The sequence below is a fragment of the Flavonifractor sp. An112 genome (assembly GCF_002161085.1).
In the GTDB taxonomy this organism is placed as follows: domain Bacteria; phylum Bacillota; class Clostridia; order Oscillospirales; family Oscillospiraceae; genus Flavonifractor; species Flavonifractor avicola.
In genome coordinates, this window is sequence record NZ_NFLU01000018.1 from 1 (window position 1) to 47,252 (window position 47,252).

A 47,252-nucleotide genomic window follows, 5' to 3' on the forward strand; every position below is an offset into this window, starting at 1 on the left:
CCCGTCAACCCCGCCCCTCTGGATCAGGCCCAGCGCCAGGAACGGGCTGCGGTACTGGCGGCAGGGACCGCCAAGCGGCAGGCGCGGATGGCGGGCTATTGGGATGAGGAGAAGGCCCAAAACTACCCCCAGCAGCGGGAGCTGCTTCAAAAGGCCCGGGGCAATTTTGGGGAGATCTATGCCTTTCTCAGCAGGGATCATGACCCGCTGCGCCCCGCTCTCCTCTCCTCCCTGTCCGACAAGGACCTGCGGGATGTGACGGCAGACCTGCTGGAGGTCCATTTGCAGCGGGCCCGGCCCTGGGCGGACCGGTACCCGGCGGAGGTGTTCCGGCGGTTTGTGCTCTGCCCCCGGGTGGCCTTTGAGCGTCTCACCGACTGGTCCATCCCCCAGCCCGGCGTGGTGGGTGAGGTCATTGCCCTGCGGCAGCAGGGGGTGCCTGCCCTGCTGCGCCCCCTGGACGGGGCGGTGCTGGTGTGGCAAAACGGGAAATTTGTCCCCAAGGAGCCGGAGGAATGTGGAAAAGTCACCTTCCGGAAGGCCCCGGTGGAGCGCTTTCTCTACCGGCAGAACTGGTCGCTGGACTTCTGGACGGGGGAAATGTGGAAACCCCTCAGGCTGACCGACCGGGCCTGGCACAAAAACAAGCTGAATGTCACCCTGCCCGCCGGACGCTACCGGGTGCTCACCGCCCTGCGGCTGCCGGCGGGGGACCAGTTTGCAAGCCGCCTGGAGTTCACCCTGGAGGCGGAGCAGGAACAGGAAATCCCGCTGGTGCTGCGGGACTGCTCGGTGGACGACCTCATCTCCCCCCGGGACCTGCCTCTGGCGGAGCTGGCCGGAGCCCATGAAAAAGCCGCCCTCCTCCTCTGGCTGGAGGAGGGGGCGGAACCCACGGAACATATTTTAAATGAACTCTCCGCCGCCCTGCCCGCATTTCAGGCCCTGGACGGGGACGTGGTCTTTTTCCTGCGGCGGCCCGGCGCGGAACAGCAGGCCACCCTGGCGGGGCTGCTGGACAAATGGCCCCAGGTACAGCTGGTCTATTCCGAGTGGGGCTATCAGGTGGAGACGGTGGCCCGCCATCTGGGTCTGGACCCGGACAAGCCGCCTCTGGCGGTGGTACGGGACCAGGAGGGCCGGGCGGCTTACGCCTGCTGCGGCTACCAGGTGGGGGCGGCGGACCTGCTGCGGCGGGTGCTGGAGCAGCTGGTGTAAGTTACTCCTTAAAGTTCTTCAGATACTCCTCCACCGACCGGGTCATCTCCCGGGAGAAGTCGGAGTTGTACTTTCGGTCGCAAAAGGCTTTCAGCCAGTCAGCATAGGGCCGCTGGCCCGCGTTATCAGCCAGCATCCGCTCCAGCTCCCCGGCGTTCATCCGGCGATAGCCGTTTTCATGAACCATGTAGGGCAGGGCCCGGCGGCGGGGCTTCTCCCGGCTCTGCTGCTGGGCGGTGGGGTAGCCGAACACCACCATGGCCGCGGGGAACACATAGTCCGGCAGGTTGAGCAGCTGCCGGTGGGTCTCGCACTGCTCCATCACGTCCCCGATGTAGCAGGAGCCGATGCCCAGGCTCCAGGCAGCGGTAACGGCGTTCTGGGCGGCGATGTTGGCATCGGAGCAGGCCAGCAGCAGGTCTCCCACCCCCGGCTTCCGGGGCTGGCAGCCGCCAGCGTCAAAGGCGTCGTACCACTTCTGACAGTCGGCGCAGAAGATGAGCACCAGAGGCGCCTGGGCGATAAAGGGCTGGTGGTCGCAGGTCTCCGCCAGGGTATCCTTCAGCTTCTGGTCGGTAATGTCCAGAATGGTGTACAGCTGCTGGTTGCCCGCCGTGGGGGCGGCGCAGGCGGCCTCCAGGATGGCCCGCTTGTCGTCGGGGGCAATGGGCTTTTCCAGATAGGCCCGCACCGATTTGCGGTCCCGAAGCTGATGCAAAACGTCATTCATTGACAAAACCTCCTGAATGGATGTGAAAATATGCAAGAAAAACGCTATTCCGTAGACGAGCAGGACACCCTGCTCCCCTTCCTGCTGGCCCATGTGACCGGCAAAAGCCGCAACAGCGTCAAGTCCCTGCTCACCCGGGGCCAGGTCCAGGTGGACGGCAAGACCGTCACCCGCCACGACCATCCTCTCTTGCCGGGGCAGACGGTGGTGGTGCTTCCTCAGGGCGCGGGAGACAAAAAGGCCCCCTTCCCCATCCTCTACGAGGACGGCAGGCTGCTGGTCATCGAAAAACCCGCCGGTCTGCTGAGCATGGCCACCGACAAGGAGAAGGTGCGCACCGCCTACCACATGGCCACCGACTACGTCCGCAAGGCCGATCCCCGGAACCGGATCTTCATTGTCCACCGGCTGGACCGGGCCACCTCCGGCGTGCTCCTCTTCGCCAAGGACGAGGGGACCAAGCGGGCCTTCCAGGACAACTGGGACAAGCTGGTGGGCCGCCGGGGCTATCTGGCGGTGGTGGAGGGCAGGCCTCCGAAGGACTCGGATACCATCCGTACCCTGCTGCGGGAGAACGCCGCCCACAAGGTATACTCGGTGCGCTCCGGCGGTAAGGAAGCGATAACCCATTATACCATGGTCAGCGCCGGAAAGGAATACGCCCTTCTGGAGATCGATCTGGACACCGGCCGGAAAAACCAGATCCGGGCCCACCTCAGCGAGCTGGGCTGTCCGGTAGCCGGAGACCGGGACTACGGAGCCGCCACCGATCCTCTGGGTCGGCTGTGCCTCCACGCCCATGAGCTGGTACTCACCGACCCCTTCACCGGGGAGGAGCGCATCTTCCGGGCGGAGGCCCCCGCCGGGTTCCGGAAACTGACCCGGTAAAACTTACAGCCCCAGTTTGGCCCGGGCCTGGTCCCGGAAGGCCACCAGTTCCGGATAGTCGTAGAAAAAGTTCTGCTTCTGCTCCCACACCGACGTTCCGGTGGGCTTATCGTAGAGCACAAAGTAGGAGAAGCACTCGGCAATGTCCTCGGAGGGGCTGGTGGCGGCGTAGCTGGTGATAAAGTCGTCCTCATGCCGCAGATAGAAGTTGATGCTCTCCGGGTCAGCCAGCCGGTCATCCAGATAGTCCTTCCAGAAGCGCTGGTAGAAGGCATTGAGGTAGGAGTCCGGGTTGCTTACCAGGTCGTTCTCCCCGTAGCAGTCGTAGCGCTTGGGCGCGCCGTAGGTCACCTGCTTGTCGTTCAGGGTCAGATAATGGGCGTACTCATGGTATACCGTCTCGGTAAATTCCTCCGGGTCTTCGGTGTCCTGGGCGTCCACTGCCAGCTCCCACTGAACGCCCTCCTCATCCGCCGGCACCACATAGGCCAGGATGTTGTCCGGCCCGTCGGTAAAGACGGTAAAGTGTTGAAAGGCATCCAGGCTGCCCTCGGGCAGCAGGGCCCGCACCTGGTCCCACAGGGGCCGGTAGCTGTCCTCCCCCTCCACCGGGGTCAGTCCGCCGTCGGCGCCGATGTCGTACCGGGCCAGGGCGGGAGGGTCCTCCTCGCCCTCCGGGGCCTCCGGCTCCTCCAGATAGCGCTGGGTGTAGTCCTCATACAGCTGGTTGAGCTGGCCCACCAGCTCCTCCTCCTGGGGGAAGAGGGCCCACCGGCCGGTCTGGGCCCGGGTCTGCCGCAGGGGCACCAGCTGCTCCAGCAGGTCCAGGACCTGAGTCCGCTCCTGGTCGGTCAGTCTCTGTTCCAGCTGCCCCAGTTGAACGGAAGCCAGCCGAGCGGCCTCAGCCCGGACCTTCGGGTCAACGGCGGGGGCTGCCCCGGGTTTGGCACAGGCCGACAGGATCAATATTGGAAGCAAAAGCAGCGGTAATTGGCGGTTGGATCGCTTCATGGGAAACACCTCGTTTTCTCAGCCCGTAGGGCTGGCATAATGGGGCGATTGTACCACAGCGGCCCGGCCAGGGGAAGAAAGCTAAACAAATCTATAGGAAAACGTCATATGTTTCCAAGAAAGCGGCAGAGAGGCGGGTCCAGGGGTCCCGCCTCTCTGCCTGGGAAGGTATAGGAAGGTAAAGAAGAAATCAGGATTACAGCTTGACCACCCAGCCATAGGGATCGGGCTGGGTCCCCCACTGGATACCGGTGAGGGTGTCATACAGCTTCTGGGCCAGGGGGCCGATCTTGCCGCCATTGACCACAACGTGCTTGTCCTCCCAGCCCATCTCGCCGATGGGAGAGATGACAGCAGCGGTACCGGTGCCCCAGGCCTCCTTCAGGGTGCCGTTGGCGCCCGCCTCGAAGAGCTCCTCCGCGGTGATGAGCCGCTCCTCCACCTTCAGGCCCCAGCTCTTGAGCAGTTCAATGCAGGACTTGCGGGTGATGCCGGGCAGCACGGAGCCGGTGAGCATGGGGGTGACCACCGTGTCCCCGATCTGGAACATGACGTTCATGGAGCCCACTTCTTCAATATACTTGCGGTGTACGCCGTCCAGCCACAGCACCTGGGCGTAGCCCTTCTGCTCGGCCCGCTCGCCGGCCCGGATGGAGGCGGCATAGTTGCCGCCGCACTTGGTGTAGCCGGTGCCGCCCTTGACGGCGCGGACATCCTCGCTCTCCACATAGATTTTCACCGGATTGATGCCTTCGGCATAGTAGGCTCCCACAGGGCAGGTGATGATGGCGAAGATATAATCATGGGCGGCGTGGACTCCCAGAGTGGGGGTAGTGGCGATGATGAAGGGGCGGATATACAGGGAGGTGCCGGGCTGATCGGGCACCCAGTCCGCCTCCAGCCGCACCAGCTGCTCAATGGCGGCCAGGGCGTCCTCCTCATCCAGGGGCGGGATGCACATACGCTCACAGGAGGAGTTGATGCGCTTGATGTTCTCGGTGGGACGGAAGAGCTGAATGGTACCATCGGGAGAACGGTAGGCCTTCAGGCCCTCAAAGACCTCCTGGGCATAATGGAACACCATGGCGGAGGGGTCCAGGGCAATGGGGCCGTAGGGAACGATGCGCCCGTCGTGCCAGCCCTGGCCGGCGGTATAGTCCATCAAAAACATATGGTCGGTAAAGGTTCTGCCAAACACCAGCGTGGAGGGATCGGGCTTGGGCTTGCCCACTGCGGCACGCTGAACAGGATATTCCTTCATCAGAATGGCCTCCTTGCAGTTTCATTGCTTGTATTCAGTATGACAGGGCAAAGAAAAAAAGAATGTAAACCGTGATACAATGCCGAAAATATACCGGCAGGTTTTCCTGTCTCCTTCTCCTGTATGGTAGCACAAACCGGCCGGAAAGGCAACCGGGGCAAGAGTTCCTGCCCCAGCACTTGTAATTTGGCCGGGGATACGATATAATACTTGGGCTAATATGCCGAAAGAGGGTATTTAACCGATGAAATTAGGTATCGTGGGCCTGCCCAACGTGGGCAAATCGACCCTTTTCAACGCCATCACCAATGCCGGTGCTGAGAGCGCCAACTACCCCTTCTGCACCATCGACCCCAACGTGGGCGTGGTGGCTGTGCCCGACGCTCGTCTGGACGCGCTGACCGAGATGTACCACCCCAAAAAGACCACCCCCGCCGTGGTGGAGTTCGTGGACATCGCCGGTCTGGTCAAGGGCGCCAGCCAGGGCCAGGGTCTGGGCAACAAATTCCTGGCCAACATCCGGGAGTGCGACGCCATCGTCCATGTGGTGCGCTGCTTTGACGACGAGAACATCATGCACGTGGTGGCCGACACCAGCACCAACGTGCCGGTGGACCCCGCCGGGGATATCGGCGTCATCGACATCGAGCTCATCATGGCCGACGTGGAGATGGTAGAGCGCCGCATCGACAAGGCCCAGAAGGCCGCCAAGGGCGACAAGAAGTACCTGCGGGAGGTGGAGGTGTTCACCGCTCTGAAGGACTGGCTCAACGACGGCAACTCCGCCCGCTCCTTCGAGTGCGACGAGGACGACGCCGCCATCATCGCCACCGCCGAGCTGCTCTCCCTGAAGCCCATCATCTACGCCGCCAACCTGGACGAGGACGGCTTTGCCGACTGCCACAGCAACGCTTACTACAAGATCGTGGAGGATCTGGCCGCCAAGGAGGGCGCTCAGGTCATCCCCGTGTGTGCCAAGCTGGAGGCCGAGATCGCCGAGCTGGACGCCGACGAGAAGAAGATGTTCCTGGACGACCTGGGCATCGCCGAGTCCGGCCTGGACCGGCTCATCAAGGCCAGCTACGCCCTGCTGGGTCTGATCTCCTTCCTCACCTCCGGCGAGGACGAGTGCCGTGCCTGGACCATCAAGAAGGGCACCAAGGCTCCCCAGGCTGCCGGTAAGATCCACACCGACTTTGAGCGTGGCTTCATCCGGGCCGAGGTGGTCAACTTTGACGACCTGATGGCCTGCGGCTCCATGAATGGCGCCAAGGAAAAGGGCCTGGTCCGGTCCGAGGGCAAGGAGTACGTCATGAAGGACGGCGATATCGTCCTCTTCCGCTTCAATGTTTAAGCCCCCTTTTCCCCATATGCCGCCACAAGCAGTTTGACAGCAAGGCCCCCTGATGCAGTGTCCTGCATCAGGGGGCCTTTTCTTATGGACCGGTTTCTATTTCTTCTTTTCAGAACTTTACCACTGAGTCAGTTCCAGGTACAGGTCCTTGTACTGGCGGGCAGACTTCTCCCAGGAGACGTCCTTGGCCATATCCCGCTGGACCACCTCGTCCCAATGGTAACGGTTGTTGAAGTAAAGCGACTTGGCCCGGTTGATGGCGTCCAGCAGCAGACCGGCGTCATACCGGTCAAAGGTGAAGCCGTTGCCCTCGCCATTGAACTCGTTGTAGGGCTCTACGGTATCCTTCAGTCCGCCGGTCTCACGAACGATGGGCAGGGTGCCATAGTGCATGGCGTTGAGTTGGGTCAGACCGCAGGGCTCAAAGCGGGAGGGCACCAGCAGGGCGTCCGCACCGGCATAAATACGGTGGGCTCTCCCCTCGTCATACTGGATGCAGGCGCTAAAGGTGCCCTTGTAGCTCCCTTCATAGGCCCGGAAGGCGTCCTCATACTGTTTGTCACCAGTACCCAGCACCACCACCTGGGTGTTGCCGTCCAGTACCTGGGGAACGATGGCGTTGACCAGATCCAGGCCCTTCTGGTTGGTGAGCCGGGAAATCAGTCCAATGACAAATTTGCCGGTGTCCTGCTCCAGGCCCAGTTCCTTCTGGAGGGCCAGCTTGTTGGCCATCTTGTGGTCAAGCACGTTGCCCAGACTGTAGTTTTCCGCCAGGGCGGGGTCGGTCTCCGGGTTCCACATACCGTAGTCAATACCGTTGACAATGCCCCGGAGCTTGTGGCTGTGATAGCGCAGGTGATCCTCCAGCCGCTCGCCGTACTCACTGGTCTGGATCTCCCAGGCGTAGGTACCGCTGACGGTGGTGATCCGGTCGGCGTAGGCCAGGCCGCCTTTTAGCATATTGGCCTCCACCCAGTCCTGCTTCAACGCGCCCATGCCGAAGGCCTCGTCAGGCAGACCAGACCAGTACTTGATGGTGGGGATATTGTACACGCCCTGGAAGCGGAGGTTGTGGATGGTGATTACCGATCTGGCCCGGCCCACCGGGGAATCCTTGAACAGGGTACGCAGATACACCGGCACCAGAGCCGCCTGCCAGTCGTGGCAGTGGACCACGTCGGGAATCCAGTTCATGTAGTTCAGGGCAGCCAGGGCGGCCTTGCTGAAAAAGCAGTACTTGGGGATATCGTCCACCAGATTGGTATAGGGATTGCCCCAGGAGAAGAACTCCTCGTTGTCAATGAAGTCGTACACCACGCCGTCCCAGATGTACTCCATGATCCCCACATAGTAGCTGCGGCCGGTGTTGCCCAGGTCCATGTAGAATTCGCCGCGGTAGATCATCTTGTTCTGATACTCCTGGGGAATGCAGGCATAGCGGGGCAGGATCACCCGGACGTCACAGTTCAGCCGGGCCAGCTCCCGGGGCAGGGCGTACATCACATCTCCCAGACCGCCTGTCTTTACAAAGGGATGGCACTCCGAGCCGATGAAGGCCACGCTCCGGCGGGGCAGGTTGGGCTCTTCCATCACCGGGGCAGGCTCCGCCACCGCAGGGGTGCTTTCCGGCTCGACCACAGGAGCCTTTGCCTTCCGCTTGTCGGCAGAGGCGGCCTTCTTCTTGGTAGCCGCCGTCTTTTTGGCGGGTTCGGCCTTTTTCGCGGTGGAGGCCGTCTTTTTAGCAGGCTCCGCTTTTTTCGCGGTGGGGGCTGCCTTTTTGGCAGGCTCGGCTTCCTTCGCGGCAGGAGCCGCCTTCTTGGCAGGCTCAGCTTCCTTTGCCACGGGGGCCGTCTTCTTGGCAGGCTCAGTTTCCTTCGTGGCAGGGGCCGCCTTTTTGACAGGCTCGGCTTCTTTGGCGGCAGGGGCCGCCTTTGGGGCGGGCTCAGCCTCTTTCGCGGCAGGAGCCGTCTTTTTCTTTGCGGCGGCTGTCTTTTCCGGGGCAGGCGCAGCCTCCTTCGCAGTGGAGGCGGGGCTTACTGCGGCGGGAATCTCCTTTTCCACAGGCTTCTTTTCAGCCGCAGCCTTTTTTACGTTCGCGGAGTCCGATTTTTCCCGTGCCATTCTAATTCTCCCTTTCACATATGATCCGAATGACAAAGCCCCTGCCACTTCAGAGATCTGCGTGCTCAATGCAGAGGCAAAATTTGCTGACGCTAAAAATATAACACATCTACGCTCATTTTTACAGTCCTTTTTGGTATATCCCAGCTGCAAATCCATAATTTTACTAAAGCATGATACATCTGAGTGGATTGTTCCAGTTTTTTGCTTCACAGGGCAGAATAAAAAGACCCCCGGGCTGTTGCCCGGGGGTCTTTTTGGTGATCAATTACTTGTACAGCTCCACCTCGTCAACACAAGCTCCACATCCCTCGCTTCGCCGCATACGGCAAAGCTCCCTCGTTCCGCTGTGTCTCCTCTCCCATGGACAGTCACACGGTTCGACTGCCCATGGGTTCCCAACAGGTGCTCCCAACGCTCCTTGGCGGCCAGGCCCAACGGGGCCATAGCCCCGTTGGGGACCCTTTGATTTGATCTGTTCGGCGGAAATGAATTCCGCCGGCATCAAGGTTTTGGGCCGCAGGCCCAAAACGCTTGCACGGCGCATAGCGCCGCCCCATCTGCGATGTGGCCCACGAAGAGGCCGCAAACAAGAAAGGGCCCCGGGGTAAACCCGGGGCCCTTGGCGGTAAAACTTACTTGTACAGCTCCACCAGACGGGTCAGGTGCTCCCAACGCTCCTTGGCAGCCTCTTCGTTCTGAGCGAAGAGCTCCTTGGCGCGCTCGGGGAAGGCACGGGTCAGGGAGGAGTAACGAGCCTCGTTCATCAGGAACTCCTGATAGCCGCCAGCGGGGGCCTTGGAGTCCAGAGTGAAGGGGTTCTTGCCCTCGGCCTTGAGAGCGGGGTTGTACCGGAACAGGTTCCAGTAGCCGCAGTCCACAGCCTTCTTCATCTCCTGCTGGCAGTTGGCCATGCCGCCCTTGATGGAGTGCATCTCACAGGGAGCGTAGCCGATGACCAGGGAAGGACCATGATAGGCCTCGGCCTCGGTGATGGCCTTCAGGGTCTGGTTGGGATTGGCGCCCATGGCGATCTGAGCCACATAGACGTAGCCGTACTGCATGGCGATCTCAGCCAGGCTCTTCTTGGGCTGGGTCTTACCGGCAGCGGCGAACTGAGCCACCTGGCCGATGTTGGAGGACTTGGAAGCCTGTCCGCCGGTGTTGGAGTACACCTCGGTATCGAACACGAAGATGTTGACGTCCTCACCGGAGGCGATGACGTGATCCAGGCCGCCGTAACCGATGTCGTAGGCCCAGCCGTCGCCGCCGAAGATCCAGACGGACTTCTTGTTCAGGTACTCCTTCTCCTTCAGGATCTCACGAACCAGGGTGCAGGCCTCGCAGGTGCAGCCCTCGCGCTGGCCGATAACGGCCTCCATGGCGGCGATGTAAGCCTTAGCGGCCTCGCCGTTGGCAATGCCATCATCCATGGTGTCCAGCCACTTCTGGCCGGCAGCCACGATGCCCTCGTCGGTGTAGTCCAGGGCGATCAGCTTGCGGGTATGGTCAGCCAGGCGGTCACGGATGGCCTTCTGGCCCAGGAACAGGCCCAGACCATGCTCGGCGTTATCCTCGAACAGGGAGTTGGCCCAAGCGGGACCCTTGCCCTCCTTGTTGACGGTGTAGGGAGAGGTAGCAGCGGGGCCGCCCCAGATGGAGGAACAACCGGTGGCGTTGGAGACGAACATCCGGTCGCCGCACACCTGAGTGATCAGGCGGGCATAGGCGGTCTCAGCACAGCCGGCGCAGGAGCCGGAGAACTCAAGCAGAGGCTGCTTGAACTGGCTGCCCTTGACAGTGGCAATATCCTCCACGTCGGCCTTGGGGGCAACCTTGGCCACCATGTAGTCGAAGACTTCCTGCTCGGCAGCCTGGGACTCCTGGGGCTTCATGGTCAGAGCCTTCACGGGGCAGGTGCTCACGCAGACGGTGCAGCCCATGCAGTCCAGGGGGCTGACAGCCAGAGCGAACTTGTACACGCCCTTGCCCTTGCCGGCCTTGATGTCCACGATCTTCGCCTGAGCGGGGGCGTTCTTGGCCTCCTCCTCGGTGAGGGCGAAGGGACGGATGGTGGCGTGGGGGCAGACATAGGAGCACTGGTTACACTGGATACACTTGGAGGCATCCCACTCGGGCACGGACACGGCCACGCCGCGCTTCTCGTAAGCGGCAGCGCCCTGCTGGAAGGTGCCGTCCTCGTGGCCGTTGACAAAGGCGGAAACAGGCAGGCTGTCGCCGTCCATGCGGCCCACGGGCTCCATGATCTCCTTGACCATCTTCACGGTCTCGGCCTTGCCCTCCAGGTGCTCGGCAACAGGCTTGTCCTCGGCGGTAGCCCAGGAGGCGGGCACCTCGAACTTGTGGAAGGCGGTGGCGCCGGCGTCGATGGCCTTGTGGTTCATGTCAACCACGTCCTGGCCCTTCTTCAGGTAGGAGTGGGTAGCGGCGTCCTTCATGTACTGGATGGCCTCGGCCTCGGGCATCACCTTAGCCAGCTTGAAGAAAGCGGACTGCAGGATGGTGTTGGTACGCTTGCCCATACCGATCTCGATGGCCAGGTCGATGGCATTGATGGTGTAGACCTGGATGTTGTGCTCGGCGATGTAGCGCTTGGCCTCGGCGGGCATATGGTGATCCAGCTCCTCATCGCTCCACTGGCAGTTGATCAGGAACACGCCGCCGTCCTTCACGTCGCGGACCATGGGGAAGCCCTTGACAATGTAAGCAGGCACATGGCAGGCCACGAAGTCGGCCTTGTTGATGTAGTAGGGAGCGCGGATGGGCTGATCGCCGAAGCGCAGGTGGCTGATGGTCACGCCGCCGGTCTTCTTGGAGTCATACTGGAAGTAAGCCTGGACATACTTGTCGGTGTGGTCGCCGATGATCTTGATGGAGTTCTTGTTGGCGCCCACGGTGCCGTCGCCGCCCAGCCCCCAGAACTTGCACTCGATGGTGCCGGGAGCAGCGGTGTTGGGAGCGGGCTTCTCCTCCAGAGAGGTGAAGGTCACGTCGTCCACGATACCCACGGTGAACTGACGCTTGGGCTGATCCTTGGTCAGCTCCTCATACACGGCGAACACGTTGCTGGGCGGGGTGTCCTTGGAGCCCAGACCGTAGCGGCCGCCGATGATGGTAGCCTGACGGCCGGCGTTGGCGAAGGCGGTAACCACATCCAGGTACAGAGGATCGCCCTGAGCGCCGGGCTCCTTGGTGCGGTCCAGCACAGCGATCTTGGTGGCGGTGGCAGGAATGGCCTCCAGCAGCTTGTCGGCGCGGAAAGGACGATACAGGCGGACCTTCACCAGGCCGACCTTCTCGCCGTGAGCGTTCAGGTAGTCGATGACTTCCTCAGCCACGTCGCAGATGGAACCCATGGCGATGATGACGCGGTCAGCGTCGGGAGCGCCATAGTAGTTGAACAGCTGATAGTTGGTGCCCAGCTTGGCGTTGACCTTGCCCATGTACTCCTCGACGATGCCGGGGATAGCGTCGTAGTACTTGTTGGCAGCCTCGCGGTGCTGGAAGAAGATGTCGCCGTTCTCGTGAGAACCGCGCATCACAGGATGCTCGGGGTTCAGGGCGCGCTTACGGAAAGCTTCCACAGCGTCCATGTCCACCATGTCCTTCAGGTCATCGTAGTCCCAGATAGCGATCTTCTGGATCTCGTGGGAGGTACGGAAGCCGTCGAAGAAGTTCAGGAAGGGAACGCGGCCCTTGATGGCGGCCAGGTGGGCAACGGCGCCCAGGTCCATAACCTCCTGGGGATTGGACTCACACAGCATGGCAAAGCCGGTCTGGCGGCAGGCCATAACGTCGGAGTGATCGCCGAAGATGTTCAGCGCGTGGGTGGCCACGGTACGGGCGGACACGTGGAACACGCAGGGCATCAGCTCACCGGCCAGCTTGTACATATTGGGGATCATAAGCAGCAGGCCCTGAGAAGCGGTGTAAGTAGTGGTCAGGGCACCGGCGGCCAGGGAGCCGTGAACGGTACCGGCGGCGCCAGCCTCAGACTGCATCTCCACCACGTTGACGGTAGTGCCGAAAATGTTCTTCCGGCCCTGAGCGGCCCACTGGTCCACGTTGTCGGCCATGGGGCTGGACGGAGTGATGGGGTAGATGCCCGCCACTTCGGTGAAGGCGTAAGACACGTGGGCGGCTGCGGTGTTACCGTCCATGGATTTCAGCTTTCTAGCCATTGAAACGATTCCTCCTTGTTCGTTGTTCCAGGGCAATGGGAATCGGTCCCCGCCTCTCCCAAAGACCGGGCCGGATTCCCATTACCCTGGCTTTTTCCCCGCTTACCGGAAAGAAACTTTCCCGGAGCGCCTTCATTGTAACACCATCCAAACCGTTTGTAAATCAAATCTTACTTATCTATGAAAATTTTCTTCAAATTCTCAAATTCCTAGGAATACACCCGGTTTTACCGCTTTTACTCGAAAAAAATTCAGAACTCCCTTTTTTCTGCTGAACCGCCCGTACTAGACTTCATATTCTGGAAAATTGCCGTCTTTGGAAGCCCCTCTCTCCTGTTTTGCAGACTGTCAGACAACCCGTACCTGTCCCTCCGCTCTGGCAGCAGACGCCCTTATGTGCTATAATTTAATATGGTATAAGATTACAGCCCCCGGAGCCGCGGCCCGGGGCGGAAAGAAGGCGACAGGCCATGCTGTGTGAAGTGCGTTCCCTGGGGCTCACCGGCATCTCAGGCTATGAGGTGCGGGCGGAGTGCGACCTGTCCGGCGGGCTGCCCGCCTTTGAGATCGTAGGCCTGCCCGACGCGGCGGTGAAAGAGGCCCGGGACCGGGTACGCGCCGCCATCAAAAACTGCGGCTTCTCCTTCCCGGTTTCCCGCATTACCGTCAATCTGGCCCCGGCGGACCGTAAAAAGGGAGGCACGGTATATGACCTGCCCATCCTGGTAGGTATCCTGGCGGCGGGAGAGCAGCTCCGCCTGCCGGCCCACCCCTGCGCCTTCGTGGGAGAGTTGTCCCTGTCCGGGCAGCTGCGGCCCATCCCCGGTATGCTGCCCATGGCCCTGGCCGCCGTTCGGGCGGGTATCAAGGATCTGTACGTCCCCGCCTCCTCCGCTGCTGAGGCCACCCTGGCGGTTGGGCTGAACGTCTACCCGGTGGAGAGCGTCTCCCAGTTGGTGGCCCACCTGCGGGAGGAGACCCCCATCCTCCCCGCCGACCCCTGGACGCCGGGGGATTCGGTGGAGGCGGAGCTGGACTTTGCCGACGTGAAGGGCCAGGAGAACGGCAAGCGGGCTCTGGAGATCGCCGCCGCGGGAGGCCACAACCTTTTGATGGTTGGCCCGCCGGGCTCGGGCAAGTCCATGCTGGCCCGCCGCCTGCCCTCCATCCTGCCCGACATGACCCGCCGGGAGGCTCTGGAGTGCACCGAGGTCCACTCGGTGATGGGTCTGACCAGCGAGGACCAGCCCCTGCTCACCCGGCGGCCCTTCCGGGCCCCCCATCATACTGTCTCCGCCATGGGCATGGCAGGCGGAGGCTCCACTCCCCGGCCGGGAGAGATCTCCCTGGCCCACAACGGGGTGCTCTTTCTGGACGAGCTGCCCGAGTTCCATAAGGAGGTACTGGAGACGTTGCGCCAGCCCCTGGAGGACGGGGTGGTGCAGATCAGCCGGGTAGCGGGCACGGCGGTTTTTCCCGCCCGGTTCATGCTGGTGTGCGCCATGAACCCCTGCAAATGCGGCTGGTACGGCACCGACCGGTGCCGCTGCTCCCCCCAGGCGGTGGACAAGTACCTGAGCCGGCTGTCGGGTCCTCTGCTGGACCGGATCGACCTGTATGTGGAGGTACCCGCTCTGGACTTTGACCAGCTGTCCCGGCGGTCCGACGCGGAGCCCTCCGCCGTTATCAAGGCCAGAGTGAACGCCGCCCGGGCCATCCAAACCGTTCGCTTCGGGCCGGAGGGTCCCGACTGCAACGCCCATATGGGGCAGCAGGAGCTCTCCCAGTTCTGCCGGCTGGACGAGGCGGGCACCGCCCTTATGAAAGGGGCCTTCGACCGCATGGGCCTGACCGCCCGCAGCTACGACCGCATCCTCCGGGTGGCCCGCACCATCGCCGATCTGGATGGGGCGGAGCACATCGGGGTGGACCACCTGGCCGAGGCCATCCAGTACCGGGAGAGCGCCTCCCTGAGGCGGTAGGCCTAATAAGCACAACAAAAAATGCGGCCCGGAACAGAATTTGTTCCGGGCCGCATTTTATTTTAAAACTTGGTGCCGCCAAACTCGTGGAAGGTGAGGTTCTTGTTGCGCTCCTCGGTCCAGTTGATGGCCCACTGGGATCCGAACAGCAGCAGCTGGTTACCCTTGTAGTCCTCCACCAGCTTGGTGTCGGTGCCCAGGTTCAGGTCCTCCTCCTTCACCGGCTGGCCGTCCTCGGTCTCGATCCACCGCAGGTACTCGTAGGGCAGACCCTCCATGTAGAGGTCCACGTTGTACTCGTTCTTCAGCCGGTACTCCAGCACGTCGAACTGCAGGGTACCCACCACGCCCACAATGACCTCCTCCATGCCGGAGTAGGGGGTCTTGAAGATCTGGATGGCGCCCTCCTGGGCGATCTGCTCCATGCCCTTCAGGAACTGCTTGCGCTTCATGGTGTCCAGGGAGCGCACCCGCTTGAAGTGCTCGGGGGCGAAGGTGGGGATGGGGTCAAACTTGAACTTCTTGGAGGCGGTGCACAGGGTATCACCGATGGAGAAGATGCCGGGATCAAACACGCCGATGATGTCGCCGGCGTAGGCCTCCTCGATGATCTCCCGCTCGGCAGCCATCAGCTGCTGAGGCCGGGACAGGCGGATCTTCTTGCCACCCTGGACGTGGTAGACCTCCTTGTCCGCCTCGAACTTGCCGGAGACGATGCGCATGAAGGCGATCCGGTCCCGGTGGGCCTTGTTCATGTTGGCCTGGATCTTGAACACGAAGGCGGAGAAATTGTCGTCCATGGAGTCGATGACTTCCTCCCCCGCCTTCCGGGGCAGCGGGGCGGTGGTCATCTGGAGGAAGTGCTCCAGGAAGGGCTCCACGCCGAAGTTGGTGAGGGCGGAGCCGAAGAACACGGGAGACAGCTTGCCGTGGCGCACCCGGTCCAGGTCGAACTCAGCGGCGGCGCCGTCCAGCAGCTCGATCTCATCATTGAGCTGCTGATGGAGCCGCTGGCCGATAAGTCCGTCCAGGTTGGGGTCCCCCAGCTCCACCTCGGTGGCGGTGGCGGCTTTGGCGCCGCCGTTGGAGGTGAAGTGGATGATCTTCCGGCTGCCCCGGTCGTACACGCCCTTAAAATCCTTGCCGCAGCCGATGGGCCAGTTGACGGGGTAGGTCTCGATGCCCAGCTCCTTCTCCAGCTCTTCCAGCAGCTCGAAGGAGTCCCGGGCCTCCCGGTCCATCTTGTTGATGAAGGTAAAGATGGGAATATCCCGCATGGCGCACACCTTGAACAGCTTCCGGGTCTGGGCCTCCACGCCCTTGGCGGCGTCGATGACCATGACGGCGGAGTCGGCGGCCATCAGGGTGCGGTAGGTGTCCTCGGAGAAGTCCTGGTGGCCGGGGGTGTCCAGGATGTTGATGCAGTAGCCCTCGTACTGGAACTGCATGACGGAAGAGGTGACCGAGATGCCGCGCTGCTTCTCGATCTCCATCCAGTCGGAGGTGGCGGCACGGGTGTTCTTCTTGCCCTTGACCTGACCGGCCTGGGCAATGGCTCCGCCGTAGAGCAGGAACTTTTCCGTCAGGGTGGTCTTACCGGCGTCGGGGTGGGAAATGATGGCAAAGGTTCTGCGCCGTTTGATTTCAGATTCGTATTGAGACAAGGTATGGTTCCTCCTTGTAATAATATCAAAAAACAACGTAGGGGCGGCCCTTATGGCCGCCCGTTTTTACGGCGGACTGAGCCGTTTCACCGCCGCCGGGATATCCGCAAAAGCATTCACATGGGGCACCTCATGGTCGATGTGGCCGAAGCCGTAGGCGGCGTGAAGGAAGGGCACCTCCGCCTGGGTGGCGGCGTTGTAATCTCCCTGGGTATCCCCGATGTACAGGGGCTTTTTCAAGCCGTTGCGCTGTACCACCAGGGCAATGTTGTCCCCCTTGGGCTTGCCGGTACGGCCTGGGTTTTCATAGTCAGTGAAATACTTCCCCATCCCATGGGCCTGGAAAAAGGCCTCGATGTAGCCGTCCTGGCAGTTGCTGACGATAAACAGGGGGTAGTCCCGGGCCAGGATCTCCAGGGTCTCAGGCACCTGGGGATAGAGGATGCCGCCGTGGCGGGCCACATGGGCGTTCTCCTCTTTCAGCAGTCCGTCCAGCAGGGGCTGGATCTCCTTCCAGTCCAAATCGGGCAGCAGCTTCTTCACAATATCGGGCAGCAGCATCCCCATACAGCCGATGAGCCGGGGCCGGGTGATCTGCCCGGCATACTGGGGCGCGATCCGCTCCAACACCCGGTTCCAGGACAGACAGATGGAGTCCACCGAATCCCACAGGGTGCCGTCCAGATCAAATAACAGTCCGTCAAACAAGAAAAAGCGCCTCCCGCTGAAATACATACTCTGATACTATATCATACCCGCCGCAGGCATTTCAAGCCTGCCGCCTCCGCCTTTTTGCACAAAAAGTCCCCGCCCGCCGGAATGTCCGGCGGGCGGGGCGGTATGAGGGGAATGGAAAGAGAGAGGGAAACTCAGGCAGGCAGGGGCACCGCCGCCAGGGGCTGCTGGAAGCAGCGTCGGGGCAGCTCGGATACGGCGGCGCAGGCGGCCTTCCAGGCCTCCTCCCCGGACAGATCCATCCGGGTCTGGAGATCGGTGGCCAGCCGTCCGGCCTGACCGGCCAGCTCCCGGGCCAGTGCCCGGCCCAGGCCGGTCAGGTGGATCTTGCCGTAGCGCTCCTTATCCACCAGGTTTTTGTCAATGAGGATGGACATCATACTGGTGACCGACGCCCGGGAGACCGCCAGCGACGCGGCAATGTCCTTGGAGGAGACCTCCAGCCGGACTTGGGAGAGGTCATAGATGGTCAGCAGATAGCGGATGTTGGTGTTGGTCAGTTCCATGGTATGCTCCTTCCTAGCGTTTGGCGGGTTCTTCCCGGCCGGGGTGGCACATACCGGAGCATCCGCAGCTCCCGCAGGAGCCGCCGCAAGAGCAGCTGCTCTTGCCGTGGCGCCGGTTGTGGATGCCCCGGGCCACAATGGCCGCGCAGACAGCCGCAATGGCCAGACTGATGAGAATCGTGGGTAGCATAAAGATGCTCCTTTCTTTGATGGGATGGGCGGGCCGCCTTACTTGGCAGCGGCCACCGCCCGCAGGTTGATACCGGACTCCTCATACTTGTTCTTGCGCACCAGCAGGTAGATGAGGCCCGCCAGGCAGATGAGGGCGGCCACAGTGCCCACGCCAAAGGCCACCTGGCCCAGAATGAGTCCGCCGATCTGGTAGACGATGAGGGAGATCACATAGGCAAAGCCGCACATATAGCCGATGGCGGCCAGGGTCCACTTGGGGCTGTTCATCTCCCGCTTGATGGCGCCCATGGCGGCGAAGCAGGGGGCGCACAGCAGGTTAAAGATCATGAAGGAGTAGGCGGAAATGGCAGTGAAGGCGGCAGCCATATCCACGGTCAGGTTGCCCGGGAAGAGCACGCCGAAGGTGGAAACAACCTCCTCCTTGGCGATGAGGCCGGTGACCACCGCCACGGTGGCCTCCCAGAAGCCGAAGCCCAGGGGCGCAAAGATAAAGGACACGGCGTGGCCCACAGCGGCCAGCAGGGAGTCGTTGTTGTCCTCCACCATCTGGAACACGCCGTCCACAAAGCCGAAGCCCTGGAGGAACCACAGAATGATGGAAGAAAGCAGGATGACGGTACCGGCCCGCTTGATGAAGGACCAGCCACGCTCCCACATGGCCCGCAGCACATTGCCGGCAGCGGGGGCGTGGTAGGCGGGCAGCTCCATAACGAAGGGGGCGGGATCACCGGCGAAACCCTTCGTTTTCTTCAGAATGATGCCGGAGATCACCACCGCCGCCACACCGATGAAGTAGGCGGAGGTAGCCACCCAGGCGGAGCCGCCGAACAGGGCTCCGGCAAAGAGGGCAATGATGGGCATTTTGGCGCCGCAGGGGATGAAGCCGGTGGTCATGATGGTCATGCGCCGGTCCCGCTCCTGCTCAATGGTGCGGGAGGCCATGATGCCGGGCACGCCGCAGCCGGTAGCCACCAGCATGGGGATGAAGCTCTTGCCGGACAGGCCGAAGCGGCGGAAGATCCGGTCCATGATGAAGGCGATACGGGCCATATAGCCCACGTCCTCCAGAATGGCCAGCAGCAGGAAGAGCACCAGCATCTGGGGCACGAAGCCCAGCACGGCCCCTACGCCGCCGATGATGCCGTCCAGGATCAGGGACTGGAGCACCGGGTGAGCGTTGATGGCAGTAAGCGCGCCCTCGGCCAGTACAGGGATGCCGGGTACCCAGGTGCCGTAGTCGTTGGGATCGGGCTCGGACACCTGGAGGGCGGCCTGATAGGCCTCCTCGGTGACGGGCACCACGGTGGTCTCGCCGGTCTCGTCATCGTAGAAGTAGACCTCGCTGTCGCCGGCCTCATAGCCCGCGATCATGGTGGAAGCCTCCTCCCAGGCGCCGGAGGCCTCTTCCCAGGCCTCGGTGTCGGCGGTGAAGGGGACAAACCAGCCGTCGCCGAACAGTCCATCGTTGGCCCACTCGGTGGCCCTGGTGCCCAGCGCAAAGGCGCTGCCGCCCATGGCGATGGCGTACACCAGGATCATCACCGCCACAAAGATGGGCAGAGCCAGGATGCGGTTGGTCACCACCCGGTCGATCTTGTCGGAGGTGGTCATGGAATGGGCGGCCTTCTTCTTTTTCACGGCCTTGCCCACCACGGAGCTGATGTAGACGTAGCGCTGGTTGGTGATGATGCTCTCGGCGTCGTCGTCCAGTTCCCGCTCGCAGTCGGCAATGTGGGCCTCCAGATGCTCCTTCAGCTCGCCGGTGAGGTTGAGGGTCTCCAGCACCTTCTCGTCTCGCTCAAAGACCTTGATGGCGTACCAGCGGAGATAGCGCTCCTCCACCAGGTCGGCGATGGACTCCTCAATGTGGGCAATGGCGTGCTCCACGCTGCCGGTGAACACATGGGGCAGCTCGCCGGCCTTCTTGGTCTTGGCCAGCACCACCGCCCGCTCGGCGGCCTCCTTGCCGCCCTCGCCCTTCAGGGCGCTCATCTCCACCACCTGGCAGCCCAGGGCGCTGCCCAGCTTCTGGAGATCGATCACATCCCCGTTCTTGCGCACCAGGTCGATCATGTTCACCGCCACCACCACCGGGATGCCCAGCTCAATGAGCTGGGTGGTGAGGTACAGGTTGCGCTCGATGTTGGTGCCGTCCACAATATTCAGGATGGCGTCCGGCTTCTCGTTCACCAGATAGTTCCGGGCCACCACCTCTTCCAGGGTGTAGGGGGACAGGGAATAGATACCGGGCAGGTCCTGGATCACCACATCCTTGTGGCCTTTCAGCTTGCCCTCCTTCTTTTCCACCGTCACGCCAGGCCAGTTGCCCACGTATTGGCTGGAGCCGGTCAGGGCATTGAACAGGGTGGTTTTACCGCAGTTCGGGTTGCCCGCCAGCGCGATCTTCAACTCCATCTTCTTACTCCCTTCTTGATTAGCGTTAGCTAACCATTAGTCTGAAAAATAGCCTTCCCCCATGGGAAGGCGGGCGCACAGTGTGCGCCCCTACGGGCTGCCAAATAGCCCTTACGCAATCTCAATCATTTCGGCGTCGGCTTTGCGTACGCTCAGCTCATAGCCCCGCACGTTCAGCTCCATGGGGTCCCCCAGGGGAGCCACCTTCCGGATCTGGATGGCCACACCCTTGGTGATGCCCATATCCATGATGCGGCGCTTCACCGCGCCCTCGCCGTGGAGGCGTACTACCGTGACGGTGTCCCCCACCTTGGCGTCCTTCAAAGTTCTCATTGCTCTGCTCCTCTCAGATCATGATTCGTCCGGCCATATTCCGGTCCAGGGCAATGCGGCTGTCCTTGACCTGCACGATCAGGTTCCCGCCCAGTTTACTAACCACAGTCACCGTGGCATCCATAACAAAGCCCAGTTCAGCCAGGTGCTGACGCAGTTCATCCTTCCCCGTGATTTTCCGGATGGTGACCGGTTCGCCCTGCTGTGCCAGTGTCAGCGGCATCATAGTTCCTCCCTCCCAACGGCGGTCTGTCCGCCTATGGTCTTTTTCACGGTTAGCTCTCGCTAACCTCCTCGGTGAGTATGAGTTTACATCAACTAACCACCGTTGTCAATCCCCTTTTTTAAATTTTTCCTTTAAGTTCTTGCCCGCGCCTTGATTCGTACATCAGTTCGATTTATAATAAGGTCAGACTTTATAAGGAGGTGCCGCCCTGTGAAGCAGGTCAAAATTACGGTATTGCGCAAGCAGCTTTATTCCGATCTGGTCTGCCGCTATCTGACAGAGCCGCCGGAGGAATGTGTCTGTGATTTCTTTGAGGAGGGAGACACGTTTCTGTATACCGGCGGAGCGGAGATGCCGGCGGGGTTCTGCCCCTGGGCCTGGATCGACATTTACCGCTCGGTCTCTGCCCTGTCCTGCGGAGCCACCTACACCCCCTGGCAGAAGGAAGAGGGAGCCACGGTGGTATGCTGTACCGACGGCATCCGCCCGGTCACCTTTTTGCTGGAGGCGGTGGACCCGTCTTAAAAAAATCGGGCGGCCATAAAGGCCGCCCCTACGAGGTATCTTGTGTAGGGGCGGCCTTTATGGTCGCCCGCATCATACTAGGATTGTTTCAGGACAGAGAACCGTTAAGCACCGCGGTCCACCCCTTCTCCCCTGCCTGGGGCGTGCCCTTGAAATCCCGGTCAAACCAGAGAGGCACCGGAGCGTCCTCCCGGATGGCCTGGAAAAAGGCGTCGATCTGCTGGGTGGTCTCATCCACCGCACCCTCCAGCAACCGGTCCAGATCGGCGCTGCTCTCCAGGGAGGCGGGATGGGGGGTCTCCTTCAGGGCCACATCCTTGGCGGACTGGATGGGGAGCATCCGGCTCACCGCGCCGATGACCTTGCCCCGGCGGGTGCCGCAGGAGCGGGCAAAGAAGCCCAAGTAAAAATTCATGGCCCGGTAGGCCCGGCGAACCTGCCGGGGAGAGGCGTGGATATAGGCACAGGCAGCGGCGTCCCACACCTGGCTTCCCTTCTGGGGCGGGGTGGGCAGATGGGCCTGGCTGACGGTATCCAGGCCGTCGCTCTCCATCAGCATCCGGTCGAACTCTCCCTCCATGGCCATGTGGGAGATGGGGCCGTCGGCGGCCCGCTCGTCCACATAGCCGTGACAGGCGCTGTCCAGGGCCAGGTGGCACAAAAATCCGGCGCCATAGCCCACCGACATGGGCACACCCTCCTCAATGGCCTGGCGCAGCCGCTCCACCGCGGGCAGGGCGGAGTTGCGGTGCATCCTAACCCCCTCCCGCCGGACAGCGTTGGGTCGGATGGGCTGGTAGAAAAACAGCGGATCGGGACCCAGGCAGCCCAGATCAAAGGCCTCCCGCTCCTCATCGATGACCTGGGCCAGAGGCTGAGGCAGCCCGCCCAGTACTTTATCTCCAAATTTTAGATGCGCGTAGTAATTTGGCATAGTTCCGTCGATTCCCTCCTGTCACAGTCCATAGCGATCCATTATATGTGCTTATTGTATCACGCTGTGTCAGGGAGAGAAAGCAGAAAAATGTTAAATCTTTTTCCATATAAAAAGGAGCGCGCCGCTGCGGCGCGCTCCTTTGGGTGGATTCAGGAGAAGGAGATGTCGTAGATGCCGAACTCATGGTTCCAGCCGCTGGTGCCCTCCACGTTGAGAGTCTCCAGCCGCACATTGGCAGCGTGGTCCAGGGGGATGGTGATGGTCTGGGGGGCGTCGCTCCAGTCAATGGTATAGGTCTCGGCCAGCTCGCCGTCCAGGTACACGTCCAGGCTGATCTTGTACTCCTTGGAGCCGTCCACATGGCCGATGGTAAAGGTCATGGTGTCATACTGGAGGTTGGTGTTCCAGATGGCGTAGCCCTCATTCTTGTAGCCGCCCGACATCTGGACACCCTGAGCAATTTTGTTGCCGGAAATGGTCATATAGCTCTTGGGATCGCTGCCGTCAAAGATTTTGGTATTGGTGCTCACCTGATAGGGGGGCAGCTTCTTCATCCAGTCGGTGGCCTGGCCGGGCACCTCGCCCACATAGACGGTGGCGGTGCTGCCGTCCCAGGTGACCTCCTTGCCCAGAGCCTCACCGATGGCGCGGACAGGCAGATAGGTGGTGCCGCTGCTGGCAAAGGGCTCCACAACCTTGCCGTTGGCGTCCTTGGGGGTGACCTCCACCCCGTCCACCACGATCTTGATACCCATGTAGTTGGCTTCGATCATCTTGGTGGTGACGGTACTGGCCGCCACAGCCGTCCCGCACAACAGGGCGGCAACAGCAGCGCCAGCCAGGATACGTTTACGCAGCGTCTTTTTCTACAGATTTCCTCCCTTTTTGATCTCCGCTCCGGCATGGAGGGCGGTTTCTTCCAAAACGGCTCTGGCCGGTTTGTCAGGGCCTGTTTCAGACAGCGCGGTCCGGAAGAATATGCTCGCTGCATATCCCTCCCCTTCCAGACATTCCAATATTTACCCCATCATTTTACCACACTAAATTTAGTTCCGCCATAGCTTTTCTTAAAAAAAGCGCGCTGCAAATTGCAGCGCGCTTTCTCTCTCGTTTTATTGGGGCTTAACCGCCCAGGTAGGCCTTCTTCACCGCCTCGTCGGCCAGCAGCTGCCGGCCCGGACCGGTCAGGGTCACCCGGCCGGTCTCCAGCACATAGCCCCGGTCGGCCACGCTCAGGGCCATCTGGGCGTTCTGCTCTACCAGCAGGATGGTGGTGCCCGCCTTGTGCAGCTCCTTGATGATATCGAAGATCTGCTCCACCAGGATGGGGGCCAGACCCATCGAAGGTTCGTCCAGCATGAGCAGCTTGGGGTTGGACATGAGGGCACGGCCCATGGCCAGCATTTGCTGCTCGCCGCCGGACAGGGTGCCCGCCACCTGCTTGCGGCGCTCTTTCAGCCGGGGGAACTGGGCGTACACCCGCTCCAGGTTGGGGGCAATAGTGGAGTTGGGCTGGGTAAAGGCGCCCATCTCCAGGTTCTCCTCCACCGTCATCTGCTGGAACACCCGGCGGCCCTCGGGCACCTGGGCCAGGCCCTGGGCCACCAGCTTGGAGGCAGGTACCGCCTGAATGGGCTTGCCCATGAACTCGATGGAGCCGGTGCGGGTATGGAGCAGACCGGAGACGGTCTGGAGGGTGGTGGTCTTACCGGCGCCGTTGGCGCCGATGAGGGTGACGATCTCCCCCTCCTCTACGTGGAAGGAGATGTCTTTCACGGCGTGGATGGCGCCGTAGTACACGTTGATGTTCTTGACGTCCAGCAATACCGCCATGGCTTATACCTCCTTCTGGTCACCCAGATAGGCCTTGATGACCTCCGGGTTGTTCTGGATCTCCGAGGGGGTGCCCTTGGCGATGATCTGGCCGAAGTTGAGCACGCAGATACCCTCACAGATGCCCATAACCAGATTCATGTCGTGCTCGATGAGCAGAATGGCGATGTGGAAGGTATCCCGGATCTTGACGATGTTGTCCATCAGCTCGGCGGTCTCGGAGGGGTTCATGCCCGCCGCCGGCTCGTCCAGCAGCAGCAGAGAGGGGTTGGTGGCCAGGGCACGGACGATCTCCAGCTTGCGCTGGGCGCCGTAGGGCAGGCTGCCTGCCTTGGCGTTGGCCAGATGCTGCATATCGAAGATGCTCAGCAGTTCCAGGGCGCTCTCATGGGCCAGCTTCTCCTTCTTCCAGTAGCTGGGCAGACGGAGGATGCCGCTCCACATGGGGTAGCGGACATGGTTGTGCAGGCCGATCTTTACGTTGTCCTCCACCGTCAGGTTGTCGAACAGGCGGATGTTCTGGAAGGTACGGGCGATACCCGCCTTGTTCACCTGAACGGTGGACATATTGTGGGTGTCGATGCCGTCCAGCAGCACGGTGCCCCGGGTGGGCTGATACACCTTGGTCAGCAGGTTGAACACGGTGGTCTTACCGGCGCCGTTAGGGCCGATGAGGCCGGCGATCTCGGTACGGCCGATGGCCATGTTGAACTCATTCACGGCGGTGAGGCCGCCGAAGTCGATGCCCAGGTGCTGGCACTCCAGGATGGGGGTCTGCTTGATGTCGCGCTCGGGGATAATATTGGGGCTGGGCACCGGGACCAGCTTGGTCTCGGGACGCTTGGGCTTACTCATGGCTGACGCCTCCCTTCTCGGCCGGCTGTTCCGGCGACTTGCGGAATTTCTCCTTGATGCCGTTGAAGAATCCGCGCATCACCGGGTTATTGGTGGCAATCATCACCAGAATGAGCACAATGGCGTACACCAGCATCCGGTACTCATCCAGGTTGATGGCACGCAGCAGCTCGGGCAGGTAGGTGAGGAAGGCGGCGGCAATGATGGAGCCGCGGATGTTGCCGATACCGCCCAGCACCACGAACACCAGCACCAGAATAGAGGTGTTGAAGTCAAACTTCTTGGGGGCCACGGAAGAGAAGTTCATGGCGTAGAGCACGCCCGCGGCACCCGCCATAACGGCGGAGGTAACGAAGGCCATCAGCTTGTACTTGGTAGCGCCGATGCCCACGCTCTCGGCGGCGATGCGGTTGTCCCGCAGGGCCATAATGGCCCGACCGGAGCGGCTGTTCACCAGGTTGAGCACCACAGTCAGGGCAATGAGCACCAGGATGAAGCCGGCGGTGAAGGAGGCCAGCTTCACGTTGGTGGTGAAGCCCATGGGCCCCTTCAGGATAGCCTTGCCGCCCTCCTCCAGGTTGAGGGCCATCTCATTCTCCAGAGAGAAGTGGAGGCCGTTCTTATCCACGCCCACATAGAGCACGTTCATGATGTTGCGGATGATCTCGCCGAAGGCCAGAGTCACGATGGCCAGGTAGTCGCCCCGCAGACGGAGCACAGGCACACCCACGATGACGCCGGCGATACCGGCCAGCACCGCGCCCACGATCATGGCCACCACCAGGCGGACCGCTCCGTTGGGAATGGCATCCTGGAGGGACATGGCGGTCACTACGCCGGAGAAGGCGCCCACACTCATAAATCCGGCGTGGCCCAGGCTCAGCTCACCGGAGATACCTACCACCAGATTGAGGGACAGAGCCATGACGATATAGGCGCAGATGGGCACCAGCTGGCCCTGCAGAGAGGAGGACAGCATATCGCCCGCATTGAGCACCTGAAGGATCACAAAGGCCGCAATGACAATGGCGTAGGTGATGGTGTTGTTGATCAGCCGTTTCCGGCCGGAAGTCAATTTCTTCATATCCCTCACCTCACACTTTCTCGCGGACGGTCTTGCCCAGCAGGCCGGCGGGCTTCACCAGCAGCACGATGATGAGCACCGCAAAGACCACCGCGTCGGAGATGTTGGTATTGATCACCTTGGCAAAGGTCTCGATGATACCCAGCAGGATGCCGCCCAGCATGGCGCCGGGGATGGAGCCGATGCCGCCGAACACGGCAGCGGTAAAGGCCTTGATGCCGGGCAGGGAGCCGGTGGTGGGCATCAGAGTCCGGTAGCTGGAGCACAGCAGCACACCGGCGATGGCGGCCAGAGCGGAGCCGATGGCAAAGGTCATGGAGATGGTGCGGTTGACGTTGATGCCCATGAGCTGAGCGGCCGCCTTATCCTCGGAGCAGGCCCGCATGGCCTTGCCCATCTTGGTCTTACTGGTGAACCAGGTGAGGGCCAGCATGATGATGATGCAAGCCAGTACGGTAACCAGAGACACATAGGTGATGTTCACACCCGAGATGGGCAGGGAGCCCTCAGGGATGACGGGGGTAAACACCTTGGGGTCCGCGCCCCACAGCAGCAGGGCGGCGTTTTGCAGGAAATAGCTGACGCCAATGGCGGTGATGAGCACCGCCAGGGAGGACGCCTGACGCAGGGGCTTATAGGCCAGTCCTTCGATAACAACGCCCAGGACGGTACACACCACCACAGCCAGCAGTACGCCCACCACAGGGGGCAGGTTGAAGCTGCCGGTGGCAAAGAAGGTCACATAGGCGCCTACCATGATGACGTCGCCGTGGGCAAAGTTCAGCATCTTTGCGATGCCGTACACCATGGTGTAGCCCAGGGCGATGATGGCGTAGACGCTGCCCAGGCTGATACCGGTGATCAGATTATTGAGGAAGCTCAAACCATTCACCTCTCTACTTGTTTTCTCTGTTCTGTGTATGGCAGAAACATCGGCGGTCCTGCGGGCTGCCGATGTTTCCACCATACATCCGATTGGGGATACATGGGGAAAAGCGGGCTGCCGGGTCCCCCCGGCAACCCGCTTCTGAGTCCCTGTTAAGCGGTAGTATTCTGCTCCAGATTACTGGGTGACGTACACGCCGCCCTCGACCTTGACCACCACGGGGGCCTTGGAAACCTCGCCGTTGGCGGACCAGGTCATGCCGGTGCCGGTCAGGCCGTCCACGCTGAAGTCGCCGGAGGTGAACTGAGCGATCAGAGCCTCGCAGATCTCCTCGGCGCTCATGTCGGCGGTAACGCCGGCAGCGGTGCAGGCCTCATAGATGGCGTACATACAGTCGTAGCCGTCAGCGGCGAACTGGTTGGGGATACCGCCGTAAGCAGCCTCATACTCGCTGACGAAGGTCTTGGTGCGCTCGTCCTCGCCCCAGGCGTTGAAGGGAGTCATGAGCATCAGGCCCTCGGCCAGGCTCTTGTCAAAGCCCTCCAGGTCCAGGATACCGTCCATACCGTCGCAGCCGAAGAAGGTGGGCTCATAGCCCATGCTCTTGGCCTGGGACAGGATCAGGGAAGCGGGGGTGTAGTAGATGGGCATGAACACCAGGTCGGCGCCGGCGTCCTTGGCGGCAGACAGCTGCACGTTGAAGTCGGTGTTGGTGTCATCGGGGAAGGTCTGAACGGTCACAACCTCCAAGCCGATCTCCTTGGCAGTGGCCTGGAAGGAGTTGTAGATGCCGGTGGAGTAGGCATCGCCGTTGTTGTAGATGACAGCGACCTTGGTGCCCAGGTTGTTGTCCTTAATATAGTTGGCGGCGGTCACACCCTGGTTGGGGTCGGTGAAGCACACCTGGAACACGTTGTCCTTGCCCGCGGTCACGTCGGTGGAAGAGGCAGAGGGAGTCAGCTGGAAGTAACGGTCATTATAGGTCTCGGCGGCCACGGCCACGCAGGGGTTGGTGGTGGTGCAGCCGTAGATGATCTTGGCGCCGTCGTCCTTCAGCTTGCCGTAGGCGTTAACAGCCTTCTCAATGTCGCCCTCGTCGTCCTGGGAGTTCAGGGAGAACTGCAGGCCGCCCAGAGCGTTGATCTCCTCAATGGCGATTTCGGCGCCCTGCTTGGTGGCCAGGCCGTAAACAGCAGCGGAGCCGGTCAGGGGGCCGATGCCGCCGATCTGAATGGTGCCTTCGGTGCTGCCGCTGGTGGTTTCATTGCCACCGGCGGGGGTATTGGCGGAGCCGCTCTCGGTGCCGCCGCCGCAGCCGGCCAGCATGGAGAAGCTGAGCGCACCCGCCAGCGCAAGAGACAGGATGCGAGACTTTTTCATCGTTCATTCCTCCTTCAAGAAGTTGTTGACAATTATATGCGTGTCGTCGGAAATTGTCAACCTTAAAAATGCACAAGGGCCGCCCCTTGGCAGGCAGCCCTTGTGTGAAGTATGAACAATTCATGAACGTAGGCAGGCATTTTCAGATAATCAGTCCGCCATTGGGGGACAAAACCTGTCCCGTGATAAAGTTTGCAGCGTCGGAAGCCAGATACCACAGGGCCTCCGCCACATCCTCCGGCCGGCCGATGCGCTCCAGGGGGGTCTCCTCCGCCAAAGCGGCCAGATCCTCGGGCCCCAGGTTGCCGTTCATCTCGGTATCAATGACCCCGGGAGACACACAGTTCACCGTGATCCCAGAGGGCCCAACCTCCTTGGCCAGAGCCTTTGTAAGCCCAATGACAGCAGCTTTTGCGGCAGAATAGGCCACCTCGCAGGAGCCTCCCACCTGTCCCCACATAGAGGACAAAGTCAAAATTTTTCCCGCCTTGCGATGGATAAAATGAGGCAGCGCCGCCCGGATGGTGTAGAACATTCCGTCCACGTTGACGGCAAACATCCGCCGCCAATCCTCGTCCGTCAGATCGCCAAATAATTTCTGCTGGGCAATGCCTGCGTTGCATATCAGAATGTCAAGTTGACAAAATTTATCCAACACATTGTCAACCATATTCCGTACCTGGGCCGAGTCTGACACGTCGGCCTGGACCGCCCAGCCGCCGATCTCCTCCGCCAGAGCCTCCGCTTTCTCTCTGGAGCGGCAGTAGTTGACCACCACCCGGTCTCCCCCGGCAGCAAACCGCCGGGCCGCCGCCGCGCCGATGCCGCGGCTTCCGCCGGTAATGAGAACTATCCGTCCTGCCATACTATTTCCTCCTTGTTCACGGCGTTTTCCTCAGTATACCAGCACTTTCCGGCCTTGAAAAGAGAAATTTCAAAAAAGTGTTGACAAGCACCTTTCTTTTCGCTATAATAGTCCATGCTGTTCGGACGATTAGCTCAGCTGGTAGAGCATCCGCTTGACGTGCGGGAGGTCACAGGTTCAAGTCCTGTATCGTCCACCAAAGCAAAGCCCTAAAGCCACAACGGTTCTAGGGCTTTTTTGCTGTCTGAAATCAGGGAATGACCCTTTAATTGACCCTTTACAGGTTCAAAACACCTTTTATGAACCCCTCCATGCGCTGGGCGCTGTCCTTCTTCATCTGTTCCGTGACATGGCCGTATACATCCAGGGTAAATGCCGCCGTGTGGTGCCCCAGGTTGCCCTGGACAGTCTTAATATCGTCCCCTGCTCGAAGGGAGGCCACGGCAAAGGTGTGGCGCAGATCGTGAAACCGGGTGGATGGGGTGCCCATCTGAGCCACAATGCGCTTGAAGCAATCATACACCGTCCGGTAAGAGAGATACCCGCCTGTCTCATTGGTGAACACCATCCCGGAGTTCTCCCACAGCGGGCCCATTTTAAGCTGCTGCTCCGCTTGTCTGGCCTTTTGGGAGCGGAGCAGCTTCATCACCCAGGGGGCAGGGGTGATGGTGCGGGGCTTGCCGTTCTTCGGTGTGGTGATGTAGTAGGCCCCGCCCTTTTTCTGTTCCCGGCGGAGCTGGCGCTTGATGGTAATGGTGCCCTTCTCGAAGTCCACACAATCCCACATGAGCCCCAGCACCTCCCCCTCCCTCATGCCGGTAAACAGGGCTACCTTATAAAGGAGTTCGTGCCGGTGCCCCTCTATGGCCTTTAGGAAGGTTGCTATCTGTTCTTCATCGAGCGGGCTTATCTCCTTTTTCTCCACCCTGGGGAGGGTGCAAGCGTCCGCCGGATTGAAGCGGATATATCCCACTGCCACGGCCTGCTGGAGCGCCTTGTGGAGGATGCCGTGGATGTTCTTTACCGACTTTGGGGACAGCGCCTTGCCCCCTTCCCGCTCGATGCTCAGACCATTGTAAAATCCCTGAATAGTATGGGTGTTCAGGGCTTCCAGCTTCACCGCACCCAGGGCGGGCTTGATGTATAGCCGTATCTGTTCCCCATAGAGAAAAGCGGTGGAGGGCTTCACGCCGCCCATATAGTCCGCCGTCCAAATGTCCAGCCATTGGCCCACCGTCATCTTGCAGGGCTCCTTATAGGTGCCGTTGTCGAGGGCGGTAGTAAGCCGGGCTAGCTTCTTCCTCACTTCCTGCTGAGTGGCTCCATAGACTGACCGCTGTATCTGTTTCCCGCTGCCAGGATCACGGCCCACAGTATAGCGGGCCTCCCATCTTCCGTCTTTTCGCTGGCGGATCGTCCCGGCCCCCTGGGCCCCTCTGGTGTTGCTTTTTCTTGGCATTGCAATTCCTCCCTTAAATTGATAGAATGGGAGGGCAGTAGGCCGCTAAGTTTACTGCCCTTTTAGCCGTCCCTGGTGTTCACAGCACCGGGGGCGGTTTTTTAATCGCTTTCGTCATAACCTTTGAGAAAATCGGACACAAGATCATTTAAAAAATCTGGAGCTTTTTCATGTTCTTTTTTAAAATCCTCATACATTTTGGTCATATCTTTAATAGCTTGTGCGAACAAATATCTTTCATATATCTCTGAATCAGGTTTAACAATGGGAATACGCATTGATGCGGAAATCTTACTTGCTACACCACCAAGCGTACCTTTATCTACCGCTCGATCATATCGTTCGACTTCTTCTTTCCTGGGCGAACGATAACCGAGAATTTCCTGATCTACATTCTCCCATGCAGATGCCGACAAATAACCAATTATATTTGCCAAAAACGTTCCATTTTCCAATATAAAGTTAAGAACAAATCGATCAGATTTGTGTTCACACAATTCTTTAAGTGTTTCTACTGCTTCACTATTAAGTCCAATGTAATTGCAGACCTGGCTCAGTTCTCCACTTAATTTCTTAGATTCGGATAATCCCAAAAGCCAATCGGAGGATACGTCAAAAAACTTTGCTATATTTTTTAACTGCTCTGCATCCGGCATAGATTGTCCACTTTTATATAAGCTAACTGTCTGTCTCTTTACACCGAGTGCAGTAGCTAACGTGTCTTGTGTAATATGCCGGTCTTTCATTAGCTCAGAAAGCCGTTTAGAAAATATCTTAAAGTCATCAGATACCACTTTTCTTGCCAAATGTCTCACCCTCATCAATAATGTCCTATTGGTATGCGTAATTGATTTCTCCGTCCTTATCAGTTGCAAGTACCTTGATGTTGCTTTATAATTATTATAGCAAACACAACGGACGTTTGCAACAACAACATGGAGGTGACTTTTAAATGAGCAACCAGGATATCAGACGCACAGCGGCAGGGGCCGGAGTGAAACTATGGCAGATTGCGGACGCTCTAGGAATGGCGGATTGCAGCTTTTCCCGGAAACTCCGCAAGGAACTGCCTGAGGATGAAAAGGAGAAAATCTTCTCTATCATCCAGCGGCTTGCAAAGGAGGTAAGCTAATGGCCGACAAATTAGACCCCCTGGCCGTCTCCCCAGCAGAGTGTGCCCGTCTGCTGGGTATCAGCAGGCCGAAGGTTTATGACCTTATCAATCAAGGTAGGTTTCCTTCCTTTAAATTAGGCAGTCGCACACTCATCAGTGTGGACGGATTGCGGGAATGGATCTCCAGACAGACACAAGCAGAGGTGAATATATGAGCAAGACAAAAAAGAACCGCCCCGGTGCTGGCACACCAGGACGGCAGACGGAAACGGGGACTTATGGCAGGGCCTCCACTTCCATTTATCAGAATACCACACAGCCAACCGGCAGACAACCGGGAATGATTGAAAAATTGCTATCCAGCGGCGCAGAGAACGCCGTGCCGCTCCAGCACCTTGTGAAACTTATGGACAAACCCGCCCGCCAAGTCCGCCAGCAGATCCAGGCGGAACGCTTGCGAGGTATTCCCATTCTATCTGACAACGAACATGGCTATTATCTACCGAAAACACAGGAAGATGTGGACAACTTCGTCCGCAGTATGCTCCACCGGGCGCATGAAATTGCCCGTGTTGCCAACACCGTGCGGCTGAGGGGGCGACGGCTTGACTAAATTTTACCCCGAAGGATTGCCCCAAGAACTGAAAGACAGCGGGCGCTGGTGCGTGTGGAGATATGAAACCCGAGAAGGCAGCGCAAAGCCCACCAAATGCCCGTACAACCCCCGGACAGGAGGCGGGGCTATGTCCAACAACCCCAGCACCTTCACCAGCTACCAGGAGGCCGTGAACGCCCTGGAGCGGGGCGGATATGATGGCCTGGGCGTTGGGGTGTTTGACGGCTTATGTGCCGTTGACATCGACCACTGCATAGCGGATGACGGCACCCCCTCCACTCTACCTTGTGCCTGTTCACCAACCACCTGCCCCGTGTGGGCAGCACTGACCCCGGCACCTGGCGGCGGCTGATCGTGGTACCCTTCCGGGCCACCATCCCCACACAGGGGAGCCGGTCAAACTATGGCGACATTCTGGTGCAAGAGGCTGGGCCGTCTATCCTGGCCTGGGCTGTCGAGGGAGCTGTGAACTTTGCACGCAACGGCTACCAACTCCAGACCCCAGATGTGGTGGAGGAAACCACCGAAGCATACCGAGGGCAAGAGGACTGGGTGGGCAACTTCCTTTCGGAGTGCTGCACCCTGGAGCCTGGGGCATGGATACCAGCCTCTAATCTATACCGCCGATACCGTGAATGGGCAGAGGGAGCGGGGGACTATGTGCGCCGACTGCCTGACTTTAACACCGCCCTGGAAAACCGAGGACTGGCCAAAAAAAGGACAAAAACCTGCAATGTATGGCAGGGAGTTGGGATGCAGTAACACCCCAAAAGGTGGAGCTACTGGGTGGAGGTGGAGCTACTTTCCTATTGTTTAAAAAAATCGGAAAAAATTAAAACCCTATAGGGACTTTTGGGGAAATAGCTCCACCATCTCCACCAAATCCAGCAATCCCTTGTGGGAGTAGGGATAGAGCCGGTGGAGGCACCTCCACCCTATCTCCACCCGGTGGAGGTACATCCCCGGTTTTCAATCTATTTAGGCATAAAACGAGGAAAAACCCATGTACTACAGATGCAACGCCGGAGGCTGGAACCGCAGCCACGGACAGGTGGAGCAAACACCCCGGCTAGATTCCTTTGAGCTGCCAATGGGCAAGCCGTGGGAGATCATATATTGCGGATGCCCTGACCGTGGAGACAAGCCGGTAGAGGTGGACGCAGAGGGCAACACAGCCCACCTTTACCTGACCGGCTGGCGGAAATGCGTGACAGTATGAACCTGGCTCTGGAGCATCCTGTCTATGCTTCCGGCCTTGAGGTCAATCATCAGACCTTCGCCGCTGATGCTGTGGACGGTAAACTTGACACTCGCTGGAGCGGCAACAAGATGAAGGTCGCTGACACCGCCGACTCCTGGATCGTGGTGGATCTGGGTGAGGATGTGTGCGACATCACTGAGGTTTCCTCCAGCTATTATGCCAAGGTATGGCCCAGCGACTATGTGGTACAAGTGGCCGGTTCTGACTTTGTACCCACCGACTACAGCACTGTCAATGTAGGTACGGTAAGCGATAAGAGCGCCTTTGAGGGCCAGAACGCCAAGGGCGCCAGCTGCTGGACCACCATCGGAACCTACACCGGTATGAGCGGCGACGGCCGCACCGATGCCCTGACTAACTTTGAAGCCGCCATTCCGGAGGGTACTCGTTACCTGCGTCTCTACTTCACCGGTATCAACCAGAGCGCTTTCGGCCACTCCATCGGCCTGAACGAGCTGGAGGTCACCGGTACCCGCTACCTGGATCCCACTGAGCCGGGCGAGCCTGAAGATGTGGTGGTGGAGACCGTAATGCCTTCCGTGGCCTACGGCCGGCTCAACACCGCGTTTGACGATCTGGAGCTGCCTGTGTGCGCCGTAGTTGCCCTGTCCGACGGCACTACCCTCCGCTTCCCCGTAGAGTGGAGCGCTAAGGGTTATGACGCCGCCTCCACGGAGCCCCAGACCCTGACCGGCACACTGGACCTGTCCGGCACCGCCATCCTCAACGAGGAGAACCTTACCGCTTCCGTAACCGTCAACCTGTCCGACGAACCCACTGTGGTCAATGTGCTGGTGAACCCCACCAGCCTGGGCGTGGACTACGGCACTTCCTTTGAGATGCTCAACCTGCCTGAGCAGGTGGTTCTGGAGCTGTCCACCGGCTTCGGTGTCGCCTGCGACGTGACCTGGGACAGCACCACCTACAACCCCAACGCCGAAGACACCCAGTACGTCCGCGGCTCCGTACTCTACAACGGCCAGACCTACGAGGCCGTCATGCCCGTGGATGTAGAGGGCGCCCCCGTGGATCCTGAGGGCCCCACCGTCTCTACTGCCTACGTCATCACCGTGGAGGACAGCGACAACGGCACTGTGACTTCCAGCCGCACCCGCGCCCCCAAGGGCCTCACCGTCACTCTGACCGTGAAGCCTGACGAAGGCTACAAGCTGGATACCCTCACCGTCACCGACAAGAACGGCAATGAGCTCAAGCTCACCGACAAGGGCAACGGCAAGTACACCTTTGCCATGCCCGCCTCTGCCGTTACTGTGGAGGCCTCCTTCACCAAGGACGATACCCCCGTGGAGACCGGCCTGCCCTTCACCGACGTGAAGACCGACGACTGGTTCTTCGAGGCTGTGAAGTACGTCTATGACAACAAGCTGATGGACGGTACTTCCACCACCACCTTTGCCCCCCTCATGACCACCAACCGTGCCATGATCGTCACCATCCTGTGGCGGCTGGAGGGTCAGCCTGAGACCGACGCCACCCTGTCCTTCACCGACGTGGAGAGCGGCGTGTGGTACACCGACGCTGTGAACTGGGCTGCCTCCAAAGGCATCGTCAAGGGCTACAGCGACACCGTGTTTGCCCCCAACGACACCGTGACCCGCGAGCAGCTGGCCACCATCCTGTACCGCTATGCTGAGTACAAGGAGTACGACGTGTCCGCCAAAGGCGACCTGACCATCTTCGCCGACGGCGCCAACACCTCCTCCTGGGCTACTGAGGCCATGGAGTGGGCGGTAGGCTCCGGCCTGCTGTCCGGCAAGGACGGCGGCAAGCTGGACCCCACCGGCACCGCCACCCGCGCGGAAGTGGCGCAGATCTTCATGAACTTTGCGCAGGGTCTGCAGAAGTAAAGATCCATGCCGGCAAGGGCGCGCTGCATCAGCAGCGCGCCCTTGTTGTTGCCAAGAACGTGGTCTGTCCCCCTCTGGACAAGATGTCCACCACTGAAGGAGACCGCTTAACCCTGGGGCATTGGCGATACCATTCAGTCAGACAAGGCGGACCAGGCCACCCACAGCGGCTGCCCGCCTCCGGTATCGGAGCGGGCAGGCAAGCCGTTCCAACGTCTCCTCCGCCTGCCGGAGGAGCTTTATGGACAAAAGCAGCCCCTCCGTACCGAACGGAGGGGCTGACGGTTATGTATGCAGTTCAGTCCCGGGTGCACAGCGCCTGGGCGCCCTTGATACACAGGGGGAAGAAGATCAGCGCGGTTATATAGGCCACCAGGAAGATAGCGGGCACTTTGGTGATCCAAAAACCAAAGAACCCCGTACCCAGCAGAAAGCCCACTTCACAGAACATCAGGATGGAGCTCATCAGCAGCACCAGCAGCAGCACGATGAAAAAGATCCGCACAAAGTATGCTCCGATACTTTCCATTTTCAGGTGAAAGGCCTTGACAAAGAAATTGCCAAAGGCAGGCAGGTCAATGAGCGTCTCCAGCGTCAGATTCAGGCAGAAACCGTAAACCATACCAACCACCAGGGCGGGAACATTCAGGTTATTGTTGACTGCCAGGTTGAAGATGGTCACCGCCAGGGTAATGAAAAAGGCCAGAAATACATTCATTACTACAGGAAAATCTTTTTTCTTACACATAATTCTTCTCCTTTTCCGTCTGTTCCGCTTACCAGCGGTCTTTCTCTTCGGCGTAGAGGGAGGGCAGGATGGCGGCCAGATGGCCGAATTCCTTCAGATTATGGGCAAACAGGCCCATGGGCACCACCGGGGGCACGCTGACGCCGTCGGGCAGCAGCTTGACCACCTGGCCGTCCACCAGGCCGTAGCCGATCCAGAAGCGGGAACGCAGCTCGATCCCGCCCTCGATCTCCCGAACCATGTGGGTCATGATGGCGGCCACACCCTGGCCGGGTACCGGTCCATGGCCGTTGGCGCACATCATAGTGGCGCAGGCGGGGGTACCAACTTTGGACTCGTCGTATCCCAGCTCATGGGGATAGCGGAAGTTCAGGATCAGCTCGTCGGGACCGCCTCCTACGTCCTCCAATACATGGTGAACGGTGCCCCAAGTTTTTTCCCGCATAGGCACGCTGGGGTCCAGCACCTTGTCCGGATTCTGCTGACGGGCGTAGAAGTGGTCCTCCGGGTCCCAGATGCGGTAGCGCATATCGTTCAGGCCGTGCCAGGCAAACCACCACTCAAACATCTCAGGAGTGACGCCGGGCATCTCAGTGCGGTTGGCCAGATAGCCGGTACCGTTTGGCATCACACAGTAGCCGGTCTCACAGGGCAGATAGCCGGGCAGGAACAAATCGTTGCGATCCTCAATCTTCAGGGCCAGAGAGGGATCAATAGGGCCGCCCTCCAAGATGGCAAGTTTCTCCTGGGGAATGGGAGTAATGGGCAGATCATAGTACTTGGCGTAAGACAGCGCCCGCTCCTCCGGGGTAAGAACAGGTCTTTGGCTCATAACAGCTCCTCCTTTTTCTGTTTGTTCTGTGTGAAAAAGATAGCATAAACTACCTCTATTTATACACATCACACAAAAATCTACCGTACAGTAACTGAACAAACGGAGGCAAAGTGTCCATTCCCCTCCGATTTTTTGTTGCAATTTTATTCTTGGTCAAATATAATAATAATTTAAGCAAAGTACCCCCTATTTTGCAGCAGATCCGCAAACCTTCTTTGATTTCTAATGAGAGGCAGTTGATGGATATGCCCCCCCGCAGGACGCTGAACCGCCAGCGCACTATTCAGGATATTGAATCCGCCTTTCTGGAAATTTACCAGCGGGACGGTATCGACGGCGTAAGCATTGCCGGCATCTGCCAAGTATGCGGTATAGCCCGCTCCACTTTTTACCTTTATTTTGAGGATAAATTTGCAGTATTGCAGGGTGTGGAGGACCGGCTGCTCTCCGCCCTGTGGGAAATCTGCCGTAATCTGCCCGACATCATGGACCACAGCAGCGCCACCGACACCGCCCTGCGCACCATTACGCATATCCGGGAAAACCTAGACTGGTACCGGGTCCTGCTGAGCAACCGCGGAGATCCTATGTTTGTGTACCGCTGGAAAAAAGACATTGTGAAGAGCCTCCGCCGCAAGCTGGAGCAGCGCAACGTCAACGAGCTGGATGCGGTGATCCAGGGCGTGATGTTCTCCTCCGCCCTGATTGGACTATATACCCATATCACCATGGAATGCCCCGATATCCCCGATCAAACCCTGTGCCGCTATATGGACGACCTGCTGGCCCGCAGTCTGAAGCCCATTTCACCCCGATAATAACAATCCCCCGCTCCAGAAGTTCCGGAGCGGGGGGATTTAGTCTATCGATAAAATGTATTTCTGCGATTTTTGCTGCAGGAGCCTCGCAGAGTTCCGCCGTCCGCAGAGGACGGAAATGGGTCAAAATTGTGTTTTCCGGCGGCGTGTACGTCGGAAAACACCCTTCTCAGGCCGCAAGTGTGTGGCCCTTGGGGCCATGCGCGCGGCGGCCTGCATTCCCTCTCAAAAATGCTTGCATTTTTGAGAAGCGTGTCGAAAAACTTCGACACACTGAGTCCCCCCGCTCCGGAACTTCCGGAGCGGGGGGATTGTTACATACTCTTTTTCAATTCCAGGTTGCGCCGCAGGGGCGCGGGCCCCCGCCAGGCAAAGGCCCGGTCACCGTACTTCTCCCGGAAGGTCCGGTTGGTGAGCCCCTCCAGGTCGGCCCGGTCCAGGGCATCCACCAGCCCCTCCCGGAACTCAGGCAGAGGGGACAGGGCGGGATGGGCGTTGTAGGGGCACACCCGCTGGCAGGTGTCGCACCCCCAGATCAGTGGGTGAGCCTGCACCAGCCCCGCCTCCTCACCAGTCAGCTCCCCCTTCTTCTGGGTCAGCTCGGACAGACAGCGGGACAGGTCCACCCCAGCCTCCCCCAGGGCGCCGCCGGGGCAGGCGGCCAGACACTTGCCGCAGCCCACACAGTGGGCGGACGGCGTGCGGGGCGGCAGGTTCAATTCCACATCGGTGAGGATAGTGCCCAGGAACACATAGCTGCCGTAGGGAGGCAAAATCACCAGCCCGTTCTTCCCCCGCAGGCCAATGCCGCACCGCCAGGCCGCCTGCCGCTCCGGCAGGGGGGAATTGTCGGCGGCGGGCAAAAACGCCCTATTTTTGTATTTTTCTCGCAAAATATCACAAATAGTATTTAGTTTTTCGGTGACTACCTGGTGATAATCCCGCCCACGGGCGTAGAGAGACAGGTTGCCAGGCCGGTCCCCGGCGTAGTAGGGGAAGGCGGCCACCAGCACGGTGCGGGGGTTGGGGCACAGCTGTTCCGCCTTTGCGATGGCCTCGGGGGTCATGTCCTCCGCCAGTTCTGAAAACGGCAAGCCGCCCCAGGCGGCGGCGCCCGCGGCGGCAAAAGCCTTATTCAGCATGGTCACGGTCATACTTGTCCAAAGCCTGCCGGGCCAGCACTCCGTCGGGGATACAGGGCTCGGGGCCGTTCTTCCGCTTCTGGGCCTCCTCGCAGCCCTTGCCCGCCAGCAGCACCACAGCGGGACGCTGGGCCTCCAGGATGGCGGCCTCCACAGCCCGCTCCCGGTCGGGGATGACGGTGTAGTCCTTATTCCACCGCTTGAGGAACACGCCGATGTCGGCGCAGATGTCCTCCACTTCTTCAGGACCGGGATCGTCCTCGGTGAGGATGATCCGGTGGGCCCACTCGCCGGCGGCGTTGCCCATGCCCTCCCGGCGGTCGATGCCCTTGCCGCCGGTGCAGCCGAAGAGGACCGTCAGCTGCCGGTCAGGGTACTCCGCCCGGACGGAGCGCAGGGCGTTCTGCAAACTCATGCCGTTGTGGGAATAGTCCACAATGACGGAGATCTGGTTGTCGGCGCTGACATAGTGCTCCATGCGTCCGGGGACGAAGGCCTTCTCCAGACCTTCCCTCACCATCTCCTGGGGGATGCCATAGACCTCGGCCACCGCCACGGCGGCCAGGGCGTTCTCCACGTTGAACAGGCCGGGGGTGGAAATGGCCATGTCCCCCTCGTAGCGAGGAGTGCGAACGTGGAAGGCGATCCGGTTGCCCTCCTTGCGCACGTTGGTGCCATACACGGTGGCGGCAGGGTCCTTCTGGGAGAAGGTGATGACCTGCTCACACCGGGCGGCGGCCTGAGCCACCTCAGAGGTATGATCGCAGTCCATGGAAATACAGGCGGTTTTCGCCTGCTTAAAAATCAACAGCTTGGATTGGAGATAGTCCTCCAGGTCGGGGTGCTCCACCGGGGAGATGTGGTCCTCGCCGATGTTGAGGAACACGGCGCAGGACAGGTCCACCCCGATGACCCTGCCATATTTCAGGGCCTGGGAGGACACCTCCATGGTGAGGTAGTCCGCCCCGGCGGTGACAGCGTTGGACAGGTGCCGCTGGAGGTCCAGAGGCTCCGGGGTAGTCAGCTTGGCGGGCTTGCGCTCCAGGCCGTCGTCGGTGACGATGGTGGAGAGCAGGGCGCTCTCCCGGTGGCCCTGGGCAGCCAGCCAGGTATCCACGATGGACTTGATATAATAGGCCGTGGTAGTCTTGCCCTTGGTGCCGGTGATGCCGGTGATGGTCAGCTTGCCGGAGGGGTGGCCGTAGGCCAGATCGGCCAGCAGGCCCATGGCCTGCCGGATGTCGGTGACCCGCAGGCAGGGCAGGGGCACGTTGGGATAGGGGGTCTCGCTGACATACACGAAGGCCCCCTTGTCCATGGCCTGGCGCAGGTAGTCCTCCTTGAACTTGGCCCCCTTGCAGATGAAGAGGGTGTGGGGGATCACCACCTGGGAGTCGCAGGACACCAGGGCCACCGGGGCGGTCAGGTCGGCGTGGACCGGCCCCTTGTCGGCCAGCAGGTCATGGCGCAGCAGCAGCTGCACATAGTCGCCCAAAGGGCGGCGGAAATCGGTCATAGTCATTCACCACCAGAAACTTGTAGGGCCGATGTCTCCATCGGCCCATTGCTTATACCATCCGCAGCTTGTAGCCGCAGGCGGTGATACACCGCTGAGCCAGCACGTCCATGGCGTCCAGATAGTGGTCGGGCAGGCCGTGATAGGTGCGGTAGACAGACAGCTCGGTGCAGCCCAGAATGGCGCTGTCGCACCCGGCCTGACGGAGCCAGCGGTCAATGACGGCGAATTTCTCCCGGGAGCCCTTTTCCCCCCGCTTGATCTCGTCGTAGATGATGCTCATCACCAGCTTCTGGACCTCCTCCGGCGGGGAGACGGCCTCAATGCCCCGGGCGGTACACTCCTTCTGGTACACGCCGGTGCGGATGGTGCCGTCGGTGGCCAGGATGCCCACCTTGCGCCGCCCCTCCTCCGCCAGCACTCCCACAGTCTCCCGGGGCATATGGATGAGAGGGATGGAGATATCCCCCTGGAGCCGGTCGGCAAAGTAGTGGGAGGTGTTGCAGGGAATGGACAGCACGGTGCAGCCGCCCCCCTCCAGCAGACGGGCACCCGCCAGCAGCCGCTGGTAGCAGCCCTCCGCATCGCCCCCCAGAATGGCGGCGGTGCGGTCGGGCATGGAGGTGTCGCTCCAGATCAGGGTAGGCAGGTGCTCCTGGTCTTTGGCCGCGTCGGTGCGGTCCAGAATCCGCTGATAAAAGTCCTGGGTGGCCTGGGGCCCCATGCCGCCCAGAATACCAAGGCGTTGTTCCATTATTTCACCTTTTCCATACAAGAGGCATACCAGCCCACATACCGCTTCTGGCCCTTCATAATGCGCAGGGTACGCACCAGGCCGTTGTCCGGCTTGTAGAACAGGGGGTTGACCACGGCGCCCGCCTTCTCCAGGGCCTTCATCTCCTCATGGTACTTGGGATTCACATAGTCGTAGGCCACCTTGGGGGGAATGACCCACCACAGATGGCGGTTTTTGGTAATGGTCAGCTCACAGCTCTTGCCCAGCACCCGGTCCTCCACCAGGTACTTGGCCAGGTTGTAGCCCGCGCCGGTGACATAGTAGTTGGACCGGCCCTGGCGGCAGTTGATCTCAAAGGCCTTAAACTTGCCGTCCCGCTGGTCGTACTTGATGTCGAAGTTGGAGAAGCCGGTGAACTTGATGGCTTCCAGGAAGCCCTTCAGCTTCTCGCACAGCTCAGGCTCAGGCTCGGTGATGATAACGGCGTGGTTGCCGATGGCGTGGGCGGTGTGCTCCTCCAGCAGGACGTGGCCCACGCACATGAGGCGCACCTGCCCGTCCTGGCCGGAGTAGTTGGTGACCACCCGCATATAGCTGTCGTCACCGGGAATAAAGTCCTGGATGATGAGGGAGTCCTCATATCCGGCGTTGTAGATGTCGTCGATGACTTGGTCCACCTCTTCCCGGGTCTGGAGGACATAGGCCTTCTTCTGAGTGGGGAAGGGATGCTTCCAGTAGGTGTCCGACTCGGCGGGCTTGACCACAAAGGGGCCCTCAAAAGGCAGGGTAAAGCCGTGGCCCTCCCCCTTGTGGTAGACGTAGGTGGCCGGATGGTCGATGCCGTACTGGTCGCACAGGTCGTAGAACTTCTCCTTGTGGATCAGGGTCTCCAGCATGGACAGGTCCACATAGGGGGCGATGACGTTCTCGGGGTAGTTGGGCAGGTTGGCGGAGATGGAGTTGAGGTAGTTGTCTCCGCAGCCCAGCACCAGAATCTTCTTGTCCGGGTGCTCTTTGGCCACCTCGTTGACGTTCTCCAGCACCTTGTCCACCCGGTCGTTGTGCTCCCGCACCCGGTAGTCGATGATCTTGCTGCCGGCGCACACGCTGGCGGGGAACATTCCATACACCACGGAATGTACGCCGTAGGCCTCATGGAAGGCCCGGGCCATGCTGTAGGCGTTGATGTCCGAGCCTAACAGCACGGGCACAAATTCAGTTGCAGCCATTGTAAAATGCCTCCTGGAAGGTAATTTCATACCAATGTTCGCCCATGGGAATAACCTGGGCGCAATAATGTCCCGCCACATAGGCGGCCTGGGCCTCGGTGAGCCGCAGCTCCCGCCGGAGCAGCTCTCCGCCCGCAAAGCACTGGGAGATCAGCCGGTCCAGGGTCTCGTTTTCTTGCAGTATCTCTCTCTGAATCATCATTCGTTCTCCTCAACAAGAGAAAAGGCAGTGGTCGTACCGCAGGGGCGACCCTTGTGGCCGCCCCCAGATTATTTTTTATCCGGCAGCGCGTTTCACTTGGTACACGCCCTGGATCTGACCCAGCTTGTTGATAACGGCGGTAAGCTCGGTGTGGTCCTTCACCTCCAGCACAATGCTGACGGTGGCGTAGCCGTCGGGCATGGACCGGGCGGACAGGCTGGTGGTCTTAGCCTTCATGGTGGACAGGGCCATGGCCACATCGAGAGTCAGGCCGTCCCGATCCTTGGCGGCGATCTCCAGGGAAGTGCGGTAGGTAGACAACTCTCCGCTGGCCCAGGATACCTTGATCCAGCGGCCCTCCTCCTCCGGCTTGCGCTTCTCGGGGGCGGCGTTGGGGCAGTCCGCCCGGTGGACGGAGACGCCGAAGCCCCGGGTAATAAAGCCCACCACCGGGTCGCCGGGCACGGGGGTGCAGCACTTGGCGAACTTCACCAGGCAGTTGTCGATGCCCTCCACGATGATGCCGCTCTGGTCGTGCTTGCCGGTCTTGACGGGCACGGTGGGCTGATTGCTGGTGGCGGGATAAATGGCATCCTGCTGCTGGGCCGTCTTTTCGGCGGCGGCCGCCTGCTCGGCGTGGAGTCGGTTGAGCCGGGTCATCTCGTCCTTGACCCGCACCACTGCCTTCTGGGCGGACATACCGCCGTAGCCGATGGCGGCGTACAACTCATCCAGGGTGCCGAAGCGCACCTTCTTCAAAATAAAGGGCAGCACATCCTCAGCCGTGATGGCCGCCAGAGACAGGCCCACGTGCTTGAGCTCCGACTCGAAGGAGGCCCGGCCGGTGGCGATGTTCTCCTCCCGCCGCTCCTTCTTGAACCACTGACGGATCTTGTTGCGGGCCTCGTTGGACTTGCAGATCTTCATCCAGTCCCGGCTGGGACCGTGGGCCGACTTGGAGGTGATGACCTCCACGATGTCGCCGTTTTTCAGGGGGGTGTCGAAGGTGACCATGCGGCCGTTGACCTTGGCCCCCGTCATGTGGTTGCCCACGGCGGAGTGGATGTTGTAGGCAAAGTCGATGGGGGTGGCCCCGGCGGGCAGGTTGATCACGTCGCCCCGGGGGGTGAACACGAACACCTCGTCGGAGAACAGGTCCACCCGCATGGTGCGGACAAACTCCTCGGCGTCCACGTCCTGCTGGCTCTCCAGCAGCTTGCGCACCCACTCAAAGGCCTCCTCGGTGCCCAGCTTGGTGTTGGCCATGCCCTGCTTGTACTTCCAGTGGGCGGCGATGCCGTACTCGGCGGTATGGTGCATCTCCCAGGTGCGGATCTGCACCTCGAAGGGGATGCCGTCCCGGCCGATGACGGTGGTATGAAGGGACTGATAGCCATTGGGCTTGGGCGTGCCGATGTAGTCCTTGAACCGGCCCAGCACCGGGTTAAAGAGATCATGAATGACGCCCAGCACATTGTAGCACTCCGGGATGTCATCTACAATGACCCGGAAGGCATAGAGATCAAAAATCTCATCCATGGTCTTGTTCTGGGTGTACATCTTCCGGTAGATGGAATAGGCGTGCTTCACCCGGCCGTAGATGGTGCAGTGGATGCCCTCGGCGTCCAGCCGCTCCTGAATGCGCCGCTGGACGGTGGCCAAAAACTCCTCGTGGGCGGCAGATCGGGCGGCCAGCTCATCGGAGATCTCTTTGTAGCCCACCGGGTCCAGGTAGCGCAGGGAGGTATCCTCCAGCTCCCACTTGATGCGCTGCATACCTAAGCGGTGGGCGATGGGGGCGTAGATCTCCATGGTCTCCAGGGCCTTCTCCTTCTGCTTCTTGGGAGACTGGTATTCCATGGTGCGCATATTGTGAAGCCGGTCGCAGATTTTAATCAGGATCACCCGGATGTCCTTGGCCATGGCCATGAGCATCTTCCGCAGGTTCTCCATCTGCTCCTCTTCCTTGGAGGTATACTGTACCCGGGTCAGTTTGGTAACGCCCTCCACCAGGTCGGCCACCACCGTCCCGAAGAGCTTGGCGATCTCCTCGTGGGTGGAACCGGTGTCCTCGATACAGTCGTGGAGCAGAGCGGCAATGATGGAGTCGGTGTCCAGCTCCAGCTCGGCCACGATCTCGGCCACCGCCAGGGGATGGGTGATATAGGGCGATCCGTCCTTACGCAGCTGCCCGGAGTGGGCATTGTCCGCATAGGTGAACGCGCTGAACAGGCGCTGGGTGTCCAGTGCCGGATTATAGGTTTTGATTTTGTCCTCAAGAGCCTGATAACGCTCCAGGATGGGGTCCATACAGGGCACCTCCTGTCGAAATAAAAATGAAAGGGAAATTTATCCGCTCATGCCCCGCAGCCGGCGCATGATCCAGCTGTCATCCAGATCCACCTTGCCCTCCACCGTCCGCAGGGCGATGTGGAGGTGATCGGTGGTGTGCTCCAGCTGGATCAGTCCCCGCTCGTCAAAGACCTCCAGACATACCAGAGTACGCATGACGGTCTCCCGCCGTCCGGCGGAGCGGGCGATGTTGCGGGCCAACCGGTGGGCGGTCTCCTCCAGAGGAGACTGTCCGGCATGGCCCTTCAAATAGCGCCAGAGAACCACGAACTCCTCTCTGGTGGGCAGCAGGGCGGCCGCCTCCCGGCGGGTCAGTTCCTCGCCCCGGCGGAATTTTTCAAAGAGGGCCCGCTCGGCCTGGGCCCGGGTAAGGGCGGGGCGCAGGTCGCACACCTGGAACTGGACCGAGCGCCACCCCCGGTACTCATTGACCTGGGGGGTAAAGGCCACATCCACCCGGTCTCCCTGGGCCACCCCCATCTCGGCGGCGGTGGCGGAGAAGAAAATGGCGTCAAAACTGCGGCCGCCGGAGGCCAGCTTCAGCTTCAGATGCCGGCCGCCCCCCACCTCGCTGAGGGCGGTGATGAGGCAGCCCGACAGGGAGAACACCGGCTTGGGGTTGCCCGAGCCATAGGGCTCCAGCAGGTCCAGTCCCTCCACCCCTTCCAGGGTAAGGATACCCACATCGTCCACCGGACAATCCACATCCAGGGTGGACACCATCTCGGCGCCGCCGGTACACTGGCGGACATAGTCGTTCATGGCGGCGGTAAAGGCGGGGATGTTCTCCTCCAGAATGGTAAAGCCCGCCGCCAGCTCATGGCCGCCGAAGCCCTCCAGCAGGGGGGCGCAGTGCTCCAGAGCGGCAAACAGGTTGAAGCCGCCGAAGGACCGGCAGGAGCCTTTGCCCTTGCCGTCCTGGAGGCAGATCATAAAGGCGGGGCAGGAGTATTTCTCCGCCAGGCGGGAGGCCACAATGCCCACCACCCCCTGGTGCCAGTGGTCGCCGGCCAGCACCAGAGCATAGCGCTCCTCCGGCGGCAGGGCCTCGGCCAGCTCCTGGCACTCGGCGGAGATCTGGGCCTCAATGGTCTGCCGCTCCCGGTTCAGCTCGCACAGCTGGATGGCCAGTTCCTCTCCCCGGGCGGGATCGGCGGTGAGCAGCAGCTCGGCGGCCAGGGAGGCGCACCCCATCCGGCCCGAGGCGTTGAGCCGCGGGGCCAGGGTGTAGCCGATGGCCACCGAATTGAGGGGCCGCTCCTCCAGGCCCGCCTGCCGCAGCAGGGCCTTCAGGCCGGGGCGGCCGGTGTGGCGCAGGGCCTCCAGCCCCAGGCGCACAATGGTGCGGTTCTCCCCGGTGAGGCTCATCACGTCGGCCACCGTACCGATGGCCGCCAAATCGGCGTACCGGTTCAGCAGTTCCTCCTGCCGGGGCTTCCCACCCAGGGCCAGCACCAGCTTGAGGGCCACCCCCACGCCGGCCAGACATTTAAAGGGATAGGGGCAGTCGGCCTGGTGGGGGTCCACCACCGCCAGCGCGGCGGGCAGTTCCTCCTTGCACTCGTGGTGGTCGGTGATCACCAGATCCATGCCCAGACGGGCGGCGTGGCGGGCCTCCTCCACGGCGGTGATGCCGCAGTCTACCGTCACCACCAGACTGACCCCCGCCTGGTGGAGGGTATCCAGGGCGTCGGTATTCAGGCCGTAGCCCTCCTCCATCCGGTCCGGGATGTAGGAGATCACATCTCCCCCCTCCCGCCGGAGGAAATCGGTGAGCAGGCTGGTGGAGGTGATGCCATCCACGTCGTAGTCGCCGTAGACTGCAATGGTCTCCCCCGCCGCCAGGGCACGGGCCAGCCGGGCGGCGGCCCTGTCCATATCCTTCATCAGCAGGGGGTCCTGAAGCTGACCCCGTCCCGCATCCAGAAAGGCACGGGCCTTCTCCGGGGTATCCATCCCCCGGGCGCACAGGGTCATGGCCGCCAGAGTGGGCAGTCCCGCCCGCTCCAGAGCGGCCACCGCGGCCGGATCGCTGGCCGCCTGATTCCATTGTTTGTATTTCATGGGCGGCCACCGTCCTTTCCCATTAAAATTACCCTTTATTATATCAAATGCCTTTCCCTGTGACAAGGCCTTGGAAAAAAACGGCGGGC

Annotated in this window: 42 protein-coding genes, 1 tRNA gene and 1 pseudogene; 13 read left to right on the forward strand and 31 right to left on the reverse strand. The window is 60.6% G+C overall.

Features of this window, described 5'->3' with window-relative positions:
* Positions 1–1,218: pseudogene (locus B5E56_RS14640) on the forward strand (hypothetical protein); the annotation flags it as partial.
* A gap of 1 nt (position 1,219) precedes the next feature.
* On the opposite strand, the gene B5E56_RS12660 reads toward B5E56_RS14640, so the two are convergent.
* Complete coding sequence (locus B5E56_RS12660) at positions 1,220–1,948, reverse strand: nitroreductase family protein (protein ID WP_087390728.1); 729 nt, start codon at positions 1,946–1,948, stop codon at positions 1,220–1,222.
* Between the two features lie 30 nt (positions 1,949–1,978).
* Here B5E56_RS12660 and B5E56_RS12665 point away from each other — a divergent pair, with 30 nt between their 5' ends.
* A complete protein-coding gene (locus B5E56_RS12665) occupies positions 1,979–2,836 on the forward strand; it encodes an RluA family pseudouridine synthase (protein WP_087390731.1) in 858 nt (285 codons plus the stop codon).
* 3 nt (positions 2,837–2,839) lie between these two features.
* On the opposite strand, the gene B5E56_RS12670 is transcribed toward B5E56_RS12665, so the two are convergent.
* On the reverse strand, positions 2,840–3,847 hold the full coding sequence (locus tag B5E56_RS12670) for a hypothetical protein (RefSeq protein ID WP_087390735.1): 1,008 nt from the start codon (positions 3,845–3,847) through the stop codon (positions 2,840–2,842).
* 196 nt (positions 3,848–4,043) lie between these two features.
* Entirely contained in the window at positions 4,044–5,108 is a 1,065-nt protein-coding gene (locus B5E56_RS12675) for a branched-chain amino acid aminotransferase (protein ID WP_087267381.1), read from the reverse strand.
* A gap of 244 nt (positions 5,109–5,352) precedes the next feature.
* On the opposite strand from B5E56_RS12675, the gene ychF reads away from it, so the two are divergent.
* Positions 5,353–6,462, forward strand: coding sequence for a redox-regulated ATPase YchF (ychF, locus tag B5E56_RS12680; protein ID WP_087390738.1), 1,110 nt, complete (start codon positions 5,353–5,355; stop codon positions 6,460–6,462).
* Between the two features lie 117 nt (positions 6,463–6,579).
* Here the strand turns inward: ychF and B5E56_RS12685 are convergent, their stop codons facing one another.
* Entirely contained in the window at positions 6,580–8,583 is a 2,004-nt protein-coding gene (locus B5E56_RS12685) for a glycogen synthase (protein ID WP_143383171.1), read from the reverse strand.
* Between the two features lie 635 nt (positions 8,584–9,218).
* The gene (gene nifJ / locus B5E56_RS12690; protein WP_087390741.1) at positions 9,219–12,785 is read right to left on the reverse strand and encodes a pyruvate:ferredoxin (flavodoxin) oxidoreductase; all 3,567 of its coding nucleotides are present in this window, start codon (positions 12,783–12,785) and stop codon (positions 9,219–9,221) included.
* 470 nt (positions 12,786–13,255) lie between these two features.
* Here nifJ and B5E56_RS12695 point away from each other — a divergent pair, with 470 nt between their 5' ends.
* A complete protein-coding gene (locus B5E56_RS12695) occupies positions 13,256–14,767 on the forward strand; it encodes a YifB family Mg chelatase-like AAA ATPase (RefSeq protein ID WP_087390744.1) in 1,512 nt (503 codons plus the stop codon).
* A 62-nt stretch (positions 14,768–14,829) separates the two neighbouring features.
* Here B5E56_RS12695 and B5E56_RS12700 read toward each other — a convergent pair whose 3' ends face one another.
* The 7 genes from B5E56_RS12700 to B5E56_RS12725 all read right to left on the reverse strand — a co-directional run bounded on the left by B5E56_RS12700 (position 14,830) and on the right by B5E56_RS12725 (position 20,838).
* On the reverse strand, positions 14,830–16,431 hold the full coding sequence (locus tag B5E56_RS12700) for a peptide chain release factor 3 (protein WP_087390747.1): 1,602 nt from the start codon (positions 16,429–16,431) through the stop codon (positions 14,830–14,832).
* Positions 16,432–16,497: 66 nt separating this feature from the next.
* Positions 16,498–17,139 (reverse strand): HAD family hydrolase, encoded by a 642-nt coding sequence (locus tag B5E56_RS12705; RefSeq protein ID WP_242958972.1) that lies wholly within the window; start codon positions 17,137–17,139, stop codon positions 16,498–16,500.
* 161 nt (positions 17,140–17,300) lie between these two features.
* Positions 17,301–17,672, reverse strand: a complete 372-nt coding sequence (locus tag B5E56_RS12710) for a metal-dependent transcriptional regulator (RefSeq protein ID WP_087188427.1) — start codon at positions 17,670–17,672, stop codon at positions 17,301–17,303.
* 13 nt (positions 17,673–17,685) lie between these two features.
* A complete protein-coding gene (locus B5E56_RS14500; protein WP_143383172.1) occupies positions 17,686–17,862 on the reverse strand; it encodes a FeoB-associated Cys-rich membrane protein in 177 nt (58 codons plus the stop codon).
* Positions 17,863–17,900: 38 nt separating this feature from the next.
* Positions 17,901–20,279: a ferrous iron transporter B gene (locus B5E56_RS12715; protein WP_087390753.1), complete on the reverse strand. Its 2,379-nt coding sequence runs from the start codon at positions 20,277–20,279 to the stop codon at positions 17,901–17,903.
* A gap of 111 nt (positions 20,280–20,390) precedes the next feature.
* Positions 20,391–20,612, reverse strand: coding sequence for a FeoA family protein (locus B5E56_RS12720; RefSeq protein WP_087188430.1), 222 nt, complete (start codon positions 20,610–20,612; stop codon positions 20,391–20,393).
* A 13-nt stretch (positions 20,613–20,625) separates the two neighbouring features.
* Positions 20,626–20,838: a FeoA family protein gene (locus tag B5E56_RS12725; protein ID WP_087188431.1), complete on the reverse strand. Its 213-nt coding sequence runs from the start codon at positions 20,836–20,838 to the stop codon at positions 20,626–20,628.
* Positions 20,839–21,048: 210 nt separating this feature from the next.
* Here B5E56_RS12725 and B5E56_RS12730 point away from each other — a divergent pair, with 210 nt between their 5' ends.
* On the forward strand, positions 21,049–21,363 hold the full coding sequence (locus tag B5E56_RS12730) for a TIGR04076 family protein (protein ID WP_087390756.1): 315 nt from the start codon (positions 21,049–21,051) through the stop codon (positions 21,361–21,363).
* Positions 21,364–21,451: 88 nt separating this feature from the next.
* Here the strand turns inward: B5E56_RS12730 and B5E56_RS12735 are convergent, their stop codons facing one another.
* The 8 genes from B5E56_RS12735 to fabG form a co-directional block, all read right to left on the reverse strand.
* The gene (locus B5E56_RS12735; RefSeq protein ID WP_087188433.1) at positions 21,452–22,297 is read right to left on the reverse strand and encodes a zinc dependent phospholipase C family protein; all 846 of its coding nucleotides are present in this window, start codon (positions 22,295–22,297) and stop codon (positions 21,452–21,454) included.
* A gap of 152 nt (positions 22,298–22,449) precedes the next feature.
* Positions 22,450–23,100: a stalk domain-containing protein gene (locus B5E56_RS12740; RefSeq protein WP_087390759.1), complete on the reverse strand. Its 651-nt coding sequence runs from the start codon at positions 23,098–23,100 to the stop codon at positions 22,450–22,452.
* A 322-nt stretch (positions 23,101–23,422) separates the two neighbouring features.
* Positions 23,423–24,124 (reverse strand): ABC transporter ATP-binding protein, encoded by a 702-nt coding sequence (locus B5E56_RS12745; RefSeq protein WP_343212813.1) that lies wholly within the window; start codon positions 24,122–24,124, stop codon positions 23,423–23,425.
* A gap of 12 nt (positions 24,125–24,136) precedes the next feature.
* Complete coding sequence (locus B5E56_RS12750; protein ID WP_087188436.1) at positions 24,137–24,988, reverse strand: ABC transporter ATP-binding protein; 852 nt, start codon at positions 24,986–24,988, stop codon at positions 24,137–24,139.
* A complete protein-coding gene (locus B5E56_RS12755) occupies positions 24,981–26,072 on the reverse strand; it encodes a branched-chain amino acid ABC transporter permease (RefSeq protein WP_087188437.1) in 1,092 nt (363 codons plus the stop codon). Before B5E56_RS12755 ends, B5E56_RS12750 begins: the two co-directional genes overlap by 8 nt.
* A gap of 10 nt (positions 26,073–26,082) precedes the next feature.
* On the reverse strand, positions 26,083–26,955 hold the full coding sequence (locus B5E56_RS12760; RefSeq protein WP_087188438.1) for a branched-chain amino acid ABC transporter permease: 873 nt from the start codon (positions 26,953–26,955) through the stop codon (positions 26,083–26,085).
* Positions 26,956–27,135: 180 nt separating this feature from the next.
* Complete coding sequence (locus B5E56_RS12765; protein WP_087390762.1) at positions 27,136–28,338, reverse strand: ABC transporter substrate-binding protein; 1,203 nt, start codon at positions 28,336–28,338, stop codon at positions 27,136–27,138.
* Between the two features lie 142 nt (positions 28,339–28,480).
* Entirely contained in the window at positions 28,481–29,203 is a 723-nt protein-coding gene (gene fabG, locus B5E56_RS12770; RefSeq protein ID WP_087390765.1) for an elongation factor P 5-aminopentanone reductase, read from the reverse strand.
* Between the two features lie 123 nt (positions 29,204–29,326).
* Between fabG and B5E56_RS12775 the strand changes: the two genes are divergently transcribed.
* Positions 29,327–29,402 (forward strand) — tRNA-Val (locus tag B5E56_RS12775).
* Positions 29,403–29,480: 78 nt separating this feature from the next.
* Here B5E56_RS12775 and B5E56_RS12780 read toward each other — a convergent pair.
* Together B5E56_RS12780 and B5E56_RS12785 are read right to left on the reverse strand one after the other, a co-directional pair.
* Complete coding sequence (locus B5E56_RS12780; RefSeq protein ID WP_087390768.1) at positions 29,481–30,662, reverse strand: tyrosine-type recombinase/integrase; 1,182 nt, start codon at positions 30,660–30,662, stop codon at positions 29,481–29,483.
* A 101-nt stretch (positions 30,663–30,763) separates the two neighbouring features.
* Positions 30,764–31,468 (reverse strand): helix-turn-helix domain-containing protein, encoded by a 705-nt coding sequence (locus tag B5E56_RS12785; RefSeq protein WP_158098726.1) that lies wholly within the window; start codon positions 31,466–31,468, stop codon positions 30,764–30,766.
* Between the two features lie 146 nt (positions 31,469–31,614).
* Here B5E56_RS12785 and B5E56_RS12790 point away from each other — a divergent pair, with 146 nt between their 5' ends.
* The 6 genes from B5E56_RS12790 to B5E56_RS12815 all read left to right on the forward strand — a co-directional run bounded on the left by B5E56_RS12790 (position 31,615) and on the right by B5E56_RS12815 (position 35,521).
* Positions 31,615–31,794, forward strand: a complete 180-nt coding sequence (locus B5E56_RS12790; RefSeq protein ID WP_087390773.1) for a hypothetical protein — start codon at positions 31,615–31,617, stop codon at positions 31,792–31,794.
* A gap of 193 nt (positions 31,795–31,987) precedes the next feature.
* Positions 31,988–32,389 (forward strand): hypothetical protein, encoded by a 402-nt coding sequence (locus B5E56_RS12800; protein WP_087390780.1) that lies wholly within the window; start codon positions 31,988–31,990, stop codon positions 32,387–32,389.
* Between the two features lie 130 nt (positions 32,390–32,519).
* Positions 32,520–32,744 carry a hypothetical protein gene (locus tag B5E56_RS12805; protein WP_087390783.1) on the forward strand — a complete coding sequence of 75 codons (225 nt, stop codon included), beginning with the start codon at positions 32,520–32,522 and terminating at the stop codon, positions 32,742–32,744.
* Positions 32,708–33,154: a primase-like DNA-binding domain-containing protein gene (locus B5E56_RS12810; protein ID WP_158098727.1), complete on the forward strand. Its 447-nt coding sequence runs from the start codon at positions 32,708–32,710 to the stop codon at positions 33,152–33,154. Before B5E56_RS12805 ends, B5E56_RS12810 begins: the two co-directional genes overlap by 37 nt.
* 241 nt (positions 33,155–33,395) lie before the next feature.
* The gene (locus B5E56_RS14505) at positions 33,396–33,611 is read left to right on the forward strand and encodes a hypothetical protein (RefSeq protein ID WP_143383174.1); all 216 of its coding nucleotides are present in this window, start codon (positions 33,396–33,398) and stop codon (positions 33,609–33,611) included.
* The gene (locus B5E56_RS12815) at positions 33,596–35,521 is read left to right on the forward strand and encodes an S-layer homology domain-containing protein (RefSeq protein WP_087390788.1); all 1,926 of its coding nucleotides are present in this window, start codon (positions 33,596–33,598) and stop codon (positions 35,519–35,521) included. Before B5E56_RS14505 ends, B5E56_RS12815 begins: the two co-directional genes overlap by 16 nt.
* Before the next feature lie 298 nt (positions 35,522–35,819).
* On the opposite strand, the gene B5E56_RS12820 is transcribed toward B5E56_RS12815, so the two are convergent.
* The gene (locus B5E56_RS12820; RefSeq protein ID WP_087188443.1) at positions 35,820–36,269 is read right to left on the reverse strand and encodes a hypothetical protein; all 450 of its coding nucleotides are present in this window, start codon (positions 36,267–36,269) and stop codon (positions 35,820–35,822) included.
* Positions 36,270–36,297: 28 nt separating this feature from the next.
* Positions 36,298–37,101 (reverse strand): DAPG hydrolase family protein, encoded by an 804-nt coding sequence (locus tag B5E56_RS12825; RefSeq protein ID WP_087390791.1) that lies wholly within the window; start codon positions 37,099–37,101, stop codon positions 36,298–36,300.
* A 242-nt stretch (positions 37,102–37,343) separates the two neighbouring features.
* On the opposite strand from B5E56_RS12825, the gene B5E56_RS12830 reads away from it, so the two are divergent.
* Entirely contained in the window at positions 37,344–37,922 is a 579-nt protein-coding gene (locus tag B5E56_RS12830) for a TetR/AcrR family transcriptional regulator (RefSeq protein ID WP_087188445.1), read from the forward strand.
* Positions 37,923–38,236: 314 nt separating this feature from the next.
* Here the strand turns inward: B5E56_RS12830 and B5E56_RS12835 are convergent, their stop codons facing one another.
* From B5E56_RS12835 to recJ, 7 genes are all read right to left on the reverse strand, one after another.
* Positions 38,237–39,064: an epoxyqueuosine reductase gene (locus tag B5E56_RS12835; protein ID WP_087390808.1), complete on the reverse strand. Its 828-nt coding sequence runs from the start codon at positions 39,062–39,064 to the stop codon at positions 38,237–38,239.
* Positions 39,054–40,586: a Mur ligase family protein gene (gene murE / locus B5E56_RS12840; protein ID WP_242958974.1), complete on the reverse strand. Its 1,533-nt coding sequence runs from the start codon at positions 40,584–40,586 to the stop codon at positions 39,054–39,056. The genes B5E56_RS12835 and murE overlap by 11 nt, the downstream gene beginning before the upstream one ends.
* 46 nt (positions 40,587–40,632) lie before the next feature.
* Positions 40,633–41,334, reverse strand: coding sequence for an aspartate/glutamate racemase family protein (locus B5E56_RS12845; protein ID WP_242958976.1), 702 nt, complete (start codon positions 41,332–41,334; stop codon positions 40,633–40,635).
* Positions 41,334–42,545 carry an ATP-grasp domain-containing protein gene (locus B5E56_RS12850; protein ID WP_087390797.1) on the reverse strand — a complete coding sequence of 404 codons (1,212 nt, stop codon included), beginning with the start codon at positions 42,543–42,545 and terminating at the stop codon, positions 41,334–41,336. Before B5E56_RS12850 ends, B5E56_RS12845 begins: the two co-directional genes overlap by 1 nt.
* Positions 42,532–42,747 carry a hypothetical protein gene (locus tag B5E56_RS12855; protein ID WP_242958978.1) on the reverse strand — a complete coding sequence of 72 codons (216 nt, stop codon included), beginning with the start codon at positions 42,745–42,747 and terminating at the stop codon, positions 42,532–42,534. The genes B5E56_RS12850 and B5E56_RS12855 overlap by 14 nt, the downstream gene beginning before the upstream one ends.
* 75 nt (positions 42,748–42,822) lie before the next feature.
* Complete coding sequence (locus B5E56_RS12860; protein WP_087390800.1) at positions 42,823–45,057, reverse strand: RelA/SpoT family protein; 2,235 nt, start codon at positions 45,055–45,057, stop codon at positions 42,823–42,825.
* Positions 45,058–45,096: 39 nt separating this feature from the next.
* On the reverse strand, positions 45,097–47,163 hold the full coding sequence (gene recJ / locus B5E56_RS12865; RefSeq protein ID WP_087390803.1) for a single-stranded-DNA-specific exonuclease RecJ: 2,067 nt from the start codon (positions 47,161–47,163) through the stop codon (positions 45,097–45,099).
* Between the last annotated feature and the right edge of the window lie 89 nt (positions 47,164–47,252).

Coding starts and splice junctions, on each gene's coding strand:
- B5E56_RS12850 (WP_087390797.1), bottom strand. CDS start 42,545: ATGGCTGCAACTGAATTTGTGCCCGTGCTGTTAGGCTCGGACATCAAC.
- B5E56_RS12715 (WP_087390753.1), bottom strand. CDS start 20,279: ATGGAGTTGAAGATCGCGCTGGCGGGCAACCCGAACTGCGGTAAAACC.
- B5E56_RS12790 (WP_087390773.1), top strand. CDS start 31,615: ATGAGCAACCAGGATATCAGACGCACAGCGGCAGGGGCCGGAGTGAAA.
- B5E56_RS12835 (WP_087390808.1), bottom strand. CDS start 39,064: ATGCTGAATAAGGCTTTTGCCGCCGCGGGCGCCGCCGCCTGGGGCGGC.
- B5E56_RS12685 (WP_143383171.1), bottom strand. CDS start 8,583: ATGGCACGGGAAAAATCGGACTCCGCGAACGTAAAAAAGGCTGCGGCT.
- B5E56_RS12725 (WP_087188431.1), bottom strand. CDS start 20,838: ATGATGCCGCTGACACTGGCACAGCAGGGCGAACCGGTCACCATCCGG.
- B5E56_RS12695 (WP_087390744.1), top strand. CDS start 13,256: ATGCTGTGTGAAGTGCGTTCCCTGGGGCTCACCGGCATCTCAGGCTAT.
- B5E56_RS12675 (WP_087267381.1), bottom strand. CDS start 5,108: ATGAAGGAATATCCTGTTCAGCGTGCCGCAGTGGGCAAGCCCAAGCCC.
- B5E56_RS12800 (WP_087390780.1), top strand. CDS start 31,988: ATGAGCAAGACAAAAAAGAACCGCCCCGGTGCTGGCACACCAGGACGG.
- B5E56_RS12825 (WP_087390791.1), bottom strand. CDS start 37,101: ATGAGCCAAAGACCTGTTCTTACCCCGGAGGAGCGGGCGCTGTCTTAC.
- B5E56_RS12805 (WP_087390783.1), top strand. CDS start 32,520: ATGTCCAACAACCCCAGCACCTTCACCAGCTACCAGGAGGCCGTGAAC.
- recJ (WP_087390803.1), bottom strand. CDS start 47,163: ATGAAATACAAACAATGGAATCAGGCGGCCAGCGATCCGGCCGCGGTG.
- B5E56_RS12750 (WP_087188436.1), bottom strand. CDS start 24,988: ATGAGTAAGCCCAAGCGTCCCGAGACCAAGCTGGTCCCGGTGCCCAGC.
- ychF (WP_087390738.1), top strand. CDS start 5,353: ATGAAATTAGGTATCGTGGGCCTGCCCAACGTGGGCAAATCGACCCTT.
- B5E56_RS12720 (WP_087188430.1), bottom strand. CDS start 20,612: ATGAGAACTTTGAAGGACGCCAAGGTGGGGGACACCGTCACGGTAGTA.
- murE (WP_242958974.1), bottom strand. CDS start 40,586: ATGACTATGACCGATTTCCGCCGCCCTTTGGGCGACTATGTGCAGCTG.
- B5E56_RS14500 (WP_143383172.1), bottom strand. CDS start 17,862: ATGCTACCCACGATTCTCATCAGTCTGGCCATTGCGGCTGTCTGCGCG.
- B5E56_RS12815 (WP_087390788.1), top strand. CDS start 33,596: ATGCGTGACAGTATGAACCTGGCTCTGGAGCATCCTGTCTATGCTTCC.
- B5E56_RS12665 (WP_087390731.1), top strand. CDS start 1,979: ATGCAAGAAAAACGCTATTCCGTAGACGAGCAGGACACCCTGCTCCCC.
- B5E56_RS12845 (WP_242958976.1), bottom strand. CDS start 41,334: ATGGAACAACGCCTTGGTATTCTGGGCGGCATGGGGCCCCAGGCCACC.
- B5E56_RS14505 (WP_143383174.1), top strand. CDS start 33,396: ATGTACTACAGATGCAACGCCGGAGGCTGGAACCGCAGCCACGGACAG.
- B5E56_RS12820 (WP_087188443.1), bottom strand. CDS start 36,269: ATGTGTAAGAAAAAAGATTTTCCTGTAGTAATGAATGTATTTCTGGCC.
- B5E56_RS12755 (WP_087188437.1), bottom strand. CDS start 26,072: ATGAAGAAATTGACTTCCGGCCGGAAACGGCTGATCAACAACACCATC.
- B5E56_RS12855 (WP_242958978.1), bottom strand. CDS start 42,747: ATGATGATTCAGAGAGAGATACTGCAAGAAAACGAGACCCTGGACCGG.
- nifJ (WP_087390741.1), bottom strand. CDS start 12,785: ATGGCTAGAAAGCTGAAATCCATGGACGGTAACACCGCAGCCGCCCAC.
- B5E56_RS12830 (WP_087188445.1), top strand. CDS start 37,344: ATGGATATGCCCCCCCGCAGGACGCTGAACCGCCAGCGCACTATTCAG.
- fabG (WP_087390765.1), bottom strand. CDS start 29,203: ATGGCAGGACGGATAGTTCTCATTACCGGCGGAAGCCGCGGCATCGGC.
- B5E56_RS12670 (WP_087390735.1), bottom strand. CDS start 3,847: ATGAAGCGATCCAACCGCCAATTACCGCTGCTTTTGCTTCCAATATTG.
- B5E56_RS12735 (WP_087188433.1), bottom strand. CDS start 22,297: ATGCCAAATTACTACGCGCATCTAAAATTTGGAGATAAAGTACTGGGC.
- B5E56_RS12780 (WP_087390768.1), bottom strand. CDS start 30,662: ATGCCAAGAAAAAGCAACACCAGAGGGGCCCAGGGGGCCGGGACGATC.
- B5E56_RS12860 (WP_087390800.1), bottom strand. CDS start 45,057: ATGGACCCCATCCTGGAGCGTTATCAGGCTCTTGAGGACAAAATCAAA.
- B5E56_RS12710 (WP_087188427.1), bottom strand. CDS start 17,672: ATGGAACTGACCAACACCAACATCCGCTATCTGCTGACCATCTATGAC.
- B5E56_RS12765 (WP_087390762.1), bottom strand. CDS start 28,338: ATGAAAAAGTCTCGCATCCTGTCTCTTGCGCTGGCGGGTGCGCTCAGC.
- B5E56_RS12660 (WP_087390728.1), bottom strand. CDS start 1,948: ATGAATGACGTTTTGCATCAGCTTCGGGACCGCAAATCGGTGCGGGCC.